Raw genomic sequence first — 56,734 nt, forward strand, 5'->3', positions numbered from 1 at the left:
GCGCGCGCCGCGGGCCACGGCGAAGTCGATGGCGGCGTCGACGTCGTGCCACTCGGTCATGCCGAGGCCGTACCGGCCGTCGGGGGCGGAGGGCGCCTCGCCGTCGTTCCGGTAGGACACCACGAGGCTCGTCAGGCCGAGTCTGCGGGCCAGGGGGAGCGCGCGGACCGTCTCGGCGCGCGACGCACCGCGTCCGTGCACCATGATGGCCCACGTGGAGGCGGGGGCGTCCGCACGGACCAGCCAGGCGGGGGCCGAGCCACCCTCCACCGGGATCTGCACCTCCTCCTCGGGCAGGCCCAGCGCAGCCGGTGCGGGGAACACCGCGCCGCTCCACCAGCCGCGGGTGGCCGTGGCGAGATCCCCCGCGTACACCTGCTCCACCTCACGCTCCACAGTCCCCTCACGCGGCACGTAGGAGCGGATCATCCCGATGCGGGCGTGCCCGGTGCCCTGCCGGAAGTACAGGCTGTAGGTGCCCTCCACGGTGGTGTCCTCGGTGGCGGGGAGGATCACGGACTGCCGGCCCGGGGAGCCCACGACAGCGAGGATGTCCAGGTTCTCCTCACGACTGCGGGCAGGGGTGACGATCTGCCGTGCGAAGTACACCGCCAGCCCCGACACCACACCGGCGGCCGAGGAGGCCAGTGCGGCCCCCGTCCCCACTCCGAGGAGCGTCCATCTCAACCAGGGCGCACTGCTCCGTCGCGCTGCGGCCTGTGACCTCGTCGATGCCATGCCTCCATTTCTACCCTGCCGCCCCTGCCCCGTCGATTCGCCGGGCGGTGCAGGCCACGAGGGGATGTCCTGCGGCGGGGGGGGCCCGCCGGACAGGGGCGCCATGACCCAAACAATCCTGGTGCTGACCGAGGAAGCCCTGACCCCGCCGGACCTGGCGAACCTGCGGACGCTGCAGGGCGAGGAGCCCGCGGAGTTCGTGGTGCTGATCCCCGAGGACCGCGACGAGTCCGTGCTCGGCCAGTTCTTCCACCATCTGAGCCTGCTCGAGGTGGGCGACGCGTTCCGCTCGCTCTCGGCGGACGGGCGCGACGACGAGGTGTCGGCGCAGTCCGCCCTCGAGGAATCGTTCGGCCTCCTGCGGGCCGAGGGTTTCTCCGCCCGCGGTCGCACCACCACCGGGAACCCCGTGGACGCCCTCGTGCAGGAGGCCGCGGACAGCGGGGCGGCGCAGGCGGTGGTGATCACCCGGCCCCGCGCCGTCGCGGACACCCTCCACACCGACTGGGCCAACAGGGCGCAGGACAAGCTCGGGATCGCCGTCCTGCATCTCTACTCCGGGTCGGGATTTATCGGCGACTCGTAGGCGTTGTGCCCTGCATGACTACCGAACACGACACCCATCGGCCAGAGATCGAGAAGTCGGACGAGCAGTGGCGGCAGGAGCTGACTCCGCAGGAGTACCAGGTGCTGCGCCAGGCGGGTACCGAGCGCCCCTACACGGGCGAGTACTACGACGCGAAGACCGCGGGCACGTACGAGTGCAGGGCGTGCGGCGCCGAACTGTTCACGAGCAACGAGAAGTTCGACTCGCACTGCGGCTGGCCCTCCTTCTGGGCGCCGCTCGCCGAGGGGAAGGTGCGCTACCTGCACGACCGCTCCCTGGGCATGGAGCGGATCGAGGTGCGGTGCTCGCGGTGCGATTCGCACCTGGGGCACCTGTTCAAGGGTGAGGGGTTCGACACCCCGACCGATCAGCGGTTCTGCATCAACTCCATCTCCATGAAGCTCGTCCCCAGCGAGTAGACGGGGAACGCGGACGGGACCGGCCACGCTCGTGGCCGGTCCCGTCGTCCTGTCCGCAGGTTCTCCGTGGACGGCGGTCGTGGACCCCGTCCCGTACCGGCTCGGGGATAATGGACCGGTGACCGACACCTTGATGACAGCCGCCTCCCTGCACGACCGGACCAAGCGGAGCTTCGCCTCCGACAACTACTCGGGGGTGCACCCCGAGGTCCTCACCGCCCTCGCCGCCGCCAACGAGGGGCACCAGGGGGCCTACGGTGACGACCAGTACACGGCGCGCCTGCAGGAGGTGATGGAGGGCCACTTCGGTGAGGGCATCTCGATCTTCCCGGTGTTCAACGGAACCGGGGCGAACGTGCTCTCCCTGCAGTCCCTGCTCCCCCGCTGGGGTGCGGTGATCTGCCCGCACACCGCGCACATCAACGTGGACGAGAACGCCGCGCCCGAGCGCGTCGGTGGCATCAAGCTGCTGAGTGTGCCCACACCCGACGGCAAACTCACCCCCGAGCTGATCGACCGGGAGGCGTGGGGCTGGGGCGACCAGCACCGTGCACAGCCCCTGGCGGTGTCCATCACGCAGACCACCGAACTCGGCACGCTGTACTCGATCGCGGAGATCAAGGCCATCGCGGACCACTGCCACGTCCGCGGCATGAGCGTGCACATGGACGGTGCGCGGATTGCGAACGCCGCCGCCGCTCTCGGCGAGCCCCTGCGGGCGTTCACCCGCGACGCCGGCGTGGACATCCTCTCCTTCGGCGGCACCAAGAACGGCCTGATGTTCGGTGAGTGCATCGTGGTGCTGAACCAGGAGGCGGCCACCGGGCTCGACTACCTCCGGAAGCTCAACATGCAGCTGGCGTCGAAGATGCGTTTCCTCTCCGCCCAGTTGATCGCCCTCCTCGAGGGCGACCTCTGGCTCAGCTCCGCGCAGCACGCCAACGCGATGGCGGCCCGGCTCACCGAGGGGGCCCGCGGGATCAAGGGTGTGACGCTGACCCAGGAGACCCGGGCCAACGCCGTCTTCGCGATCCTGCCCGAGGGCTCCGCCGAGAGGATCCGGGAGAGCTTCCGGTTCTACGACTGGGACCAGGCCACCGGGGAGGTCCGCTGGATGTGCTCCTTCGACACCACGGAGGAGGACGTGGACGCCTTCCTCGAGGCCATCCGGCGCGAGGTCGCCGCCTGATCCGCTGTCCGCGGGCGGTATCGGATCCGGCCGGGCGGCGCGTCGCCGCGGATATCGCCCGCCCAGGGCGTAGCCTGCGGAGGTGAGTTCAACCGGGGGGGTGTCGCAGCTGCCTGCGGAGTTCCTGGACGCTCTCACCGGTCTGCGCAGGGCCGCCCCGCGGAGCGAGATCCGGCTCGAGGAGGTCCCGGCCCCCACCCGGTTGGCGCCGCTGGCCGTGGCACTCGGCGCCGAGGTCTTCGACACCGTGCCGTTCCCGCCACCATTACCCCACGGCCCCGCCCGGAACCTGGTCCTCCAGCCCGAGCCCGAGGAACTCGCCACGGGGCGCTTCATCCTCCTCTACGACCCGGCGGGTTCGGACGCATGGAACGGGCGCTTCCGGATCGTCACCTACATCCGCGCCCGGCTCGAGGCGGAGCTGGGCAACGACTCCCTGCTCGGCCCCGTGGCCTGGACGCGACTGGTGCAGGCCCTCGACGCCCACGGGGCACGCCACCATTCGACGGGCGGCACGGGCACTAGGATGCTGTCCGAGAGCTACGGGACGCTCGAGGACCGCGCCGACACGATCGACCTCGAACTCCGGGCCTCCTGGAGCCCGGAGACCTCCGACGTCCGGCGGCACGTGGAGGCGTGGGCCGAGGTGGTGGGGGTCTTCGCCGGGCTCCCGCCGCTCCCGGACGGCGTGGTGCACCTGCCCCAGCGCCGGTCATGACCCGGCCACCCGCACCCACGTCCGCCCACCGATCGGCCCGGGACGCCGCCGTCGTCCTCGTCGCGGTTCCCCTGACCCGTCGCACCCCGGGGCTAGACTGAGGCCACCATGAGTTCCCAGACCTCCGAGCAGACGGATCGCGACGACGCATCCGCTCCCGCCACCGCGGAAGCGCTCCCACTGCTGACCGAGCCGCGTGACGGCGTCCCCCTGGTGATCGACACCCCGGCAGGTCTGGCGCGGGCTGCGGCCGCGCGGGCCCCGGCAGCGGCCCGGCCGGCGTGGACGCCGAGCGGGCCTCCGGTTTCCGCTACGGCCAGCGGGCCTTCCTGGTCCAGATCCGGCGCGAGGGTGCCGGCACCTGGCTGATCGATCCCGAACCCTTCGACGACCTGCGGATCATCGACGACGCCCTGGAGGGGGTGGAGTGGATCCTGCACGCCGCCAGCCAGGACCTGCCCTGCCTCTCCGAGCTCGGCATGTGGCCGGACAAGCTCTTCGACACAGAGCTCGCCGGACGGCGCGCGGGACTGCCGCGCGTGGGGCTCGCCGCCGTCATCGAGTCCCAGCTGGGGTTCACGCTCGCCAAGGAGCACTCCGCCGCGGACTGGTCGACGCGGCCGCTGCCGGAGCCGTGGCTGCGCTACGCGGCCCTGGACGTCGAGGTGCTGGCGGAACTGCGCGGGCAACTCGCCGCCCTCCTGGAGGCCGACGGCAAGCTCGAGCTGGCGGAGCAGGAGTTCGAGTACATCCGTAGCTCCCCCCCCGCGGAACCGCGGGTGGATCCCTGGCGCAGGCCCTCGGGGCTGCACCAGCTGCGTGACCGCCGGCAGCTCGCCGTGGTCCGCGAACTGTGGCGCGAGCGCGAGGACCTCGCGCAACGCCGCGATGTCGCACCGGGCCGCCTGATCCCCGACTCCGCCCTCGTGGCAGCGGCCAAGGCCATGCCGGGCACCGTCCCCCAGCCCCTGGCCACCAAGGGGGTCCACGGGCGGGCCGCCGCCAAGGAGGCCCCGCGCTGGCTGCGCTGCATCGCCGAGGCGAGGAAGCTCACCGAGCTCCCGCCCCTGCACGTCTCCTCGAACGCCCCTCCCCCGCCCCGCATCTGGGCCGAGAAGGATCCGGAGGCGGCCGCGCGCCTGCACACTGTGAGGCCTCGCGTGGCGCAGCGGGCGGAAGCGCTCGGGATGCCGGTGGAGAACCTGCTCACCCCGGACTTCCTGCGCCGCATCGCCTGGCGTCCACCCGCCGAGATCACGCTCGATTCGGTGACGGAGGCCCTCGTGGACCTCGGGGCCCGCCCGTGGCAGGTGGAGCACGTCGCGGCGATCATCACGGTGGCCTTCCTGGATCCCGATCCGCTGCCGCAGAAGGGAGCGCGGGCGGAGGAGGCACCGGCGGGGTGAACAGTGCGTAGCTCTGCGGGGCTTGCGCGCCTATGTTACCGATCAGTAACATGAGCGCGGACCAACTACTCGAAGAGGAGCACCAGGTGAGCCAAGGAACCGGGACCACGTCCGCGCGGAGCGCATCGCGGACCGTGCGCGACGTCGTCTTCGTGGACGGAGTGAGAACACCGTTCGGCAGGGCCGGCGCCAAGGGGATCCACGCGGGCACGCGTGCCGACGCCCTCGTGGTGAAGTGCATCCGCGACCTCCTGCGCCGGAACCCGTCCCTGCCGCCCGAGCGCATCGACGACGTCGCCATCGCCGCCACCACCCAGACCGGTGACCAGGGCCTCACCATCGGGCGGACCGCCGCCCTCCTGGCCGGACTCCCCCGTTCCGTCCCCGGCTTCGCGATCGACCGCATGTGCGCCGGCGCCCTCACGGCCGTGACCACCACGGCGCCCGGCATCGCCTTCGGCGCCTACGACGTCGTCATCGCCGGCGGGGTGGAGCCCATGGGCAACCACCCCACGGGCGCCGACACCGATCCCAACCCGCGTTTCCTGACCGAGCGGATCGTGGACCCGGCGGCCCTCAACATGGGCAACACCGCCGAGAACCTCCACGACCGCTTCCCCGGCATCACGAAGGAACGCACTGACGCGTACGCCGTGCGCAGCCAGCAGAAGCTCGCGCGGGCGTACGACGCCGGGCAGATCCAGCCGGATCTGGTTCCCGTGGCCGGGAGGAAGCCGGGCTCCGGCTGGACCCTGCACACCGCCGACGAGCCGCCCCGCCCGACCACCACCCCAGCCGCTCCCGCCGAGCCCCGCCCCCCCTTCCGCGCCCGCGGGCGCGCCACCGCCGGCAACGCCGCCGGACTGAACGACGGCGCCACGGCGGCCCTGCTCGCCTCCGCCGAGACCGCCGCCGAGCTCGGCCTCCTGGCGCGCATGCGCCTGGTGGCCTACGCGTTCGCGGGCGTCGAACCCGAGGTCATGGGGATCGGTCCCGTGCCGGCCACGGAGAAGGCGCTGCGTCAGGCCGGACTCGAGATCACGGACATCGGGCTCCTCGAGATCAACGAGGCCTTCGCCGTGCAGGTCCTCGCCTTCTTGGACCACTTCGGCATCGACGAGGAGGATCCCCGGGTGAACCGCTACGGCGGTGCCATCGCCGTCGGGCACCCGCTCGCCTCCTCCGGGGTGCGGCTGATGAACCAGCTCGCCCGCCAGTTCGAGGAGGACCCGACGGTGCGCTACGGCATGACCACCATGTGCATCGGCCTGGGGATGGGCGGCACCGTGATCTGGGAGAACCCGCACCACGAGCACTACGGACAGGGAGCAGCATGAGCTTCGAACGCTACGAGGAACTGGCGGAGCTGGTTCCCGCCGAGATCGTCACCCACTCCTACGTCCAGGACGCCGAGCTCCCGGGGGGCGCGGGGACACTTGCGCTCATCACCCTGGACAACGACCTGGACCACTCCCGGCCCACCACGCTCGGGCCGAACACCCTGATCGGGTTCGGCCGCACGCTCGAGGGACTGAAGGAGCGGGTCTCCCGCGGGGAGCTCGCCGCCGTCGCCGTCACGGGCAAGCCCCACTTCCTCGTGGCCGGGGCCGATCTCAGTACGGTCAAGAGCGTCGATTCCGAGCGCCTCGGCCGTCTCATGGCCGAGCTCGGCCATGAGGCGTACGACCTCCTGGCGGACCTTGGCGTGCCGAGCTTCGCGTTCATCAACGGGGTGGCCCTCGGCGGCGGACTGGAGATCGCCCTCGCCGCGACCTACCGCACGGTGTCCACGGGGGCGAAGGGCATCGGACTGCCCGAGGCGTTCATCGGCCTCGTCCCCGGCTGGGGCGGGGTGTACCGGCTGCCGCGCCTGATCGGCCCGGGCAACGCCGTGAAGGTGATGATCGAGAACCCGCTCAGCAACAACCGCAGCCTCGACGGCCGGGCCGCCCACGACCTCGGGATCGCCGACGCCCTCTTCGAGCCCGCGGACTTCCTCGAGCAGTCGATCCGCTGGGCGGCGGACGTGGTCCGGGGAACCGGTGCCCACGCCGTCGCCGAGCGCCGGGCCCGGCTGGCGCAGTACGACGACGACGCGTGGACGGCCGCGGTGGCGGCCGGCCGGGCGTTCGTCGAGGCGCGCACGAGCAACGCCGCCCCGGCACCCGCGCGCGTGCTGGACCTGCTGGAGGCTGGGCGCACCTGGTCGCAGGAGGAATCCGCGGCGGCGGAGTGTGCCGCGCTGGCCGAGCTGATGCAGACCCCCGAGTTCTCGGCCACGGTGTACGCGTTCCTGGACCTGGTGCAGAAGCGCGGCAAGCGGCCCGCCGGAGCGCCGGACAAGAAGCTGGCGCGTCCCGTGTCCAAGGTGGGCGTGGTGGGTGCCGGTCTCATGGCGAGCCAGCTGGCGCTGCTCTTCGCCCGTCAGCTCCAGGTGCCCGTGGTGCTCACGGACATCGACCAGTCGCGTGTGGACAAGGGCGTGGCGTACGTGCATGCCGAGATCGGGAAGCTGCTCGGCAAGGGACGCATCTCGCAGGACGCGGCCAACCGCACGAAGGCGCTGGTCACCGGGTCGGTGTCCAAGGACGTCTTCGCCGACGCGGACTTCGTGATCGAGGCGGTCTTCGAGGAGCTGTCCGTCAAGAAGCAGGTGTTCGCGGAGGTCGAGGCCGTGGTCTCGCCCGAGTGCATCCTCGCCACCAACACGTCGTCGCTGTCGGTGGCCGAGATGGCCGCGGACCTCGCCCACCCCGAGCGCGTGGTCGGCTTCCACTTCTTCAATCCGGTGGCGGCCATGCCGCTGCTCGAGGTGGTACGTGCCCCGCGGACCGACGACGCCGTCCTGGCCACCGCGTTCGTGCTCGCCAAGGGGCTGAAGAAGAACGCCGTGCTGGTGCAGGACGCCCCGGCGTTCGTGGTGAACCGGATCCTCGGCCGGATGTTCGGTGAGATCACCGCCGTCTTCGACGAGGGGACGGACGCCGGGACGGCCGACGGGGCGCTGCGTCCGCTGGGCCTGCCCATGACGCCGTTCAACCTCCTGGCCCTGGTGGGGCTGCCCGTGGGTCAGCACGTGCAGGAATCCCTGCACACCGCCTTCGGTGAGCGCTTCCACGTCTCGGCGAACCAGCAGAAATTGATCGACGCCGGCATCAAGGGTCTCTGGGAGACGTCGGCGGATGGCAGTCCCGCAGTGCCGGAGCATACCCTCGCGCTCATGAACCGGGGCAGCTCCCCCTCCTCGTCCGCGGACGTCCTGCGCCGCACGCAGGACGCGCTGGCCGACGAGATCGGGCGCATGCTGACCGAGGGCGTCGTCGCCGCGCCGGAGGACATCGACCTCTGCATGATCATGGGAGCCGGGTGGCCGATGCACCTGGGCGGGATCACCCCGTACCTGGACCGGGTGGGGGCCTCCGAGCGGGTGAACGGCACGCGGTTCCACCAGGGCTGACGGGGCCCGATCACCGCGTCATCCTAGCCGTACCGGAAGGTCCTCCCCGCAGGGTGGGAGGATCTTCCGGTACTCCGCCCCGCCGTCGTACGGTGAGGACGTGATCATCCCCCGTACCGACCAGGACGCCGCCGCCGTCGCGGACCACTACGACGAGCTCGACCCGCTCTACCGCCGGCTGTGGGGCGAGCACGTGCACCACGGGCTCTGGACCACCGGGCGGGAGACCCCCACCCAGGCCGTCGAGGCACTCGTGGACACGGTCGGTGAGCGGTTGTCGCTCGCACCCGGCGAAGCGGGGGTGGACATCGGCTGCGGGTACGGCTCCACGGCGAGGCAGCTGGCACGCTCGAGGGACGTGTCCGTCACCGGCTTCACCCTGTCGGCCGAGCAGGCCCAGTACGCCGCTGCCCGCCCGGTCCCGGGCGTGGACATCCGGCACCGGAACTGGTTCGACAACGGGCTGGCCGATGCCTCGGTGAATGCCGCATGGTCGATCGAGTCGAGCGAGCACATGGTGGACAAGCCCGCGTTCTTCGCCGAGGCCCACCGTGTCCTGGCCCCGGGGGGCCGCTTCGTGATCTGTGCGTGGCTGGCGGAGACCGATGCCGGCCCGTGGAAGATCCGCCACCTGCTCGAGCCGATCTGCCGCGAGGGTCGCCTGCCGTCGATGGGCACGCGCGAGGACTACGAGGCCATGGCGAGAGCGGCTGGGTTCGAGGTCACCGGCTACGAGGACGTCAGCCGACGGGTTGCGCGGACCTGGACGATCTGCGCGGGCCGGGTCCTGAAGTCGCTGCTCATCGACCGCGAGACCCAGCGACTGGCCCTCCGCGGGCGCAACCGCGTCTTCCTGCTGAGCCTCCCCCGCCTGATCATCGCCTACCGCACGGGCGCGATGCGGTACGGGATCTTCACGCTGTCGAAGAACGCGGACACGCTACCGGGCTGATACGGAACGGTTGACCAGCACCGGTCGAAGAACGCGGACCGACCGGGCTGACCCGGGAGGGCGGTGCAGGACCGGTCGGAGGCGCGGACCTCGGTCAGGCGGTGATGCCGTCTCTCACGACGCGGGGCGCGGGAAGAGGCCGTCGAGTGCCGCGAGGTCCTCGTCCGACGGCGTCCAGCTGACCGCCTCCGCGTTCTGGCGTACCTGCTCCGGCGTGGTGGCACCGGCGATGACGGAACCGACCGACGGCTGGGCGGCGAGCCAGGAGAAGGCGACCTGCACCTCGGTGAGACCGCGCTCGGAGGCGAAGGCCGAGAACGCTTCGAGCTGGTCCCAGTCCGCCGTCTCCAGGAGGTTCTTCCGGGAGTGCGTCAGGCGGCTGCCGGCGGGCACCTCGTCCCGGCGGTACTTGCCGGTCAGCAGTCCGTTGGCGAGCGGGAAGTACGGCAGGACCCCGAGTCCGTACGCCTCGACGGCGGGCACCACCTCGCGCTCGAGCCTGCGGTCCAGCAGGTTGTAGGGGTTCTGCGCGGAGATGAAGGGCGTGTACCCACCGCTGCGGGCCGTGAACTCGGCCTCGGCGAGCTGCCAGCCGGCGAAGTTGGAGTGCCCGAGGTAGCGCACCTTGCCGCTCGTCACGAGATCATCGAGCGCTGCCAGGGTCTCCTCGATCGGCGTCAGCGTGTCCGGGGCGTGGTACTGGTACAGGTCTATCCACTCGGTGCCCAGGCGGCGCAGGGACGCCTCCACCGCCCGGACGATGTAGCGCCGCGACCCGCGAGCGCCCCAGTCCGGGCCGTTCGCGCCGTCCATGTCGAGACCGAACTTCGTGGCCAGGACCACGTCGTCGCGCGTGCCCGCGAGCGCCTTGCCCAGCTGCGTCTCACTGGTCCCGGGAGTCCTCCCGTACATGTCGGCGACGTCGAACAGGGTGATCCCGGCGTCGAGCGCCGCATGGACGACGGCGTCGGTGCCCTCCTGGGACTCGGACACGGTACCCGCCCGGCCCAGGTTGTTGCAGCCGAGTCCGACGGTGGAGACGCTGAGCCCGGAGGAACCCAGTCTGCGGTAGGTCATCATGCGCCCAACCTACCAAAGCAGTTGCCCCGGGCACAGAACCCGGGGCAACTGGACGGTCGGTGGTGCGGTCAGGCGAACCAGATGCCGATCTCGCGTGTCGCCGACTCCACGGAGTCGGAACCGTGCACCAGGTTCTGCTGGACCTTCACTCCCCAGTCGCGGCCGAGGTCACCGCGGATGGTGCCGGGGGCCGCCGTCGTGGGCTCCGTGGTACCGGCGAGGGACCGGAAGCCCTCGATGACGCGCTGGCCCTCGAACACGGCGGCCACGACGGGCCCGCTGAGCATGAACTCGACGAGCGGCTCGAAGAACGGCTTGCCCACGTGCTCGGCGTAGTGCTCCTCGAGCAGTTCACGGGTGGCGTGCACCTGCTTGAGTTCGGCGATGGTGTAGCCCTTCGCCTCGATGCGGGACAGGATGGTGCCGGTCAGGCCGCGGGACACGCCGTCGGGCTTGACGAGGACGAGGGTGCGTTCAACGCTCATGGGTTCTCCTGGGAGGTAGGGGCGCCGCCGATGACGGCGGGTATCACCGTCGACTCTACTAAACGGCGGATCCCTCCTCCGGGTTGGCCTTCTCCCACTCGGCCTGCAGGCGGTCGCGCTCCACGTTCTCGCGATCCACCCGTGCCCCCTGCCGGAGGCCGTAGAACCAGGTGAGCGCGAAGGCGATACCCACCACGAACACCACCGGTTCGAGGAAGCCGCCCGCGATGATGACGAACTGCAGGATCCAGCCCAGCCCGATCCCCCACTTCTTCGTGACCACGGCGCAGGTGAGCACGAGCACCACCGCGAGCACGAGGCCCGAGGTGAGGATCACCGCCGGTGGGATCTCGTCCCGCCGAAGCCCGAAGACGGCCAGGGTGGCGAAGAACACCACGAAGGCCTCGAGCATCAGCACGGTGGAGGCGAACAGGACCTTCGTGGACCGGCGCTTCTTGGGCATACCGGGCCGCCACTCGCGCTGCGCCTTCGTCATGCGTCGTGCCATGATCGTGCCTACTTCCCCAGGAGGGTCCGGGTCTCCCCGACCACCGTGATGGACCCGGTCACGAGGACGCCCCCCGCGAGGTCATTGTTCTCCTCGGCCTTCATGACCGCCCACTCCAGGGCGTCGTCCAGCCCGGGGAGGATGGTGATGTTCTCCTCGGCGAACCCGGCGGAGAGTGCGGCCTGCAGCAGGTCCGCGGCCGGGACGGAGCGTGGCGAGGTGGACTGCGTGAGGCAGACGTCCTCGAGGATGCCACCCAGCTCCTCGTGGAGCTCGGCGAACATGCCGTGGGCGTCCTTGTCCTCCAGGACGCCGATCACCAGCACCAGCCGGGTGAAGTCGAAGGCCTCCGTGATGCCGCGGCCCGCCGCGCGGGCACCTGCGGGGTTGTGGGCTGCGTCCACGATGATGCTGGGTGCGGTCCGGACCACTTCGAGCCGGCCCGGGGAGGTGACCGCGCGCAGACCATTGCGCACCAGGTCCGTCTCCAGTTCGCGCTCCCCCCCGCCCAGGAAGGCCTCGACGGCGGCCACGGCCACCGCGGCGTTCTGCGCCTGGTGCTCACCGTGGAGCGGTACCAGCAGGTCCCCGTACCGTCCGGCGAGGCCGGTGAGGGACACCACCTGCCCACCGACGGCGACCGTGCGGGACTCCACACCGAATTCCACGCCCTCGAACCGGAACTCGGCCCCCACCTCGCGGGCCCGCTCGAGCAGCACCTGGGCGGCGTCGCGCGGCTGGCTCGCGCTGACCAGGAACGCACCGGGCTTGACGATGCCGGCCTTCTCGGCGGCGATGTCCTCGACCGTGTCGCCGAGGAGCTCGGTGTGGTCCAGGGAGATGGGGGTGATCACGGCGACCTGGCCGTCACCCACGTTCGTGGCGTCGGTGATGCCGCCGAGTCCCACCTCGATCACCCCGACGTCGATCGGCTCGTCCGCGAAGATCGCGAACGCGAGGATGGTGACGCACTCGAAGTAGGTCAGGCGCGGCTCGCCCACCACGAGGAGCTCGCCGTCCACGATGTCCACGTACGGCTTGATCTCGTCCCACACGCGGACGAACGTGGCGTCGTCCACGGGCTCGCCGTCAATGCTGATGCGCTCCGTGACGCGGGAGAGGTGCGGGCTGGTGTAGCGTCCGGTCCGCAGATCGTGCGCCAGCAGGATGCTCTCGATCATCCTGGCCGTGGAGGTCTTGCCGTTGGTACCGGTGATGTGGATGATCGGGAACGCCCGGTTGGGCTCCCCGAGGATCTCCATGGCCCGGTGCAGCGGCGCCATCCGCGGTTCCATCTGGCTCTCCGGTGCACGGCCGAGGAGTTCGGCGTACACGCTCTCCACCGAGAACGCGTCGAGCTGCGTCCCGTCGGGACCTTGCGTCTCATCCATGCTGTTCCTGCTTCCCGAGGGTGATGCTGAACTCGTTGTCCGTGCCGTCGGTGGCCTCGATGCGGAGGTCCACCGTGAGGGTCTCGGCCCTGATCAGTTCCGCGTTCGCCTCGAGCGCCGCCACCTTCCCGGGGGCCACTCGAACCGTGGTGCGGATGCGGTCGCTGATGTCCAGGTCCGCGTCGCGCCTGGCCTGCTGGACGGCGCGGATCGCATCGCGCGCCGTACCCTCCGCCGCGAGCTCCTCGGTGACCTCGGTGTCGAGGACCAGGAACCCGCCTCCCGGCAGGACCGTGACGGCCTTCGAGCCGGCGTCGTTCCCCTCCACCACGGTGTCCAGGGTGTACTCGTGCGGTTCGAGGGCCAGGCCACCGGCGGTGACGCCGCCGTCGTCGTCGACCTGCCAGGCACCGGACTTGGCGGCCTTGATCACCGTCTGCACGTTCTTGCCCAGGCGCGGCCCGGCAGCACGGGCGTTGACCACGAGTCGCCGGGTGATCCCGAACTCGGCGGGCTCGGCGTCGGCGGAGTCCACCAGGCGCACGTCCTTCAGGTTCAGCTCGTCGGCGATGATCGCCGCGTACTGACCGGCCAGGAGCTCCGCGCCCGGTGCCACGACGGTGAGTTCGCGCAGCGGCAACCGCACCCGGAGGTTCGCGGCCTTCCGCAGGCTGGACCCCGCCGAGCAGACCTGGCGGGTGCGGTCCATCTGTCCCACGAGGTCGGCGGCGGCGGGGAACGACGACGCCTCCGGCCAGTCGGTGAGGTGCACGGAGCGCCCACCCGTGAGCCCGCGCCAGATCTCCTCGGTGACCAGCGGCAGCAGGGGCGCGGCGACGCGGCACACCGCCTCGAGGCACGTGTACAGGACGTCGAAGGCCTGCTCGTCCTCGTCGAAGAACCGCTGACGGCTACGGCGCACGTACCAGTTGGTCAGGGTGTCCAGGTACCGGCGGAGGGACTCGCAGGCGTCACTGATGGTGAAGGCGTCCAGCGACGCTGTGAGATCACGCACCAGCAGCCCGGTCTCGGCGAGGATGTAGCGGTCGATCGGCTCGGCGAGCTGCGCGGCGTCCTCCGCCGTGACGGTCCTCGCCTCGTAGCCGGCGCCCCCGTTGGCGGCGTTGCTGTAGAGGCCGAAGAAGTGCCACACGTTCCACAGCGGCAGGATCACCTGGCGCACTCCCTCGCGGATGCCCTGCTCCGTGACCACCAGGTTCCCGCCGCGCAGGATTGGGGAGGCCATGAGGAACCAGCGCATGGCGTCGGAGCCGTCGCGATCGAAGACCTCGGAGACGTCGGGGTAGTTGCGCAGGCTCTTGGACATCTTCTGTCCGTCGGAGCCGAGCACGATCCCGTGGCTGATGACGTTGCGGAACGCCGGGCGGTCGAACAGCGCCGTGGAGAGGATGTGCAGCATGTAGAACCAGCCGCGGGTCTGGCCGATGTACTCGACGATGAAGTCCGCGGGGTTGTGGGTGTCGAACCACTGCTCGTTCTCGAACGGGTAGTGCACCTGCCCGTAGGGCATGGACCCGGAGTCGAACCAGACGTCCAGGACGTCCTCGACGCGGCGCATGGTGGAGCGGCCCTCCTCGGGCGTGCGGGGGTCGTCCGGGTTGGGCCGGGTGAGCTCGTCGATGTAGGGCCGGTGGAGGTCCACCTCACCCTGGTGGTTGAGCGGGAGGCGCCCGAAGTCGGCCTGCAGCTCGGCGAGCGAGCCGTAGACGTCGGTGCGCGGGTACTCGGGGTCGTCGGACTGCCACACGGGGATGGGGCTGCCCCAGAAGCGGTTGCGGCTGATGGACCAGTCGCGCGCGTTGGCGAGCCACTTGCCGAACTGCCCGTCCTTGACGTTGCCGGGGATCCAGGTGATGTCCTGGTTGAGCTCCACCATGCGGTCGCGGATCTTGGTGACCTCCACGTACCAGGAGGACACCGCGCGGTAGATCAGCGGGTTGCGGCACCGCCAGCAGTGGGGGTAGCTGTGCACGTAGCTGGCCTGGCGCACCAGGCGTCCTTCCGCCCTGAGGACGCGCGTGATGGGCTTGTTCGCCTCGAAGACCTGGAGTCCGGCGATCTCCGCGAGCGGTCCGCTGCCGAACACCGGGAGGAACCTCGCGCCCTCGTCCACCGAGAGGATCACCTGGATGCCGGCCTGCTCGCAGACCTTCTGGTCCTCCTCGCCGTAGGCGGGTGCCTGGTGCACCACGCCCGTGCCGTCGGTGGTGGTGACGTAGTCGGCCACGAGCACGCGGAACGCGTTGCGGTAGCCGCCCTCCTCCGGGTCCGCGAGGTAGTCCCAGAGCGGGGTGTAGGTCAGACCCTCCAGCTCCGCCCCGCGGTGGCGGGAGGTGACGGCGTCCCGGGCCGCGGCGGCGTCGGCGAACCCGAGGTCCTTGGCGTAGTTGCCGAGGAGGTCCTCGGCGATCAGGTAGCGTCCCGCCTCGCCGTCGCGCTCGGCGTCGACCACCACGTAGGCAATGTCCGGTCCGACGGCGAGCGCCGCGTTGGTGGGCAGGGTCCAGGGCGTGGTGGTCCAGGCGAGCGCCTGGACCCCGGCGAGCTCCTGCGAGAGCTCGGAGTCCCCGGGGAGGAGCGGGAACGTGACGGTGACGGTCTGGTCCTGACGGTCCTGGTAGACGTCATCGTCCATGCGGAGCTCGTGGTTGGAGAGCGGGGTCTCGTCGTTCCAGCAGTACGGCAGCACGCGGTAGCCGCTGTAGGTGAGGCCCTTCTGGTGGAGGGTCTTGAACGCCCACAGCACCGATTCCATGTACTCGGGGTTCAGCGTCTTGTAGTCGTTGTCGAAGTCCACCCAGCGGGCCTGGCGCGTCACGTAGTCGCGCCACTCCCCCGCGTACTTCATCACGGAGGCGCGGGCGGCGTCGTTGAAGTTGTCGATGCCCATGGCCACGATCTGCTGCTTGTCGGTCATGCCGAGCTGCTTCATGGCCTCGAGCTCGGCGGGCAGCCCGTGGGTGTCCCAGCCGAAGCGGCGCTCCACGCGGTGCCCGCGCTGGGTCTGGTAGCGGCCCACGAGATCCTTGGCGTACCCGGTGAGCAGGTGGCCATAGTGGGGCAGTCCGTTGGCGAAGGGCGGTCCGTCGTAGAACACGAACTCGTTGGAGCCGTCCGCGCCGGCGTCCCGGGCGTCGATGGACGCCTGGAAGGTGTCGTCCTGGCGCCAGTAGCGGAGCACGCGTTCCTCGAGCTCGGGGAAACGTGGGGACGCGCTGGTCCCCGAGGAGGGGGTACCGCCGTCGTCGGGCGACACTGCTTTGGGGTAGATCTGCGGCATGGTTCTCATCCTGTGTACGGCGGCGTCGGGTGGAGCAGGAATCCTGCCGTGAGGACGGGTTGCCGTTCCGCCCGCCGCCGGTTGCCGAACCGGCCGCGAGGTCCTGGACCCGCGGTACCACCTCACTTGCCGCCGTCGGCCCGTGCACCTCCCGTCGAAGGAGGTGCGGACCCGGCTGCCACTCGTTGCTCGGCGATGACGGGCCGCCCCGTCCGGTTCTACGGGCCCCGCGTTGTCCGCGCGGGGCCTTTCTTCCGGAAGCTCGCCGGTGATCGCCGGGTCGATGCTGGTGGGGCAAGTCTAGCCCGGGCACGAATTCGGTGTCGAAGGGGCGTGAGGGGGTCGGTGGATCTCCAGTTGTGCCCGGGAGCGGGGCTTGACAGGGTGGGTGTATCCCGACCGCAACAGGATGGACGACACCATGGCACCCTCCACCCTCCCCACGGCCACCGCGCTGGACACGGCCCGTCTCGTCCTGGGCGTGCTACTGCCCACGATCGCGAAGGGGCCGATCATCCGGCGGCCGAAGGTGGTGGGACTCTTCAGTCGCCTCGAGCTCGACTCGAGGTCCATGGACATCGTCCGCGACGTCCACTCCCGCTACCCCGCCGGGCCACTGATGCTGAAGCTGCCGATCCGCAAGCAGGCGATCGCGCTGGCGCCCGAGGATGCGAACACCGTCCTGGCGCAGTCACCCGAGCCCTTCTCCCCGGCCAGCAGCGAGAAGAAGGCCGCGCTGTCGCACTTCCAGCCGCACAACGTACTGATCTCCCGGGGCCCGGTACGCACGGTACGCCGCGCCCTGCAGGAGCAGGTCCTCGACACCGGTCACCCGGTGCACCACCTGGCCGACACGTTCGTCCCGGTGGTGGAGGAGGAGATGCAGCAGCTCCTCGCGGAGGCGGTCCGCAGCGGGTCGCTGCCCTGGGACGACTTCCTCGACGCCTGGTACCGGGTGGTGCGCCGCGTGGTGTTCGGGGACCACGCCCGGGATGACAAGGAGCTCACCGCGATGATCATCCGGCTGCGCCGGGACGGGAACTGGGCCTTCCTGAAGCCGGTGCGCAGGAAGACCCGCGAGCGGTTCCTGCAGCGGATCGGTGAGGAGCTGGCCACCGCGGAACCCGGGAGCCTCGCCGCCGTGATGGCCGGGGCACGGAAGGGTGAGGGCGCCGAGCCGATCCACCAGGTGCCGCAGTGGCTCTTCGCCTTCGACCCCGCGGGGATGGCGACCTTCCGGGCGCTGTGCGTGCTGGCCACGCACCCCGAGGCGCTGGCGGACGCCCGACGCGAGGTCGACGAGGACACCTCGGGCCGCAGGCTGCTCCCCTACCTGCGTGCGTCCGTCCTCGAGTCGCTGCGGCTCTGGCCCACCACGCCCATGATCCTGCGGCAATCGACCCGGCCGGTGCAGTGGGAGGACGGGTTGATGCCCGAGGACTGCGGGGTGCTGGTCTACGCACCGTACTTCCACCGGGACGAGCGTTCGCTGCGCAGCGCCCACAACTTCGCCCCCGACCGCTGGCTGACCGAGGAGGACGACGGCTGGCCGCTGGTGCCGTTCAGCGACGGTCCGGTGGTGTGCCCGGGGAAGCAACTGGTGCTGCTGCTGACGAGCGCCGCCCTGGCGGCCCTGGTGGACGGGCACGACTTCGCGGTGGAGAAGGGCCAGGCCCTGGATCCGGCGCGCCCGCTGCCGGGCACCATGGACAACTACTCGGTGCACCTCGGGGTCACGCCCCGCGCCTGAGGAGGGGTGCCGGTGCCCGGGAGCACGTCCCGGGCACCGGCCTCTCGTCAACCGATCGTGATGACGGTCTTCCCGGTGAGTCTGCCGGCGGCGGCTTCGTCGTGGACCGCGGGGAGGTCCTCCAGGGGACGACGTCCTGCGATGTTCAGGTGAAGGTGTCCTGCCTCCACCCGGGCGACGAGGTCGGCGAGATGAGCACCGCTCGGGGTCACCCACACGTTCCCGGCGCGTGTCGCCCGCTCGGCATCCACCGGGACGGCGCCGGCAGAGCTGACCGCGATGCCGCCGTCGGCGACGTACTGCGTCAGCCTCGCCAGGTCCTCGGGTGCAAGGCGGACGTGGTTCACCACCACGTCGAACGGTCCGCCGACGTCCGCGGGCCCGGCCCGGAGGTCGAGGGGGCCGACGACGTCCGAGGCGCCGGCCGCACGGAGCCGCTCCTCGTGCTGCGGTCCGTCGACGGCTGTCACGAGTGCACCTGCACGGGCGGCGAGCTGTACGACGATGCTGCCGACGGCACCACCGGCACCGTTGACCAGCACCGTCTGACCGGCGGCGATCCGGGCGAGTTCCACGACGGCCTGCCGTGCGGCGAGGCCGGTGAGCGGCAGTGCCGCTGCATCGGCCAACGGAAGGGTCCTCGGCGCGGCCGTCACCAGGTCCGCAGCGATGACGGCGTACTCCGCTGCGCCACCGTGCACGTCGAGGGGGAACATGCCGATGACCTCGTCCCCGACGGCAGGACCTTTCACCCCGTCACCGAGCTCGACGACGGTGCCGGCCACGTCGGGTCCCGGCGTGACCGGGAGGGGCGCGGGAATCGCTGCGGCGAGGACACCGAGCCGGATGTGGTCATCGACCGGGTTGAACGACGTCGCCACGACCCGCACGAGCACCTCCCCCGGACCGGGCGCAGGCCGGTCCACCTCCTCGTGACGTAGGACATCCGGACCGCCGAACTCATGGTATTGGATCGCTTTCACGTGGACTCCCTCCATGGCACCCGAAAGAACGCTGCGACTGAGCGATCTCGCGGCGGAGTGCAACAGCAGTCAGCCGAGACTGTCGAAGGTGATGGTCCGCTTCGAACGCAACGGCTGGGTGACCCGCTTCCCGGACCCGGTCAACGGCCGGTACACCCTCGGGACGCTCACCGAGGCCGGGATGCAGCAGGTCGTCGACAGTGCGCCGGGCCATGTGGAGCGTGTCCGGGAACTCGTCTTCGACCCGCTCGACCACGCCCGGCAGCAGGAGCTCGGCGCGGCGCTGGCGCTGATCGCCGACACCGTCCGGAAGCAGCTCTGACACACCGGACGACACCCGGGCCTGCCGGGTGTCCCCCTCCGCGCAGCAACCGGCATCGACCCACGGGTGACGCGGACCGGAGGGGCATCGGAAGAGTTCCTCACCCACCCACCTGAGGTGCTGACCAGCGCTTCGAGGGGCTAGGAGCCCCGCAGCAGCTTGTGGTTGGCGGCCTGCGCGAGGGGCCGGAGCACGAGCTGGTCGATGTTCACGTGGTGCGGGGCGTTGAGGGCGAAGGCCACGGTGGAGGCGACGTCGTCCGCCGTCAAGGGGTACTCGACGCCCTGGTAGACCTTGTCCGCCGCCCCCTGGTCCCCGCCGAGGCGGTTGAGCGAGAACTCCTCGGTGTGGACCAGACCCGGGGCCACCTCGATCACGCGGACGTTGTTGCCGGCCTCCTCCAGGCGCAGCGACCGCGCCATGGACTCCTGGGCCGCCTTGGCCCCGCAGTACCCGGCGCCGCCCTCGTAGGCCGCGAGCGCTGCTGTGGAGGTCAGGAAGAGCACGCTCCCCTGGCGTCCGGCCCGCAACGCCGGGAGCAGTGCCCGGGTCACGCGCAGGGACCCGAGCACGTTCACGGCGTACATGCGTTCCCAGTCCTCCGTCCTCGCCTCCGCGATCTGCTCGGTGCCGAAGGCGCCGCCCGCGTTGTTGACCAGGGCGTGGATCGGTCCGGCGGCGGTGACCTCGGCGGTGAAGGCATCCACGGAGGCCTGGTCGGTGACATCGAGGGACATCGGCGTGGCGCCTGTCTCCCCGGCGAGCGCCTCGAGGCGGTCGATCCGGCGGGCTGCGGCGATCACGTCCCATCCGGTGCTGCGCAGCGCCCGCACGGTCGCAGCGCCGATGCCGGAACTGGCTCCGGTGACGACGGCGCGCAGGGCGGCCGGGGCAGGATCGGCGGGTGCACCGAGGGGTGCGGGGACGGGAATTGACTGGGGGTTCGACGTCATGGGGCCACTGTAGCGAGCCGCTCCGGGCGGTTGCAGCACCGCGATCCGTCCGCGGGCGTCGGATAGGGTTCCGTCATGGTCCCTCCTGTCCCGGGTTCGCCGTATCCCTCTTTCGATCCTTCCGGGGATCCTGATGCGAACACCGACCCCGTGACGGTGCGCATGTTCGCCGGGTACGCGAACTCTCCCCTGTGGTCCGCCGGTGGTCCGGTCGCCCTGGCGGAGCTCGACCTCCCCGACGACCTCCGCACGGGTCTGGCCCGCTGGGAGGCGGACAGCTACGGCGGGGACGGGCTGCTCGGTGACGTCTCACCGGCGTACGGCGGTGTGCTGGCCGAGTGGCTCGCCGGCGAGCTGGGAGCTGGCATCGAGGTGCACCTGCGGACCGGTACCGCCGAGGATTCTCTCGTGTTCACCAGCACGGCACCACCGCGGAGTCCGGCGGCGGCCGCCATGCTGCTGCACGAGGCCGCCGAGGAGCGTGCGCTCCACGCGCAGCTGTCCACGGGCCCCTGGTACGCCTACGCCCCTCTCTCGGGTACCACGTTCTCCGGGCATGCCGACACCCCGCCGTCGCCCTGATCACAGGTGCCTGCAGGCATCCGGTCCCGACGACCCGTCGGCGTCGGGCACGCACCCCTGGCCGACGAGGACGCACGCGCCGAGCCGTCCGTCGCGCACGATTCCCGGCGCCATGGTGGATGTGGTGTTCGCGACACCTCCTCCCCCTGCTTTCACGGACGGGCACGCACAGGCTCGCGTTAGAGTTGTCCGACGAGCCTGCACCCCTCCGTGCATCTCCGCTCCCGCACTCAGCCGCTCCTGCGCGCAGCCGCCGCGTCCCCGCCCCGGTCGCCACCCCTCCTCCCGAAGGAACAGTCCCCCATGCCTTCCAGCCCACCCCCCACCGACCCGCAGGCGCTGACCCCGCTCGAACGGCAGTCGGTGCTGCGGACCCTCCGCTCGCCGCGCCTGCTGAAGACCGAGGTGCTCGCCGGTCTCGTCGTCGCCCTCGCCCTGATCCCGGAGGCTATCGCCTTCTCGATCATCGCCGGCGTGGATCCGCGCCTGGGCCTGTTCGCCTCGTTCACCATGGCCGTGTCCATCTCCTTCCTCGGCGGGCGCCCCGCCATGATCTCCGCCGCCACGGGTGCGGTGGCCCTGGTCATCGCACCGCTGATGGCCAGCCACGGCATCGACTACTTCATCCTCGCCGTGGTGCTCGGCGGGATCTTCCAGGTGATCCTCGGCGTGCTGGGGGTGGCTCGTCTCATGCGCTTCATCCCCCGCTCGGTGATGGTGGGTTTCGTGAACGCCCTCGCGATCCTCATCTTCATGTCCCAGGTGCCCGAACTGATCGACGTGCCGTTCCTCGTCTACCCCATGGTCGCCGCCGGGCTCCTGATCGTCTTCGGACTGCCGCGTCTGACCACAGTGGTGCCCGCGCCGCTGGTGGCGATCGTGGTCCTGACCGTCTTCGCGGTCCTCGCGAACGTGCTGGTGCCCACCGTCGGGGACAAGGGCGAACTGCCCGAGTCCCTGCCCACCCTGTTCTTCCCGGACGTGCCCCTGAATCTGGAGACGCTGCAGATCGTGGCGCCGTTCGCCCTCGCGCTGGCCGCCGTCGGGCTCCTCGAGTCCCTCATGACCGCGAAACTCGTGGACGACATCACGGACACCCGCTCGGACAAGACCCGGGAGTCCTGGGGGCAGGGAGCCGCGAACATCATCACCGGGCTCTTCGGCGGGATGGGTGGTTGCGCCATGATCGGCCAGACCATGATCAACGTGAAGGCCTCCGGGGCGCGCACCCGGATCTCCACCTTCCTCGCCGGCGTCTTCCTGCTCGTCCTGGTGGTGGTGCTCGGCGGCATCGTGGCGCTGATCCCTATGGCGGCCCTCGTGGCGGTGATGATCTTCGTGTCCATCGCCACCTTCGACTGGCACAGCATCCGGCCCGCCACCCTGAAGCGGATGCCCCGCAGCGAGACCGCCGTGATGCTCGCCACCGTGATCGTCACCGTCTGGACCCACAACCTCGCCATCGGCGTGGGGGGGGGCGTCCTCGTGGCCATGGTGGCGTTCGCCCGCCGGGCGGCGCACTTCACCACCGTCGAGCGCATCGAGGAGACCGTGGACGGCCAGGACCACGTCACCTACCGGGTGGACGGCGAACTCTTCTTCGCCTCCTCCAACGACCTGTACACGCAGTTCGACTACGCCGCGGACCCACCCCGCGTGACCATCGACCTGCACGGCTCCCACGTCTGGGACGCCTCGACCGTCGCCGCCCTGGACGCCGTCACCGAGAAGTACCGGAGCACCGGCGCTCGGGTGCAGATCGTGGGTCTGAACGAGGCCTCCACCGCCATGCGGAAGCGACTGGAAGGTACGCTCGGAGCCGGCCACTGAGCCCCTCCCGGGCGGAAGGGCGGCACAGAGAGCTGCTCGCGGCCCGCTCCGCGTGCGGTTCGGGCACACCACCGCCGATGCCGCCCCCGGGACGACGACGGCCGGGGCCAGATGATGCTCGCCGGCGGCTGAGGTACGGCAGGCCACCGGGGGAATCCCGGTACCCTGGCCCTTCACCCTCCCCCAGGCCCCGGCAGGACAGGACCCCTCCATGATCGACACCAGGAGCAGCACCCGATTCCTCGCCTCCTACGACGAGCACCTGCGCACCGACGCCGAGACGGCCGGGGCCGTCGATGTCGTCCGGCTCGGGTCCCTGCTTCTGGCGACGTTCCTGCACGGACGCGGTTTCGTCACCTACCGTGAGCTCGGGACGACGGAGCCGAAGGGCACGTCCGCGCTCGTCGCGGCCGTCCTCGATCACTACCGCGCCGATCCCGGCATCACCCGGGTCGAGTGGAAGACGCGCGGACACGACCACGCCCCCGGTCTGCACGAGGCCCTGACGGAGCACGGATTCCTGCCGGACGCCTCGGAATCCATCATGATCGGAGCAGCCGAGGCACTGAGGGCGGACCTCCCGCTGCCGGAGGGAGTGACGCTCCGGCGGGTCACCCAGGAACGTGACGTGCAGGCGATGAGTGCGATGCAGGACGAGGTGTTCGGGAACCCGGTCTCGCCGGGCACGGCGGAGGCCCTGCTGAGCAGGCTCTCGGCCCGGGACGGCACGGAGCTGTGGGTGGCGGAGGCCGACGGACGCATCATCAGCGCCGGGCGGCTGGAACCCGTCGACGGGACGTGCTTCGCCGGGATCTGGGGTGGCACGACCCTCGCGGAGTGGCGCGGCCGCGGCATCTACCGTGCCCTGACCGCCCGACGCGCGCGTTCGGCACTGGACCTGGGCAGGACCCTGATCCACAGCGACTCGACCGAGTACTCACGTCCGATCCTCGAACGCTCCGGACTGACCGAGGTGGGGACCACGAAGCCGTACCACTGGCAGCGGCAGGAGGGGCGCACGGGGGTCGGTGCGGGCTGAGCCGCCGTCGTCGCCGACCCGGGATGTCAGGGAGCGGCGGGGAGTGTCCTCACGAAGAAGTCGGCCACCACACGGGCGGCTTCGTCAGGATCGTGTTCGAAACCGTGACCCTGTCCCGGCAGCAGGTGCAGTTCAACCTGTGCGTACCCGTCCCGATAGCGCTCCGCGGTGGCAGGCGGCACGACGTCGTCGTCCTCTCCCTGCACGATGCACACGGGACCCCGGTACCGCGCCGAGGTCTCGTAGACGGGGAGGGTCTGCGCAGTCACCATGTACTCGCGTCCGATGGTGAAGCCGTCGAAGGGTGTGACGGACTCCGGCGGATCGGCGGGGTCGATCCTCACCCCGAGCACATCGCCTGCAACCGTGTTCTCGCGCAGCACGCCGGCGGGGGCCAGCAGCGCCAGCGCGGGGACGTCGGCGCCGGACTCGCCGGCGACCATCCCTGTGACCACCCCTCCCTGGGAGTGCCCGGCGAGACCGACCACGGAGACGACGTCGAGGCCCGCGAAGGCCAGCACGGCCCTGGCGTCCTCGATCTCGTTGGGCACCGTCATGTCCGCGGAGTTCCCCTCACTGCGGCCGTGACCGTTGAAGTCGAAGCGGAGGGCTCCGATGCCCGCCCGGTTCAGGGACTCCGCCACATGGACCACGACCGGGTCCTGACTCGATCCGGAGATGCCGTGCATCACGACCACCACCGGCGTCCTCGGCGCGGATCGGTGGGGAGGAAGATCGAGGAACACCGCGAGCCGCAGACCACGACTGGTCACCTTGAACTCCCGGTGGTCCCCGGCAACGACGTCGGCTCCTTCACGCTGCGCTGGCATCCGCCCAGTGTACGTCCGCGTGCTCGACAGGCACGGCGCCGCGGGTAGGGAAGAATGGACCCATGGCCGATACCCCCCAGGGCACAGACACGCCCTCCTCCCAGCCCGTTTCCGTTCCTGACAAGCCCGCGCTCGAGGGTCTCGAGGAGAGACTCTCCCGGCAGTGGCGCGAGGACGGCACGTACGCCTTCCGCCGTGACACCACGCGCGACGAGGTGTACTCGATCGACACCCCGCCGCCCACGGCCTCCGGCTCACTGCACGTGGGGCACATGTTCTCCTACACGCAGACCGACGTCATGGCCCGCTTCAAGCGCATGAACGGCGCCAACGTGTTCTACCCGATGGGCTGGGACGACAACGGCCTGCCCACCGAGCGCCGCGTGCAGAACTACTACGGGGTGCGCTGCGACCCGTCGGTGGCCTACGACGCCGGTTACCGCCCGCCGGCCGAACCCGCGAAGAACCAGCGCGACTTCGACGCCGTGTCCCGCAGGAACTTCATCGAGCTCTGCGAGGAGCTCGCCGTCGAGGACGAGCAGGTCTTCGAGAACCTCTTCAGCACCCTCGGGCTCTCCGTGGACTGGGACCTCACCTACCGCACCATCGACGACACCTCCCGGGCCGTCTCGCAGCGCGCCTTCCTGGAGAACCTGGATGCCGGGGACGCCTACCTCGCCGAGGCGCCCACCCTCTGGGACGTCACCTTCCGCACCGCCGTGGCCCAGGCCGAGCTGGAGGACCGCGAGCAGCCCGGCGCGTACCACCGCATCGGCTTCCACGCCTCCGACGGGCAGCGGATCCACATCGAGACCACACGGCCCGAACTCCTGCCCGCATGCGTGGCCCTCGTGGCCCACCCGGACGACGAGCGCTACAAGCCGCTCTTCGGCACCACCGTGACCTCACCCCTGTTCGACGTCGAGGTGGAGATCAAGGCGCATCCCCTCGCGAAGCCGGACAAGGGAAGCGGCATCGCGATGATCTGCACCTTCGGTGATCTCACGGACGTCACCTGGTGGCGCGAGCTGCAGCTGCCCACCCGCGCCGTCGTCGGCCGTGACGGACGTATCCGCTCCGAGGCGCCCGAGTGGATCGCCACCGCACGCGCCCGGGAGAACTACGCACAGGTGGCCGGCAAGACCATCTTCAGCGCCAAGGAGGCCGTGGTCGCGATGCTCCGCGGGAGCGGCGACCTCGACGGCGAGCCGAAGAAGATCACCCACCCGGTCAACTTCTACGAGAAGGGCGACAAGCCCCTCGAGGTGGTCACCAGCCGCCAGTGGTACATCCGCAACGGTGGACGCGACGCCGGCAAGCGGGAGGCCCTGATCAGCCGCGGCCGCGAGATCGACTTCCACCCGTCCTTCATGCGCTCACGCTACGAGAACTGGATCGAGGGGCTCAACGGCGACTGGCTGGTCTCCCGCCAGCGCTTCTTCGGTGTGCCCGTGCCGGTCTGGTACCGGCTCGACGCCGACGGCGAGCCGGAGTACGGGAGCCCGATCGTCCCCGCGCCCGAGTCGCTGCCCGTAGACCCCGCCGCCGAGCCCGCCCCCGGGTTCGAGGAGTCGGCACGCAACCAGCCGGGCGGCTTCGTCGGCGACGACGACGTCCTGGACACGTGGGCGACGTCCTCCCTCACCCCGCAGATCGTGGGCGGCTGGGCGCGGGACGAGGACCTCTTCGGCAAGGTGTTCCCCTTCGACCTGCGACCGCAGGGGCACGACATCATCCGCACCTGGCTGTTCTCGACCGCTGTGCGTGCCGACGCCCTGCAGGGCTCCGTGCCCTGGAAGCACGCGGCGCTCTCCGGCTGGATCCTCGACCCGGACCGCAAGAAGATGTCCAAGTCCAAGGGCAACGTGGTGGTGCCCACGGACGTGCTGGAGCAGTTCGGGGCGGACGCGGTGCGCTACTGGGCCGCGTCGGCGAAGCTCGGCGCGGACACCGCGTACGAGGTGAACCAGATGAAGATCGGGCGGCGCCTGGCCATCAAGCTGCTCAACGCCTCGAAGTTCGTGCTGAACCTCGGCGTGACGGAGGCGTCCGTCGGCGCAGGGACGATCGAGCGCGTCTCGAACGCCCTGGATCTCTCCCTCCTCGCGCAGCTGCGCACCGTCACCGAGCAGGCCACCGCGGCGTTCGAGAAGTACGACTACGCGCGGGCCCTGCAGCTCACGGAGTCCTTCTTCTGGACCTTCACGGACGACTACGTGGAACTCGTCAAGGACCGCGCCTACGGGGACGCCGAGGATCCGGCGACGCAGTCCGTGCAGACCGCGCTGGCGACCACGCTGGATGCGCTCCTACGCCTGTTCGCCCCGTTCCTGCCGTTCGCCACCGAGGAGGTCTGGAGCTGGTGGCGCAGCGGATCGGTGCACCACGCCGCTTGGCCGACTTCCGAAGAACTGCCCGCACTGCCCGCGGCGGCCGACCCGGAGGTGCTCACCGCGGTGGCGCTGGCACTCGGAGGTCTCCGGAAGGCGAAGTCCGAGGCGAAGGTGAAGCAGCGCACGGAGGTCCAGACCGCCGTCGTCACCGCCCCCGTAGCCCAGGTGGAGCAGTTGCGCGCTGGTCTCGCCGATCTGCTGGCCGCCGGCAACGCGAAGGACCTCCGCCTCGCCGAGGGCGAGGGGAACCTGAGCGTGTCCGACGTCGAGCTGGTACCGCAGCCCGCGGAGTGACCGGCGTCCGCCGGTGACGACGTCGTCGTCCCGGGACGCAAAGGAGGGGCCCACCGATCGGTGGGCCCCTCCTTCACGTCCGGGTGGAGCCGTCGGGCAACTCCCCCACCCGGGTAGGCGTGCTCGAGGGTCAGTCGAACTGCGGGCTCTCGGTGCGGGAGCGCTTGAGCTCGAAGAAGCCCGGGAACCCCGACATCAGGACGGCACCGTCGAAGATCCGTCCGGCCTCCTCGCCGCGCGGGATGCGGGTGAGCACGGGGCCGAAGAACGCCGTGCCGTTGAAGGCCACCACGGGGGTGCCCACCTCGTCACCCACGCGGTCGATGCCGTCCTGGTGGGAGGCGCGCAGCTGGGTGTCGTACTCGTCGGTACCGGCCTGGCGTGCGAGGTCCACGGGCAGACCCACCTCGTCGAGCGACTCGCGGATGACGACGTCGAAGTCCTTGTTCTGCCCGATGTGGATGCGCGTACCCATCGCGTCGTAGAGCTTCTTGACGTACTCCTCGCCGTGCAGCTCGCGTGCCGCGGTGATCACCCGCACCGGGCCCCACCCCTTCAGCATGGTCTCCTGGTACTCCTCGGGCAGATCCCGGCCCTCATTGAGCACCGAGAGACTCATGACGTGCCAGTCCACCGAGATGTTGCGGACCTGCTCCACCTCGCCGATCCAGCGCGAGGTGATCCAGGCGAAGGGGCAGAGGGGATCGAACCAGAAATCGGCCTTCTCGGGGGCAGTGGACTCGCTCATGAGGTACTCCTTGCTACTCGGGGTCAGGCCGCCGGGGCCTCTTCCGGTGCAACCCCGGTCCCAGGGCACCTATTCCGCTCCGGAGATGACGCGTGGCGGCTCCCGAGTTGGTCCGTCGCCGTGGTCCACGGTCTAATGGGAGCACACAACACCAGGCGATGACGGCTGGCGTCACCCGGGCCTCGCGGCCGGACGGGGCGACCCGGCACCGACCGCCGATCGAGCGAGGGGACGCACCGTGACGCAGGGGAACCGGACCGAGAAACATGACACCTGGCTCGAGCGTGAAGCGCTCGCCGAGGCCATGATCCCGCTGATCGGACGGCTCTACCGCCGGAACAACGTGGTGACGAGCATCCACGGACGCAGCCTGATCAACAAGTCCACCATGGCCATCCTGAAGGCGCACCGGTTCGCCCGGCGGATCACCACCGAGGAACTCCGGCTCGAGGACACCGCCCCGCTCCTGGAGCTCCTGGCCGGACTGGACCTCGGTGCCGCCGCGATCGACCTCGGGCGGCTGCGCCTGGCCTACGACACCTCCGTGGCCGCCGGTGACGGCCGGTCCCTCGAGGAGTTCGTCCGGACGGAACTCGCAGACGTCGTGGGCAGGGGCGGCCGTGACGAGCGCACCAGCACGGACGTGGTGCTCTACGGGTTCGGGCGCATCGGGCGCCTCGTGGCCCGGCTGCTCATCGAGAAGAACGGGGGCGGGTACGGCCTCCGGCTCCGGGCCGTGGTGGTGCGGCGCGGGTCCTCCAACGATCTCATCAAGCGGGCCAGCCTGCTGCGCCGGGACTCCGTGCACGGATCCTTCGAGGGCACCATCCAGGTGGACGAGGAGGCGGACACCATCACCGCGAACGGCGTGCGGATCCAGGTCATCTACTCGGACGACCCCGCCGCCATCGACTACACCGCGTACGGCATCTCCGACGCCCTCGTGGTGGACAACACGGGGCGCTGGCGTGACGAGGAGGGACTGTCCCAGCACCTGCGGAGCACGGGGGTGGCCAAGGTCCTCCTCACGGCGCCGGGCAAGGGCGGCCTGAAGAACATCGTGCACGGCATCAACCACGGCGCCATCGAGCCCGGGGACCGCATCATCACCGCGGCGTCCTGCACCACGAACGCCATCACGCCCGTGCTGAAGGTGATCCACGACCGGTTCGGCGTGGTGCACGGGCACGTGGAGACCGTGCACTCCTTCACGAACGACCAGAACCTGATCGACAACTTCCACCGGGGCGATCGGCGGGGGCGCTCGGCGGCACTGAACATGGTGCTCACGGAGACCGGTGCCGCGACCGCCGTGGCGAAGGCGCTCCCGGAGCTCGCCGGACGACTGACCGGGAGCTCCATCCGCGTTCCCACCCCGGACGTGTCCATCGCCATCCTCAATCTCACCCTCGAGCAGGCGACCACCCGCGAGGAGGTCAACACGCAGCTGCGGGAGGCCTCGCTCCACTCCGGGCTGCGGAAGCAGATCGACTACATCGACAGCCCCGAGGTGGTCTCCACGGACTTCGTCGGATCACGGCGTGCGGGCATCGTCGACGGGCTCGCCACCATCGCCGACGGGGTCCACCTGGTGCTCTACGTCTGGTACGACAACGAGTTCGGGTACAGCTGCCAGGTGGTCCGCGTCATGGAGGAGATGGCCGGCGTCCACCCGCCGTCGTACCCTTCCGCCAGCACCGGTGGCGCTCCCACCGATCAGGGACCGGGCTCCGACGCCTGACCGGTGGTGCGAAGCAGGAGGAGCCCGGCCGATCGGCCGGGCTCCTCCTGCTTCGGGTACCGAGCGCGCGCTAGGCGGACTTGTTGCGGCGCTTGGACACCACTTCATGGGAGATGAGCGTGGGTTCGGCACGCTTTCCGACGACGTCGTCCGTGATCACCACGGTGGCGACGTCCTCCCGGCTCGGGAGATCGAACATGACCGGCAGGAGGACCTCCTCCAGGATCGCGCGGAGCCCACGGGCCCCCGTGCCACGATCCAGTGCGAGGTCGGCGATCGCCTCGAGCGCCTTCGGCTCGAAGACCAGTTCGACGCCGTCCAGCAGGAACATCTTCTGGTACTGCTTGATCAGGGCGTTCTTGGGCTCGGTGAGGATCTGCATGAGCGCCGGACGGTCCAGGTGCGTGACCGTGGTGATCACGGGCAGGCGTCCGATGAACTCGGGGATCAGACCGAACTTCAGCAGGTCCTCGGGCATGACGTCGCCGTAGCTGGCCTCCTCGCTGGTAAGCGAGCTGAGCGGGGCACCGAACCCGATGCCCTTCCGGCCGGCACGGGAGCCGATGATCTCCTCCAGGCCCGCGAACGCTCCCGCCACGATGAACAGCACGTTGGTGGTGTCGATCTGGATGAACTCCTGGTGCGGGTGCTTCCTCCCGCCCTGCGGCGGGACGGAGGCCACCGTGCCCTCGAGGATCTTCAGGAGTGCCTGCTGCACGCCCTCCCCCGAGACGTCGCGGGTGATCGACGGGTTCTCGCTCTTCCGCGAGATCTTGTCGATCTCGTCGATGTAGATGATGCCCTGCTCGGCCTTCTTGACGTCGTAGTCCGCGGCCTGGATGAGCTTCAGGAGGATGTTCTCCACGTCCTCGCCCACGTACCCGGCCTCGGTGAGCGCGGTGGCGTCCGCCACGGCGAAGGGCACGTTCAGGCGGCGGGCGAGGGTCTGGGCGAGGTAGGTCTTGCCGCACCCGGTGGGACCGATCAGCAGGATGTTCGACTTCGCGATCTCGACGTCCTCGGAGTCGGCCGCGTCCGCGAGTGTTCCCGCGGCACGCGTGCCGCTGCCCGACTGGATACGCTTGTAGTGGTTGTACACGGCGACGGCGAGGGAACGTTTGGCGGGCTCCTGGCCCACCACGTACTCCTGGAGGAAATCGAAGATCTGGCGGGGCTTGGGGAGTTCGAACGTGCCGAGGTCCGCCACCTCGGAGAGCTCCTCCTCGATGATCTCGTTGCACAGGTCGATGCACTCGTCGCAGATGTACACGCCGGGACCGGCGATCAGCTTGCGGACCTGCTTCTGGCTCTTCCCACAGAAGGAGCACTTCAGCAGGTCGGTGCTCTCACCAATGCGAGCCATGGATCAGTCCCCTCGGGTAAACGCAATTGCTAGAACAACTGTAGGCCACGGCACCCCCGGATCCGGGGAGCCGGGACCGGGGAGGCCCGTGGTGCCGTCCGGCACCACGGGCCTCCCCGAGGGCGCCGTCCCGGGCGGCGGGACACTGTCCCCGGGAACGGCGCGGCACCTCTTACGGGGTGTTGATCTTCGGCGGGGTGATCTTGCGCGAGGCGAGGACCTCGTCCACCAGGCCGTAGTCGCGGGCATCGGCTGCGGTGAGGATCTTGTCGCGCTCGATGTCCAGGTTGACCTGCTCGGTGGTGCGCCCGGTGTGCAGCGCGAGGGTGTCCTCGAGCCAGGTACGCATCCGCATGACCTCCGCGGCCTGGATCTCGAGGTCCGAGGCCTGGCCACCCTGACCACCCGAGAGCGCAGGCTGGTGGATCAGTACGCGGGCGTTCGGCAGCGCGAGGCGCTTGCCCGGTGCTCCCGCCGCCAGCAGCACCGCTGCGGCACTGGCGGCCTGGCCGAGGCACACCGTCTGGACCTCGGGGCGGATGAACTGCATGGTGTCGTAGATCGCGGTCATGGCCGTGAAGGAACCACCGGGCGAGTTGATGTACAGGGTGATGTCCCGCTCGGGGTCCGTGGACTCGAGGACGAGCAGCTGCGCCATGACGTCGTCCGCCGAGGCGTCGTCCACCTGCGTGCCGAGGAAGATGATGCGGTCCTCGAAGAGCTTGGTGTAGGGGTCCTGGCGCTTGAAGCCGTAGGGCGTGCGCTCCTCGAACTGAGGGAGGATGTAGCGGCTCGTGGGAAGGTTCTGCGCCTTCGAACCCGCTGCTGCCTGGAAATCGTGGTTCATGGTGTCTCCTGTAGGACGACTGGTGAGTACTGGGGGCTGGAAGCGGGCTAGGACGTCTGCTCGGTCCCGCCACCGCCGGTCACGGAGCCGGAGTGCGCGGAGATGTGGTCGAAGAAGCCGTAGTCGAGCCCCTCCTGTGCCGTGAACCACTTGTCGCGGTCGTTGTCCTTGAGGATGGTCTCCACGGTCTGGCCGGTCTGCTCGGCGGTGAGCTCCGCCATCACGCGCTTCATGTGCAGGATCAGCTCGGCCTGGATGCGGATGTCCGTGGCCGTTCCGCCGATGCCACCGGAGGGCTGGTGCATCAGGATGCGGGCGTGGGGGGTGGCGTACCGCTTGCCCTTGGTGCCCGAGGACAGCAGGAACTGACCCATGGAGGCGGCCAGTCCGGTGGCCACCGTCACGACGTCGTTCGGGATGAACTGCATGGTGTCGTAGATCGCCATGCCGGCGGTCACCGACCCGCCGGGCGAGTTGATGTAGAGGAAGATGTCGCGCTCGGGGTCCTCGGCGGACAGCAGCAGCAGCTGCGAGCAGATCGCGTTCGCGTTGTCGTCGCGGACCTCGGAACCGAGCCAGATGATGCGCTCCTTGAGGAGCCGCGTGTAGATGTACTCGTCACGACTGCCCATCTCGGGGCCGGCCATGCTCGGGGTGCTTGGTTCGGTTGCCATGTGCGTTGACCTCTCGCTCTGGCGGGCCGGCACCAGTTCGGCCGTCCCGTCCGTTGATCTCTTCTTGGACACTAACGCGGACGCGCGCCCACATGGTCCTGCGCGGAGAACTGTTCGCTGACGGCGCACGGTGGCCGGGGGCCCACGCGACCGCCCCTCCAGGGCCGTTCGCCCGGACACGGGGCCGGGGAAACGACAGCGGTGCCGCAGCCCGGGGGGCTGCGGCACCGCTGGAGGAATCGGGAGGACTACTTGGCGTCGGTCCCCTGCGTGCCCGCACCCTCGGACCCGGTCGTGTCCGACTCGACCGCGTCGTCCGCGGCAACCTCCGCGGCATCCACCGCGTCGTCGTTGCCGGCGTCCGTGGCGTCGATGGTCTCGGGCTCCTCGTCGGCGGCGCTGACGAAATCGCTGAGGTCGACGGCGGCACCGTCGGTGTCGGTGACCGTCGCGTACTCGAGCACCTTCGCGAGGGCCTTGCGACGGCGTACCTCGCCGACGATCATGGGCACCTGACCGCTCTGGTCCAGCATCTGAGCGAACTGGTTGGGCTCCATGCCGTACTGGCCGGCCGTGGAGACGATGTAGTCGATCAGCTCGGCCTGGCTGACGCCCACCTCCTCCTTCTCGGCGACGGCGTCGAGGATCACCTCGTTCTGGAAGGCGCGCTCCGTGTTGGTGCGGATCTCCGCGCGGTGCTCCTCGGTGTCGTGGTTCTCACCGGCCGAGTGGGCGTTCTCGCCGTTGAAGTGCTGCTCGAGCTGCTCCTCGATGACGCTCTCGGGGACGGGGACGGCGACGAGCTCCACGAGCAGGTCCAGGACCTTGTCGCGGGCCTCCACGCCCTGGTCCATGAGCTTGGCCTCGGAGGCCTGCTTGGCGAGATCCGCACGCAGTTCCTCGGCGGTGTCGAACTCGGAGGCCAGCTGGGCGAACTCGTCGTCCACGGCAGGGAGCTCGCGCTCCTTGACGGCCTTCACGATCACCTTCACCTGGGCGTCGGCGCCGGAGTGCTCGCCACCGGCGAGCTTGGTCTCGAACGTGGCGTCCTCGTCGGAGGAGAGACCGGTGACGGCCTCGTCCATGCCCTCGAGCATGGTCCCGGAGCCGATCTGGTAGGAGAGGTCCTGGGCGGAGTCCACCTCCTCGCCGTCCACGGATGCGGTGAGGTCGATCGTGAGGAAGTCGCCGTCCTTCGCGGGGCGGTCGACGGCGCTGAGGGTACCGAAGCGGCCGCGGAGCTCGTCCATCGACGTCTCGACGTCCTCGTCGGACGCCTCGACGGGAGCCACGGTGACCTCGAGGCCCTTGTACTCGGGGAGCTCGATCTCGGGGCGGATGTCCAGCTCCACCGTGAAGGTGAGCTGCCCGTCCTTCTTGGCGGGATCCGGTACCTCGGTGATCTCCACCTCGGGACGGCTCAGCGGCCGGATCCCGGTCTCCTGGACGGCGCTCTGGTAGAAGCCGTTCAGGCCGTCGTTGATGGCCGTCTCGATGACGTAGCCGCGGCCCACGCGCTGGTCGATGAGCTGCTGGGGAACCTTGCCCTTGCGGAACCCGGGGACCTGCACCTGGGTGGCGATGGTCTTGTAGGCCTCGTCGATGCTGGGCTTCAGTTCCTCGAAGGGGACCTCGACGTTCAGCTTCACCCGGGTGGGGGTTAGGGTTTCAACAGCGCTCTTCACAGCGTAGGACTCCTGAGATGATGGGGATTGGTTCTGCAGCGGAGGCACTTGCCTTGTCACACGGCAGAGTCGGGGTGACAGGAGTTGAACCTGCGACTTCCTGCTCCCAAAGCAGGCGCTCTACCAAGCTGAGCTACACCCCGTAAGTGCGAGTGTCAGTCTACGCATCTTTGCGCTCACCCCGCACATTTGGCGATAGCGAGCGGGCTGTGGTGTGATTGTAGGCGTTCAGCGGGGCATCTGCAGTGCCCCCGCGGGGATGTAGCTTAATGGTAAAGCCTCAGTCTTCCAAACTGATTACGCGGGTTCGATTCCCGTCATCCCCTCTTCCCGGAGCTACGGCCCCACCTCACCCGGACACCCGTGTCCGGGTGTGCTGCTTCCTGCACCTCTTCCGCGGCTCAGTCCGCCTGGCACCTCGGGCACCAGAACACGTTCCGCGCGGCCATGACCGCCGTCAGGATCGGCGTCGCGCAGTGCCGGCACGGCTCCCCGGTGCGCTTGTACACGTAGTTGGGTGCAGATCGCTTCGGGCGCCCCTGCCGCGCCTCCGCCGTGGTGGTGATGATCCGGCCTTCCCGCACGCCGTCCTCCATCAGGCGTACGGTGTCCGCCCAGATCCCCGCGGCCTCGTCCTCGCGCAGCTGCTTGCCGGGCCGCCACGGGTTGATCCCCTGCAGGAACAGCACCTCGGCCCGGTAGATGTTGCCGATGCCCGCGATCACCGCCTGGTTCATCAGCTGGATCCCCACCGGCGTGATGCTGGACATCACCTTGCGCTGGAAGACCGAGCCGTCGGCATCGGGCTGCAGCGGGTCGGGGCCGAGCTTCGCCCGCGCGGTCCCCTCCTCGGCCGCGGTGATCACCTCGCAGGCGGTGGGGCCGCGCAGATCCGCCCACCCGTGTGCGGAGACCAGCCGGGCACGTACCGCACCCACCGGGGCGGGAGGTCCGGTGTAGTCACCGGAGGCGCCGTCGTCGTCGCCCGACACCGCCTCGGACTCCCCGCGCCGGGGCAGGGTCATGCTGGACGCCGTGTGGAACGTGGCGTCACCGCCGAAGGTCCACTTGCCGTAGAGGCCGAGGTGCACGCGCAGCACGCGGTCCTCGTCGAAGCGGAGGAACAGCTGCTTGCCGTGCGCGAGCGAGCTGAGCAGGATTGCGCCGTCGAGCAGGGCGGCACCCGCCGCGAAGCGGCCCTGCGGGCTGGACACCGCGAGCTTCTCGTCGGTGAACACCGAGGCGAACTGGTTGGCGAGCCGGTGGACGGAATGGCCCTCAGGCAACGGATCCCGTTTCCTCGTACCGCGCGATCTGCGCGATCCGGCGGCGGTGCCGCTCGGCGTCGCTGAACGGCTCGGCGAGGAAGGCGTCGATCAGGGCGGTGGCCTCCTCCACGGAGTGCTGACGGCCGCCCACCGCGATCACGTTGGCGTCGTTGTGCTGGCGGGCCAGGCGCGCCGTGTCCAGGTTCCAGGCCAGCGCCGCGCGTACGCCGTGCACCTTGTTCGCCGCGATCTGCTCCCCGTTGCCGGACCCGCCGAGCACGATCCCGAGCGCCTGGCGCCCCGCCGCGAGATCGGAGACCACGGCCTCGGCCGCGTCGATGCAGAACGAGGGGTAGTCGTCCTCCGCGTCGTAGGCGGTGGGTCCGTGGTCGACGACGTCGTGACCGTTCGCGGTGAGGTGGGTCAGCAGGTGGGCACTGAGTTCCATGCCTGCGTGATCGGTGGCGAGGTGGACGCGCATGGGCATGAACTTCCTTCGGGGAGCACCGGTGATGATCCGGGGGCTGGTGGAGGGGGTGGCCGCCGGGCTCGGCGGAACTCCTCAAGCGTAGTCCCGGGCGCCGACTCCCGGTCGACACCTCGAACGGTCCGCACCAGGTGGCAGTATGGGACACGCCCTCACCGGACCCGTCCGGTACCCCGACACCCCTGGAGGCGCTCCTTGCCCGGTCTGAACCTGACGCGCACCGAAGCCCGCGAGCGCGCCGAGCTGCTCACGGTCCGTTCCTACGACATCACCCTGGACCTCTCGCGCGGCGAGCGCGTGTTCGGCTCCACCACGGTGGTCTCCTTCGACGCGGAGCAGGGCGCCTCGACGTTCGTCGACGCCGTGACGGACACCGTGCACCGGGTGGAGCTCAACGGCGTCGAGCTCGATCCCGCGGAGGTGTCCGACGGCGTCCGCATCCAGCTGCCCGTCCTCGCGGCCACCAACACCCTGGTGGTGGAGGCGGACATGCCGTACATGAACACCGGCGAGGGGCTCCACCGGTTCGTGGATCCGGTGGACGGTGAGGTGTACCTCTACACGCAGTTCGAGGTGCCCGATTCGCGCCGCGTCTTCGCCGTCTTCGAGCAGCCGGACCTGAAGTCCCGGTTCCGGTTCTCCGTGACCGCGCCGTCGCACTGGGACGTCATCTCGGTGATGCCCACGCCGGCGCCCGTGCAGGCGGAGTCGGACGCCGCGACCGGTGCGTACTCCACCTGGTACTTCGAGCCGACGCCGGTGATGTCCTCCTACGTGACGGCGGTCATCGCGGGTCCCTACCGGAGCGTGCGCAGCGAGCTCACCGGTTCCGACGGCCGGACCGTGCCGCTCGGGGTCTTCACGCGGAAGTCCCTCATCCAGTACCTCGACGCCGAGAACGTCTTCGACCTGACCCGGAAGGGTTTCGCCTTCTACGAGGAGCAGTTCGGCACCCCGTACCCGTTCGAGAAGTACGATCAGCTCTTCGTCCCCGAGTTCAACGCCGGGGCCATGGAGAACGCCGGAGCCGTGACCTTCGTGGAGACCTACGTGTTCCGCTCCCGCGTGCCGGACGCCACGGTGGAGCGCCGGGCCATCACGATCCTCCACGAACTCGCGCACATGTGGTTCGGCGACCTCGTGACCATGCGGTGGTGGAACGACCTCTGGTTGAACGAGTCCTTCGCGGAGTTCATGTCCACGCTCGCCGCGGCGGAGGCCACCGAGTTCGAGCAGGCCTGGACCACCTTCGCCATTCTGGAGAAGGGGTGGGCGTACCGGCAGGACCAGCTGCCCTCCACGCACCCGATCGTGGCCGAGATCGAGGACCTCGAGGACGTGCAGGTCAACTTCGACGGCATCACCTACGCCAAGGGCGCCTCGGTGCTCAAGCAGCTCGTGGCCTGGGTGGGCCAGGAGGCGTTCATGGCCGGTGTGCGTCAGTACTTCGCCAAGCACGCCTGGAAGAACACCGAGCTCCCGGACCTCCTCGACGAGCTCGAGGCCGCCAGCGGGCGGGACCTGAAGCAGTGGTCGGCGCTGTGGTTGGAGACGGCCGGGGTGAACACCCTCCGCCCCGAGTTCACCACCGACGACGCCGGCGTGCTCACCTCCTTCGCGATCCTGCAGAGCGCGATCGACGCCTTCCCCACCATCCGCCCGCACCGCCTGGCGGTGGGCTTCTACGACCTCGACGAGACCGGCACCCTGGTCCGCACGCACCGCCTGGAGCTCGACGTGGACGGCGAGCGCACGGACATGCCGGACCTCGTTGGCAGGAAGCAGCCGGCGCTCGTGCTCCTGAACGACGACGACCTGGCGTACGCGAAGATCCGCCTCGACCCGGCGTCGCTGCGGACCTCGGTGCAGCACGTGAAGGATTTCGCCGACTCGCTCCCCCGCACCCTGGTGCTCGCGTCCGCCTGGGACGCGGCGCGTGACGGCGAGACCCCCGCCCGGGACTACGTGGAGCTGGTGCTGCGCAACGTCGGCGCGGAATCGGACTCCTCCGTGGTCCTCGTGCTCCTGCGGCAACTGGCCACGGCCCTGAGCTCCTACGTGCACCCCGATCGGCGTGAGGCGCTCGGCAGCACCGCCGCGGACACCCTCCTGGAGCTGGTGCTCGCCGCCGACGCCGGATCGGATGCGCAGCTCCAGTTCGTGCGGGCGTTCTCGGCGCACGCCGCCACCGGGAACCAGCTGGACGCCGTGGAGGGCATGCTCTCCGGGGAGCGCGTGCCCGAGGGCCTCGCCGTGGACCAGGACCTGCGCTGGGAGCTGCTGACGTCCCTGGTGGCCGGCGGGCGGGCCGGGACCACGGAGATCGACGCCGAGCTGGGCGCGGACACGACGGCGACGGGTCACCTGGCCGCGGCGTCCGCACGTGCGGCGATCCCCACGAGCGAGGCGAAGGAGGCGGCGTGGACGGCCCTGGTGGAGTCCGCCGATCTCCCGAACTCCACGCAGCGCGCCATGATCGGGGGCTTCACCCGGGTGCACGACCGCACGCTCCTGGCGCCGTTCGTGGAACGGTACTTCGGAGCCGTCCGGGACGTCTGGGCCACCCGGACCTCCGAGATCGCCCAGCAGATCGTGGTAGGTCTCTATCCCTCGCTGCTGACCGGGCAGGAGACGCTGGAGCGGACGGACGCCTTCCTCGCCGAGCTCGGGGAGGACTCCCCGTCCCTGCGGCGGCTGGTCCTCGAGAGCCGCGACGGGGTGGAGCGTGCGCTGAGGGCGCAGGTGGCGGACCGCTAGGCGGACGTGGAGGGGCGGCCGTCGTTGTCGCCCCTCTGCACACCGGAAGAGAACGAGGACGAGGTGAGCTCGATGAACCTGCAGGACCACACCTACGAGGCGCAGATCCGCTGGACCGGCAATCTCGGGACCGGGACGTCCGGGTACCGCTCCTACAGCCGTGACCACGAGGTGCACGCCGAGGGCCCGGGACTCCTGGCCGGGACCGCCGACCCCACCTTCCACGGCTCGAGGGACCGCTGGAACCCGGAGCAGCTGCTGCTCGGCGCCGTCATGCAGTGCCACATGCTCTCCTACCTCCACGTGGCGGTGAAGGCGGGGATCACGGTCACCGACTACTCGGACGCCGCGACCGGGACGCTGCGCCTGAACCGCGACGGGAGCGGTGAGTTCACGGGCATCGTGCTGCGTCCCTGCGTGGGGCTGGAGGACGAGTCGGAGCGGGAGCGCGCCGACGCCCTGCACGCCGAGGCGAATCGCCTCTGCTTCATCGCACGCTCACTGGACTTCCCCGTCCACCACGAGCCCATCTCCCCGGAGGTCGTCCCATGAACATCCTCCCCGACCTCGGGTACGGCGGTCAGGTCATCGGCGCGGTGATCATCATCGTGTGCGCCGTGGTCCTCTGGCTCGTCCTGAGGTTCCTCATCGCCCGCTCGGTCAAACGTGTGCAGCAGGGGCATGCCGTGTTCCGCAAACCCCACCTCGCCTGGGCCCAACCCGCCCTGCGCCCGTTCGACACCGCCCGGCGCTCGCAGCGGGCCGCCACCATCGGTGGCCTGCTCTCGAGCGTCTGCGCGGGTACCATCTCCGTGGTGGCCGGGCTGATGGCGATCGAGGCCCTCGGCTTCAACATCGGGCCGATCTTGGCGAGCGTGGGGATCGTGGGGATCGCCATCGGCTTCGGTGCGCGGGAGGTGATCCGGGACGCCTTCCTTGGTTTCTTCATCACCATCGAGGACCAGTACGGCATCGGTGACACCATCGAGGTGGGTGACACCGTGGGCGTGGTGCAGTCGCTCGGCCTGCGCATCACCCGCATGGTGGATGCGGACGGCGCGATCTGGTACGTCCGCAACGGTGACATCACGAAGGTGGGCAACCGCTCGCAGGGCACGTACGTCCCCCCGACCACCAGCACGGCAACGGCCCCGGCCGCGGAAGGACAGGTATGAGCACCCAGGATCCCACCGGCGAGAACCGGCCCCACCCCGGTCCGGAGGTGGGCAGCGGTGCGGTGACCGACGTCGGTCCCGGCTCCGGCGCTCCCCTCCCGCTGCAACCCGGAGGAGCTCGGGCGCCCCTGCCCGTGGAGCGCCTCGTCACGGCCGGCCAGGGCTTCACCCAGCCGCAGTACACCGACAACTTCTACGAGGCGGTGGGCGGTCACGAGACCTTCGTGAAACTGGTGGACGCCTTCTACAGCGGGGTGGCGGACGACGACGTCCTGCGTCCCATGTACCCCGAACAGGATCTTGGGCCCGCCAAGGAACGCCTCCTGCTGTTCCTGGAACAGTACTGGGGCGGCCCGAAGACCTACGGGGAGCAGCGCGGGCACCCCCGGCTCCGGATGCGGCACATGCCCTTCCGTGTGGGACCCGAGGCGCGGGACCACTGGCTCCGGCACATGCGGGCGGCGGTGGACAGCCTGGAGCTGGCACCCCTGCACGAGGCCACGCTGTGGGACTACCTCGACCGGTCCGCCCACTCGATGGTCAACGCCGCGGACTGAGACCCCTCACGCGCCCGGGGGCATCACTGCGCAACGGCTGCGGAGGCATGGGCCATAACCCCCGTGTCGTACAGGATCCGGTGCCCGTCGCGCAGCACACGCTCCGTGCCGGCGTCGAGCGGGACCTCCGCCCAGCTCGAGGGCGCGATGCCGAGTTCCACGATCAATCCCGACCGCAGACGGAAGCGGCGCTCACGCACCGGGCCCCAGGTCGCGGAGCGGATCAGGCGCGACCCCGGGCGGAGGCGGGTGAACCACGCCGCATCCTCGAGGGCATCGGGAGTGTCGCCGAGGACCACCACGTCGACGTCGCTGGACATGCGCTCGGCCCCGCGGGCGTAGGACCCCACCAGCACGGCGGCACCCACGGCCGGATCGGCCCGGGCCCACTCCGTCAGCTCCTCGAGCAGGTGCGCCACCGCACGCCTGCGCGACTTCAGCCTCACCGGCACCGGGGCGATCCCGTCGTGGACCGGCCGGGCCCCGGTGCCCGACGCCGGTGCCCGGTGAGCGGACGGATCACGTGCCCGCCCCTGGGGTCTTCCCGGAGAGCTGCCTGCGCTGGTACTCCCGGGAACTGAAGGTCGCCTTCCGCACGGCCTCCTCGTCGTCCAGGCTCGAGCCGAGGGCTCCCGCGATCGTCCCCATCGACGCGGACAACCAGGCGAGGTTCACGTACTCGTCGAAATGGGTGTCGTAGCCCAGCTGGAAGGACAGGTAGTCGCCGTCGATGACGATCAGCGCTGCCCCGAGGAGGAGGGCGAAGAGGCCGACGTACATCGCGGAGCCCGCGATGGGGATCGTGACGGGCGTCGCCGCGTTGTAGGTGACCCGCCGTTCGGTCCTCAGCCCTCCGACGGGACGCTCCCACAGGTTGTTGTAGCTGATCAGCCAGATGGTCATGATCGTGATGGACAGGAGGCTGACGGCGGCCAGCCTGAGCGGGCTGAGGTAGTCCGCCATGCTCCAGATGCTCGTGTAGAACCCCCCGAAGGCGCCGGTGGCCGCCGCTGCGGCCATCGCACGGGACACCCCGGGGACGATCCTCCACGGACGATTGCCCCGGCCCATCCCCGCCAGGAGCTGGAGCCGCCCACGCAGACCGGCGAGTGTCTCGTACGAGTTCTCGTTCGAGTCGGCGGCGCTGACGGACCGCTCCGGGGAGAGCGGGGCCACCGCCTTCGAGATCTTGCCCCGGCCGAGGGAGCGGACGTCCTCGACGCCGTGCAGCGCTCCGACGGCCTGCAGCAGTACCCGCTGCACCCGTTTCATCCGCATCACACCGAGTGCGGGCAGGGCGATCATCGCCGTCCCGTAGCCGGTGTTGACGCTCGACACCATCGGTTTGTGCTCGGCGTACTTGGGCAGGTCCGTCAGATAGACGAGGTAGTCCCACCCCAGCTCCGTCCGCAGCTCCTGCGAGTGGAGGTTCAGTTCGACCACGCCGTCAGCGTCCATGGGCAGTGACCGCTGCTCCACCTCGACGCGCCAGTCGACGTCGGTATCCAGCATCGTCCGGAGCAGGTGCATGAGGACGGGCCGCAGCTTCTGCGCCACCACCATGGGGAGGTCGGGATCAGCCAGGAAGCCGACGGCGATCCTTCGCCTGGTACGGGGGGATTCCATCCTCCCAGGATAGGAGAGTCCCGAGCCGGCCCGAGCCGACCGGTCCCGGTCCGGCAGGGGCGGCCTCCGCGTCGAATGTCGGGCCTCAGAGCACCGCGGCAGCACGGACCAGCACATGGCCGCGCGGGGCGGAGATCCGCGACCAGCGGTTGTTGCGGTGCAGGGTGGCGTCCGTGCCCGGTGCGAGGAAACCCAGGCTCATCGCGCCGAAGGCCGCACCTGCGGGGACGTCCCCCGGGACCCCCGCCAGGGATCTGCCCCAGACGGCGGCGCGGGCGCTGCTGACCAGCGGTGCTCCCGCCCGGGCGGGAAGACTCCGGGCCACCTCCGCGACACCCTCCCGTGCAGCCCGGTCCAGGAGGTCCGACTCGACCGTCCCCGCCGGGGTCCACCCCGAGCGCGGCGGCAGCACCCCGGTCCAGTTCTCGGTGACGGTCACCGTCGGGAGGACGAACTCCACGTCCGAGTCCCCCATCCGGGCGAGCCGATCCAGCACGGAACCGAGCGAGACCGTCACGTCCACCTCCGCGTCCTCGCGGAGCGCCATGGTCCGCAGACCGAGGACGGTGGGCACCGCCTCCCCCAGCACCGTGGGACCGAGCGTGCAGACGTACGCCGCGAGGACACGCCCGACGACGACGAGGCGCATCCCGCCGTCGTCGTTGGCCCGCGCCCTGGCCGTGTACGTGCGGAAGTCCGCGACGGACCGGGGATCCACGAAGCGGATCGACGAGGTACTCACCCCCGGGTCACCGACCACGGGCGCGGCGAAAAGGGATGGCGGGTCCCGCCCACGATCCGAGCAGCTCACGCTGGACCTCGGAGAGACGCACCGGGCGGCCCGTCCCGCGGTGCACCAGCACCATGGTGGTCGAGGCCACGGCGCAGGTGGTGCCGCCGTCGTGCCCCACCTGGTTCCGGACCACGTAGCCCAGCTCGAAGCTGGATCCGCCGACGGCGGTGACCCACAGGTCCACGGCGGCCGGTGTCAGGCTGAAGTTCAGGGGTGCGCGGTACTCGATCTCCTGGCGTCCCACGAGGGCGTAGTGCTCGGGATCCACCAGATCCAGGAAGGAGCCCTGCGGCTGCGCCTCGCTCATCAGGAGCACGCGGGCGTCCTCGAGGAACTGCAGGTACCGGACGTTGTTGACATGGCCGTAGGAATCCTCGTCACCGAAACGGAGGTGGAGGGGGAAGGTGTGCACCGAAGACATGGGTCTCATCCTCCCGCACCGTGCGTGCACGAAGCCATTCGGCGGTGCGGGCACCGCTCGGCGGGTACGGGCCACGTCGTCGCACGGCCACCGTGTTGAGCGCGGACCCGTCCGCGTCTAGTGTCGGGGGTGGCCGAACCGTGGATCCGGGCGACGGGGTACGCGCCGTCCCGCCGATCCCGGGGCTTCCCGACCACCACGAGGTCGCATCCGGCCCGATCCGCTCGACGAGGAGATCCAGCACCATGGCAGAGAACACGCCGGCACCAGCAGCCGCGGCAGGACGACCGGGGGTCGACCCGACGGCGGCGCTCCTGGACCTGCTCGACCTCGGCAGCGCCGAGGGCGCCCAGACGGACGAGGAGATCTTCGTCGGCACCTCGGCCAGCCAGCCGAGCCGGCGGATCTTCGGCGGACAGGTGCTCGCGCAGTCGCTCGTGGCCGCGATGCGCACGGTGGAGCCGAGCCGGGAGGTCCACTCCATGCACGGGTACTTCCTGCGGGCCGGGGACGCCGACCAGCCCATCACCTTCGGTGTGCAGCGCCTCCGCGACGGCCGCTCGTTCTCGGCACGGCGCACCCACGCGTACCAGAACGGGGTGCCCATCCTCTCCATGATCGCGTCCTTCCAGGAGCCCGCCGACGGCGTGGCCCACCAGGAGACCATGCCCGAGGGCATCCCCGACCCGGAGAGCCTGCCGACCACCGCGGCCCTCCTCGGGCGGCTCGACCATCCGGTGGCGCGGGCGTGGGCCTACGAGCGGCCCTTCGACATCCGGCACATCGACCCTCCCCTGTACCTGAGGAACGACGGCCCGCAGGAGCCGCGGAACGCGGTGTGGATGCGGAGCCTCGGACCGCTCCCGGACGACGCCGCGCTCCATCGCGCAGCGCTCGCGTACGCCAGCGACTACACCCTGCTCGAACCCATCCTCCGACCGCACGGGCTCAGCTGGATCCGCCCGGGCATGAGCGTGGCCAGCCTCGACCACGCCATGTGGTGGCACCGGCCCGTGCGTGTGGACGAGTGGCTGCTGTACGTGCAGTCCTCCCCCAGCGCGTCCGGTGCGCGCGGTCTCTCCACCGGACGGATCTTCGACCGCTCGGGGGCCCTCGTGGCCAGCGTGGCCCAGGAGGGCATGGTCCGGGTACCTGAGACGGACTGATCCGCCCCCTCCCGTTCGGGGAACACCTCGCAGGCCTCCGCGTCGGTGCAACGGGGCGTCGGTGCAGCGGGAAGCGGTGCCGGGAAAGAGGACGAGGGACGCTGCCGCGGGCAGCGTCCCTCGTCCTCATCCGGAGGTGTCCGGCGGTGGGGTCAGTCGCGTGTCAGACGGCGGTGCGTCACCCGGGGCGGCTTGGGCGCGTCGGGGCCGAGCCGCTCCACCTTGTTCTGCTCGTACGCGTCGAAATTCCCCTCGAACCAGTACCAGGTGTCCGGGTTCTCCTCGGTGCCCTCGTAGGAGAGGATGTGCGTGGCCACCCGGTCGAGGAACCAGCGGTCGTGCGACACCACGACGGCGCAGCCCGGGAACTCGAGCAGCGCGTTCTCGAGGCTCGAGAGCGTCTCCACGTCGAGGTCGTTGGTGGGCTCGTCGAGGAGCAGCAGGTTTCCGCCCTGCTTGAGGGTCATGGCGAGGTTCAGGCGGTTGCGCTCACCGCCGGAGAGCACCCCGGCCTTCTTCTGCTGGTCCGGGCCCTTGAAGCCGAACGCCGAGACGTACGCCCGTGACGGCATCTCCACCTGGCCCACCTGGATGAAGTCGAGCCCGTCGGAGACGACCTCCCAGAGGCTCTTGTTGGGGTCGATCCCGCCACGGGACTGGTCCACGTAGGAGATCCGCACCGAGTCACCGATGCGCAGCTCTCCGCCGTCGAGCTCCTCGAGGCCCACGATGGTCTTGAACAGCGTGGTCTTTCCCACACCGTTGGGGCCGATCACGCCCACGATGCCGTTGCGCGGCAGGGAGAAGGACAGTCCGTCGATGAGGACACGCTCGTCGTAGCCCTTGCGCAGACCCTTGGCCTCGATGACCTGGCTGCCGAGACGGGGACCCGGCGGGATCTGGATCTCCTCGAAGTCGAGCTTCCGGGTGCGCTCGGCCTCCGCCGCCATCTCCTCGTACCGGTTCAGGCGAGCCTTGGACTTCGTCTGGCGGCCCTTGGCGTTGGAGCGGACCCACTCCAGTTCCTCGCTGAGCCGCTTGGAGAGCTTCTGGTCCTTCTTGCCCTGCACCTCGAGGCGCGCACGCTTCTTCTCGAGGTAGGTGGAGTAGTTGCCCTCGTACGGGTACAGGTGACCGCGGTCCACCTCGGCGATCCACTCGGCCACGTGGTCGAGGAAGTACCGGTCGTGGGTGACGGCCAGGACGGCACCGGCGTAGGACTTCAGGTGCTGCTCGAGCCAGAGCACGCTCTCGGCGTCCAGGTGGTTGGTGGGTTCGTCGAGCAGCAGGAGATCGGGCTTCTGCAGCAGGAGCTTGCAGAGCGCCACACGACGCCGCTCACCACCGGAGAGCACCGTGACGTCCGCGTCCGGCGGCGGGCAGCGCAGGGCGTCCATGGCCTGCTCGAGCTGGGAGTCGAGGTCCCAGGCGTCCGCGGCGTCGATGGCCTCCTGCAGCTTGCCCATCTCGTCGAGCAGCGTGTCGTAGTCGGCGTCCGGGCTCGCCATCTCCTCGGAGATCTCGTTGAAGCGCTGGATCTTCCCGTAGATCTCGCCCACACCCTCCTGGACGTTGCCGAGGACGGTCTTGTCCTCGTTCAGGGGCGGTTCCTGCAGCAGGATGCCCACGGTGTAGCCGGGGCTCAGCCGCGCCTCGCCGTTCGAGGGCGTGTCCATACCGGCCATGATCTTCAGGATGGTGGACTTACCGGCACCGTTGGGTCCCACCACGCCGATCTTCGCGCCGGGGAAGAACGACATACTGACGTCGTCGAGGATAACTTTGTCGCCAACGGCCTTGCGGGCCTTGGTCATCGTGTAGATAAATTCCGCCATGACCCCAAGGCTAGTGCTTGCTCATCGTGTTCTCACATTCGCCGGGACGAACATCGCGGACGGACGCCGCGGACGGACGCCGGCAATCCCGGGGCCGTCCTGGCCCCTCGGGGGATCGCGGCGTCGCAGCTATCGCTGGTCGCCGACGAAACAGTGGCCCGAGCCGAGGACCGGCAGCACCGCCACCGACACGTCGCTCTCCCGGATCTCCCCGACCACGCAGGTCTCGCCGGTGCGCCCTGCCCCCTGGATCGCGTCCACGTCGAGCCCGGTGGGGGTGCTGTCGATGGACACCTCGATCTCGTCCGGGACCACACCCGCATCCGTGAAACCCTCCTCGATGGCCGCCCGCACCTGGTCCCGGGTCACGGAGCTCTGCGCCGACGCGAGGGCCCGCAGCGAGGACTCGACGGCGCCGGCCGCCCGGTCCCCGTCCTGCGCAGTCTCCTCCGCAGCGGTCTGCCCGGAGCCGCCCGCGTCCGGTCCGCCGGTCGGCTCCTGTGCCGCGCCGCCCGCGCCGGCGCCGTCGTCGCCTGCCGCGCCGTCCGGGTCCACCGAGGGTGAAGGAGCGTCCACACCGGTTTCCCCGGAGGTGACCGACGGCACCGGCGAACCCGTGCAGGCCGTGACGACCAGCACGGAGGCCATGACCGCCAGCGCCCGGGCGGGCACCAGGGCGATTCGGCGGCGCGGAGCCGGTGGCGGGGCGGCGGTATTCCCCCGTTCATCCTGTCACGGGCCCGCCGCTCCCCCGCGCCGGAGGTCCGGCACCGTGTCGCACGGGCACAGGATCCCGACGACCGGATCCCGACGAGGGGATCTCGACGGGGGACTCCGGGACCGGCCATCGGCACCGGACGCCGCGGAGTCCCGCCTCCGTACCGGCGGCCCCCTGGTGCAGCGTGTCCGTACCGTCAGAACGGGACGCCTGCATCCTCGAGCTCGGCGAATCCCTCCCGATCGCGGCGTGTCGGGACGCTGCCGTCCGGGGTCGGCTCGTCGCCGGACCCGGCGGGGGCGCCGGCCTCCGGAGCGAAGCCGTACCGCTCACCGGTCCCCGCGGCGGCGCCCGCCGGTACGCCCTCCTCCACTGCGCCGTCCGTCCCCCCCCCGGTACCGCCCTGGTGGTCGGCGCGGTCGGGGGCGGTCCTGCGGAAGTTCGCGGTGCCCCACATGAGGTCGTGTCCGGCGCTGTCCGCGTCGATCTCCACGGCCGTCCCGGTGCGGCCGTCCGCGGTGCTCCACGGGCGGATCCTCAACCGGCCGGTGACGATCACCCGGTCCCCCTTCTTGATGCTCGCGCCGGCGTTCGTGGCGAGCTGCCGGAACATGGAGACGGAGTACCAGTTCGTGTGCCCGTCCACCCACGCGTCGGTGGCCCTGTCGAACCGCCGCTCCGTCGCGCACATCCGGAACCCGGCGATCGGCAGTCCGCTCTGCGCCAGCGTGAGGCGCACCTCGGTGGCGACGTAGCCGCGCACGGTGATGATGTCGGTCATGATGTGTCCCTTCGTCGGTGGGGCCGACGACGATCGCCTGCCTTCCCCCAGTCTCGATCGGCGGGAAGCGGGATCGCGGGGCACAGCGGCGTATGTGTACAACTGTCCGGCGGATGTCCGGGAGGGTGTCCGGAGGGCAGGAAAAAGGCCGGGCGCTCCGGCGCCCGGCCCCTCGATGGTGCCCCCGGCAGGATTCGAACCTGCGACCAGAGGATTAGAAGGCCCCTGCTCTATCCCCTGAGCTACGGAGGCAGTGGCTCGAGTTTACTATGCGGGGCCCTCCGCGGTCCCGCCGTCGTCGAGCGGCTCGATCTCGTCCGGGAAGCTGACGCGCAGTTCGAGGCGGTGCTGGCCGTCGGGATCCTGCGAGTAGATGGCCCTGCCGGAGATGCCACGGAGCCCCTCGGTACCCGATCCCGGGATGATGTGCCCCGAGCTCGCGGCATCGGCACCCTCCGCGACACCCCAGTGCTGCACCGTCATGCTCCCGGTGCGGTCACCGACGGAACCCACGAAGTGCTCGGAGGACACGTAGCCGGCACCGACGTCGTTCCCGGCCATCAGCAGCTCCGCGGTACTGGTGCCGCGGATCTCCCCCTCGAACACCTTCGCCGCCCGTACCCGTGAGAGCTCACCGGTGCTGCCGGGTGCCGAGTAGGGTTCGGCGTCCCATGCGGTGATCTCGAACTCGCCGTCGTACGTGGTCGTTCCTGTTCCACTCATCTGACCAGTATCACCGCTCGCGGCGCACCACGCATGCCCGGTGTCCGGCGTCGGCCCCCGTGGGGAGCCTGCACGGCGTGTGCACGAGGGACCCGGTCAGTGCAGCTGCCCGGGCTCCAGCGGCCGGTAGCGCCGGCGGAACAGGACCTTGGTGCGGGGGTCCAGGAACACGAGGTAGAGCGCGAAGGCGAGGGCGGTCACGGCCGCCAGCTGGCGGGCCACACTCAGGCTGAGATCGAAGTAGGGGAAGATGTCCAGCTGGTCGGTGATCGCGTACACCATGAAGAACGCCACGGTGAGGTGCAGGAACTTCACCTGCCAGTCGTCGCGGATACCGGTCACGGCGAAGAGCGGGATGAGCCAGACCACGTACCAGGACTGGATCATGGGTGCCAGCAGCACGATGGCGGCGAAGGCGAGCGCGAGCCGCCGGACGAGGTGCCGGTGCTCTCCCCGGAAGATCTGCAGGGCGATCACCACCAGTGAGGCCACCCGCGCCACGGTGTGGAAGATGTCGGCGATCCCCCAGCCGTCGAGGCCCAGGGCGTTGCCCACCCCCGCCAGGATCATGCCGACGAAGCCGACCGGGGCGTACCAGATCCAGACGCTGCCCGGTGTGCTGAGGGCTCCCACCCAGCCGAAACCGAACCCGTTGATCAGACCCATGATCCACAGGATGCCGAGACAGAGCCCGCCGGTCATGGCCCAGTACAGGAACTTCCTCGGCCACGAGGCACCCTTGCCCGCCCACAGCAGACCCACGAACGGCAGGAAGATCAGGGTGATCGGCTTGATCCCCACGGAGAGGGTGATCAGCAGGATCCCGAGGACCGGCCGCTTGACCGACGCGAGGTACAAGCCCATCAGCGCCAGGCCGATCATGAGGGAGTCGTTGTGGATGGCGGCCACGAAGTTGATGAGGAAGAGGGGGTTGGCCACGCTGAGCCACAGGGCACGGTTCGGGTTGATGGAGTGCAGTTCGGCGAGCTTCGGCACCACGTACAGGCACAGGGCCACCCCTATCAGGGCCACCACCTTGAAGAGGATGATCGAGGTGTCCGGGTTGCCACCGGTAAGCCGGACGATCCCCTCCTCGATCCACAGGAACACCGGGCCGTACGGCGTGGGGCTCTGCGCCCAGAGGTCGTCCGCGCCGATCTGCAGGTAGTTGGAGATCTGCGAGTAGCCGTCCACGTAGGGGTTGAGCTTCGCGATCATCACCTGGCCCTGGGCGATGTAGGCGAACACGTCCCTGCTGAAGAGCGGCAGGGCCAGTGCCATCGGGATGGTCCAGGCCACCACCGCCTTGACCAGGTAGGGCCGGGTCTCGTCCGACCACCCGTTCAGGCGCTGCCCCAGCCGGAGCCAGGCACGGATCAGCAGCATGCCGCCCAGCGCCAGGAGGAGCACGGAGAGCACGGCACCGGGAGGTTCGAAGCGGAGCCAGATGATCACCGGATTGCGCCGCAACCCGGTCGAGGCGAGCGAGAGCCATCCGACGCCGAGCGAGCCGAACCACATCATGAGGGAACCGATGAAACCCTGCACGATCGCGACGTCGGGCCTGTTCGGGCCCACCGAGGTCTCCGTCTCGGTGAGCGGGACCTGGGCGGGCATCGGGGAGATCCAATCGTCGATAAGCAGGAGGAGGCGAGGAAGCGCGCCGGTCCGCCGCCCGCTCCCTGCACGGAGTACCGCCGAGGACCGCAGAAGGCCTCGGACCGGTGCCGGCGGAGCCACGCGGACGGCCGCGGCGCCCGGCGAACTGTTCGAATGTTAGCACCGGGGCGGACCCGGATGCCGGATCGTCGACGAGCAGGATGCGCGTCGTCCCGGCCTCCCGCCTGGTCCGCGACGGCCGTCCCGGACCGCCCGTCCCAGGCCGCGTGGGTACCGGACGGTACATTGGTCGGATGCCGATATCGAATGAGCACATCGTGTGGATCGACTGCGAGATGACCGGGCTCGACCTCGTCCAGGACGCCCTGATCGAGGTGGCGGTCCTGGTCACGGACGCCGAACTCAACGTCCTGGGAGAGGGCGTGGACGTGGTGATCAAGCCGACCGCGGAGGCGCTCGGCTCCATGGGCGAGTTCGTGCGGAACATGCACACCACTTCGGGGCTGCTCGAGGAGCTCGACGGCGGGATCACCATGCAGGAGGCCGAGGAGCAGGTACTCGCCTACATCAAGCAGTGGGTCCCCGAGCCCCGGAAGGCCCAGCTCGCGGGGAACTCCGTGGGCACCGACCGCAACTTCCTGCTGCGGGACATGCCCCTCGTGGTCGACCCCCTGCACTCCCGCGTCATCGATGTCTCCCCCATCAAGGAACTCGCCCGCCGCTGGTTCACCCGGGCCTACTTCCAGTCACCGGCCAAGACGGGCGGTCACCGGGCCCTCGGGGACATCGAGGACTCGATCAGGGAGCTGCGCTACTACCGGGCAGCGGTGTTCGTCCCGTCCCCTGGACCCGATTCGGCGACGGCCAAGGAGCTGGCGCGGACCGTCGCGCCCTGAGCATGGCCCTCCTCACCCGGCACGCCCGCGCGAACCCGCCCTGACGCAGGCGGCTCGGGGAGCTGTTCGGAGCAGCCGGAAAAGTGTGTAAACTTGTGTCCGCTGCCTTCGACGAAGGGTGCGGAGGAGGCGACTCCGTCCCACCGGATGCGAAGACACGTGGTGGGTATAGCTCAGTTGGCAGAGCGCCTGGTTGTGGTCCAGGAGGTCGCGGGTTCAACCCCCGTTACTCACCCCTCGAGGGTCAGGTTCTCGTCCTGACCACGTATGCCGTCCCGGAGTTGTTCCGGGACGGCATACGTATTTCCGGCACCGGCCGTCCGGCGCACTCCCCGACAGCGGGCGTGCGCGGGAGGCCCGACAGCGACGAAGGATTCTGGCATGGAACGCACGCTGTTCGACGAGGACCACGAGCTCTTCCGCGACATCGCCCGCGAGTTCGACGAACGTACCGTGTCCCCGCACTACGCGGAGTGGGACCGCCTGCACATGATGGACCGGTCCGTGTGGACGTCCGCCGGTGAACAGGGTCTGCTCGGATTGGCCGTGCCCGAGGAGTTCGGCGGTACCGGGATGCCCGACTACCGGTTCCGCATGGTGCTCGACGAGGAGTTCGCCCGCAGCAACCACCTCGCCGTCGCTCTCGCCTTCCACCTGCAGGACGACCTCGTGCTGCCGCACCTGCTGGCCCACGGTTCGGACGACCTCAAGGAACGCTGGTTGCCCGGCATGGTGTCCGGGGAGATCGTCACCTCCTGCGCCTGGACCGAACCCGGTGCGGGCAGCGATCTGCGCGGGATCCGTACCCGCGCGGTACGCGACGGCGACGACTGGCTGATCACCGGGCAGAAGGTGTTCATCGGCAACGGGATCAGCGGTGATGCGTCGCTGGTCCTCGCACGGACCGACGGCAGTTCCGGGCGCGGGTCGAGCGACGCCTTCTCCCTGTTCATGGTGGGCAAGGGCGAGGGCTACTCCCCCGGACGTCAGCTGGACAAGATGGGTCTGCGCGCCTCGGACACGGCGGAGCTCTTCTTCGACGACGTCCGCGTCCCGGGAGCCGACCTGGTGGGCGAGGTGGGCCAGGGCCTGCGCTACAGCCTCGAGCAGCTCCCCCAGGCGCGTCTGGGCATCGCCGTGGCGGCGACGGCCCTGGCCCGTGCCTCCTACGAGCAGACCGTGCGCTACGTGAGCGAGCGCAGTGCCTTCGGGGAGCGCGTCCTGGATTTCCAGAACACGCGGCACGTCCTCGCGGACATCCTCACCGAGATCCGGGTGACGGAGGGCTTCGTGGACCGGGCGGTCCTCGCCTTCAACGCGGGATCGCTGACCCCGGTGGACGCCGCGCAGGTGAAGCTGTGGGCGAGCGAGCGGGCCACCTCGATCACGGACCGCTGCCTGCAGCTGCACGGCGGGTACGGCTACATCCTCGAGTACCCGGTCTCGCAGGCGTTCCTCGCCGCCCGGTTGCTGACCATCTTCGGCGGGACCAGCGAGATCATGCGCGAATCGATCGGCCGCTCGATCGCCGACCAGCCCACCCGGAGGAAGTAGCACCGTGACAGTCCACCCCATCACCATCACCGGCGAACCCGTCCTGCACCGGCGTGCCCTGCCCGTGGAGGCCTTCGACGAGGAGCTGCGCACGCTGATCGCCGACATGTTCGAGACCATGGACAGGGCCAACGGCGTGGGTCTCGCCGCCCCGCAGATCGGCGTGGGACTGCGGATCTTCGTGTACGGCATGGAGAACGACGACGGCGTGCCGCCCCGCGGTGTCCTCGTGAATCCCACCCTCGTGACCTCGAAGGTCCCCGGGTCGGCACCCGATCCCGACGAGGAGTCCGAGGGCTGCCTCTCCGTACCCGGGGAGTCCTTCCCGCTCAAGCGGGCCGAGTGGGCCAGGGTGTCCGGCTTCGACGGCGACGGCGCCGCGGTGGAGCTCGAGGCCACCGGGTGGTTCGCCCGGTGCATGCAGCACGAGTACGACCACCTGGACGGGAAGCTGTACGTGGACCGCCTCGACAACCGGCAGGGCCGGAAGGCGGCCAAGGCCCTGAAGCACCACGGGTGGGGCGTCCCGGGGCTGACCTGGATGCCGGGCGTGGATCCGGACCCGTTCGGGCACTGAACGGGTCCTCGACGGAAGCGACCGCCCCGGCGGGCTCAGCCGCTTCCTCGCGTGTCGACGTCTCCCGTCGGCAGGGGGGCCTCCACGAGGTCCTCCAGCCGTCGGACGTGCCGCAGCGGGCCGAGCAGTGCTACCAGCGGGGCCGAGCAGGCGATCACGACGCCGATCAGCACGGCGGTGCGGATGCCCACCGCTTCCGCCAGGACGCCGGCGAGGAGACTGGCCAGGGCGAGCATCCCCCAGCTCACCATGCGCGACGCCGCTCCGAGCCGCCCCATCATCCCGGGCGGGCACACGCGCTGCCTGAAGCTCGATCCCACCACGATGTTCCAGGACACGCTGGCACCCATCACGAAGAGCCCCACCACACCCCAGATCATCCCCCATCCCGGGGTCATCAGCAGGAGCGAGGCGTAACCGAGCACGCCGGGCACCATGGACCAGCGCCAGAGGGGCCCCGAGCCCACACGCTCGCCCAGCCCGTGCGCGGTGATGCCCCCCACCGCACCGCCCACCGACGCCGCGGCCAGCAGCAGGCCGAGCCAGATCTCGGACTCCCCCAGCGTCCTGAGAACCAGGAGCACCAGGAGGGACGCCGCGATGTTCCCCCCGAGGTTCCAGAGTGCGGCGTTGAACAGGATGGCCCGCAGCGGGGCCGTACTGAAGGTGTACCGGAGGCCGTCGCGCATCTCGCGGAGGATGCGGTGATCACTGGTGGGGCGCACGATCTCCTTCACGTCCAGCCGCTGGAGCGACAGGAGCGCGACCGCGGAGGCGCCCACCTGCACGAGGAGCGTGTTGGACGCCCCGGCAGCCACCGCCAGCCATCCCGCGACCGAACGGCCCGCGGCGTCGGCCGCCGCACCGGAACCCGTGATCAGACCGTTGCCCTCCATGAGTTCGTCGGGGGTGACGGCCTGCTGCACCAGGGCGGCGTCGGCCAGCTGGAAGAAGATGGAGGCCAGACCTGCGACGAAGGCGGCGAAGAAGAGCAGGGGTGTGCTGAGGAGATCGAGCCAGTAGGCGATCGGCAGGAGCGCCAGGACGAGGATGCGCACCGAGAGTGACAGGAGCATCACCGGTTTCCGGGGCAACCGATCCACCCACACCCCCACCAGGAGACCGAAGAGCAGCCAGGGCAGGAAGGTCATGCCGGCGAGGGCTGCCACCTCGAAGTCGGTCGCGTCCAGCTCGATCACGGCGATGACGGGCAGTGCCACGGCCGCGACGGCGTTGCCGAACACTCCCGAGGTACCGGAGATCAGGAGGGCGCGAAAATTTCGGTTGCGCACCACGAGGTGCCGTTTGCTGAGTCCCCCGACAGTCATCCGCTCACCCTAGTCGAGTGGGGAACGGCGTTCCGCCGCCCGAGCTCGTGCAGGATCGTCCGATCGACGGAGCATTGACGCAGGAGGGTTCCGAGCAGATAATCGTTCGCTCTGACAAGTTCCCGGTTCCTCCCTCGGCGTACTCCTGCCCTCGATGATTGCAGGGCACCGGTGCGAGGCGGACAATCGGGACCAGGGCGCATCCCACGCTCGATCCCCCAGCGACGGCGTGGTCGATGCGCTCCTGAGGCGGCTCGTACGCCGGGCGGCCCCCTACCTCGTGAGACCGGGTACGGGGGCCGTTTCATGCCTCGCGTGCCCGGGCACTGCACGGAGCACCGCAGCGCAGGCGAACGGGCCGGCCCTGAGCCCCAGCGGCAGGCCGGCCCGTTCCTACCGGCGCGCTTGCGTACGAGACCCACGCCGATTCCCATACAGTAGGCGCGCGACCCGGCATCGACAACGCCCGACGCGCCGGACCGCCGTCGAGTTCACCGAGGTGTGACCTCCGGGGCCCGAAGACGTTCCGAGCAGTTCCGCTCCGTGCCAGGCGGTCGAGGGATGGGTCGACCGGTACGCCGGGTTCTGTCATCGCGGGACGTCGCCGTCCCGCGAGTGGCGACCATCCATCTACGAGCGCCGTTGCCGACGCCCTCCAGCGGCCTACCCGTGCACTCGGGCGGGCAGCCCTGATCACGCGCACTGTCTGGCCTTGCTCCGGGTGGGGTTTACCGAGCCACGCCGGTCACCCGGCGTGCTGGTGGTCTCTTACACCACCTTTTCACCCTTACCGGCCCGGGCACCGGAGCACCTGAAGCCGGCGGTCTCTTTTCTGTGGCACTGGCCTGCGGGTCACCCCGAGTGGGCGTTACCCACCACCCTGCCCTGCGGAGCCCGGACGTTCCTCGGTGGAGCGGATACTGACGCACCGTCCAACGCGGCCGCCTGGTCGACCCATCCACCGTCCAGTCTAGGGGGCGGACGAGGGCGGCGGGTCACCACCCCGACACCGTGAGGACGGGGCCCGGAAAGTGGATAGGGTTGATCGGTGCTGATCCTGCTCCCTCCGTCCGAAGGCAAGTCCGCGGCCTCCACCGGCAGCCCGGTCCGCTGGGAGGACCTGATCTTCCCCGAACTCACGCAGGCCCGGCGTGAGGTGCTGCGGGGCCTGGAGCGGGTGAGCTCGGCGGCGGGCGCCCATGCGGTGCTCGGCGTCGGGCCCTCCCTGGCGGCCGAGGTGCGGAGGAACCTGGTGCTAGGCGTCGAACCGGCCGCCCCGGCCCCCGACGTCTACTCGGGTGTGCTCTACGACGCGCTCGGCTACCGCTCCCTCACCACCGAACAGCAACGCCGCGCCCGGGACACCTGCGTGGTGATCTCGGGGATGTGGGGTGCGGTGGGCCTGGGCGACGCGATCCCGGCGTACCGGCTGTCGATGTCCGTGGACCTGCCGGGCGTCGGCAGGCTGGCCGGCTACTGGAAGCGGCACCTCGCCGAACCGCTGACCCGGCGAGCCGGGGACGGACTGGTGGTGGACTGCCGCTCCAGCACCTACGCGGCCGCGTGGGTCCCGCCGTCGGGGCGGAGCGCCGCGGTCAACGTCTTCCGGTACCGCGACGGAAGGCGCACCGTGGTCTCGCACTTCGCCAAGCACACGCGCGGCGAGCTCGCCCGGCATCTGCTCACGCGCAGCGGACCGGCACCCACGACACCCGCGGATCTCCTCGGAGCCGTCCGTGAGCGGTGGACCGCGGAACTGGTACCGCCACGCGGACGGAGGCCCGCGCAGCTGGACATCGTCCTCGACTGAGGACCCTCGACCGGGCACGTCGTCCGGCCGATCCGGGGCCGGCCCCCGGAGGAGTCCTAGCCCGCGACGAGCTCCACCTCGAAGCCCTCGGAGTTCTCGAGGTACGCGGCGTAGTGCTCGGCGCCCCCGGCGAACGGGTGACGGTCCGCGAACAGCAGCCGCCACCCGTGGCTCGCCGCCCGCCGGGCCAGCAGGTCGACGTCGGCGCGGGAGCCGCCGTGGAACGCCAGGTGGTTCACCCCGGGACGACGGCGCTCGTGCGCTCCGGCGGCCAGGTCCGGGCCGCTCTCGAGGACCACGTAGAACTCCTCCGAGCCGTAGCTGACCCCGGTGGCCCAGGAATCCTTGCGGGCGAGC

50 protein-coding genes, 4 tRNA genes, 1 other RNA gene and 1 pseudogene (2 of these 56 cut by a window edge) are annotated in these 56,734 nt (G+C 70.1%); 26 read left to right on the forward strand and 30 right to left on the reverse strand.

The features are described 5' to 3' along the window. Positions 1-738, reverse strand: the 5' portion of a protein-coding gene (locus AC792_RS08245; RefSeq protein ID WP_049830064.1) for an alpha/beta hydrolase family protein. 531 nt of this gene lie to the left of the window's left edge; only the first 738 of its 1,269 coding nucleotides appear in the window; the start codon lies at positions 736-738; its stop codon lies off the left edge, out of view. Between the two features lie 103 nt (positions 739-841). On the opposite strand from AC792_RS08245, the gene AC792_RS08250 reads away from it, so the two are divergent. From AC792_RS08250 to AC792_RS08285, 8 genes and pseudogenes are all read left to right on the forward strand, one after another. After that, positions 842-1,324: a hypothetical protein gene (locus AC792_RS08250; protein ID WP_049830065.1), complete on the forward strand. Its 483-nt coding sequence runs from the start codon at positions 842-844 to the stop codon at positions 1,322-1,324. A gap of 14 nt (positions 1,325-1,338) precedes the next feature. Further along, positions 1,339-1,764, forward strand: coding sequence for a peptide-methionine (R)-S-oxide reductase MsrB (gene msrB / locus AC792_RS08255; protein ID WP_049830066.1), 426 nt, complete (start codon positions 1,339-1,341; stop codon positions 1,762-1,764). Between the two features lie 133 nt (positions 1,765-1,897). After that, positions 1,898-2,953, forward strand: a complete 1,056-nt coding sequence (locus AC792_RS08260; protein WP_200903388.1) for a threonine aldolase family protein — start codon at positions 1,898-1,900, stop codon at positions 2,951-2,953. Between the two features lie 82 nt (positions 2,954-3,035). Beyond that, a complete protein-coding gene (locus tag AC792_RS08265) occupies positions 3,036-3,671 on the forward strand; it encodes a DUF3000 domain-containing protein (RefSeq protein WP_049830068.1) in 636 nt (211 codons plus the stop codon). A 108-nt stretch (positions 3,672-3,779) separates the two neighbouring features. Next, positions 3,780-5,077 (forward strand): annotated as a pseudogene (locus tag AC792_RS08270) (HRDC domain-containing protein). An 86-nt stretch (positions 5,078-5,163) separates the two neighbouring features. Beyond that, positions 5,164-6,414 (forward strand): thiolase family protein, encoded by a 1,251-nt coding sequence (locus tag AC792_RS08275; protein ID WP_235436524.1) that lies wholly within the window; start codon positions 5,164-5,166, stop codon positions 6,412-6,414. Further along, positions 6,411-8,534: a 3-hydroxyacyl-CoA dehydrogenase NAD-binding domain-containing protein gene (locus tag AC792_RS08280; RefSeq protein WP_049830070.1), complete on the forward strand. Its 2,124-nt coding sequence runs from the start codon at positions 6,411-6,413 to the stop codon at positions 8,532-8,534. Before AC792_RS08275 ends, AC792_RS08280 begins: the two co-directional genes overlap by 4 nt. A 100-nt stretch (positions 8,535-8,634) precedes the next feature. Next, positions 8,635-9,486 carry a class I SAM-dependent methyltransferase gene (locus AC792_RS08285; RefSeq protein WP_049830071.1) on the forward strand — a complete coding sequence of 284 codons (852 nt, stop codon included), beginning with the start codon at positions 8,635-8,637 and terminating at the stop codon, positions 9,484-9,486. A 114-nt stretch (positions 9,487-9,600) separates the two neighbouring features. Here AC792_RS08285 and AC792_RS08290 read toward each other — a convergent pair whose 3' ends face one another. From AC792_RS08290 to ileS, 5 genes are all read right to left on the reverse strand, one after another. Beyond that, positions 9,601-10,566 carry an aldo/keto reductase gene (locus AC792_RS08290; RefSeq protein ID WP_049830072.1) on the reverse strand — a complete coding sequence of 322 codons (966 nt, stop codon included), beginning with the start codon at positions 10,564-10,566 and terminating at the stop codon, positions 9,601-9,603. 68 nt (positions 10,567-10,634) lie between these two features. Further along, positions 10,635-11,051, reverse strand: coding sequence for a nucleoside-diphosphate kinase (gene ndk / locus AC792_RS08295; protein ID WP_049830073.1), 417 nt, complete (start codon positions 11,049-11,051; stop codon positions 10,635-10,637). A gap of 58 nt (positions 11,052-11,109) precedes the next feature. Continuing rightward, positions 11,110-11,559: a DUF4233 domain-containing protein gene (locus AC792_RS08300; protein ID WP_049830074.1), complete on the reverse strand. Its 450-nt coding sequence runs from the start codon at positions 11,557-11,559 to the stop codon at positions 11,110-11,112. A gap of 8 nt (positions 11,560-11,567) precedes the next feature. Beyond that, positions 11,568-12,950 (reverse strand): bifunctional folylpolyglutamate synthase/dihydrofolate synthase, encoded by a 1,383-nt coding sequence (locus AC792_RS08305; RefSeq protein ID WP_049830075.1) that lies wholly within the window; start codon positions 12,948-12,950, stop codon positions 11,568-11,570. Then, on the reverse strand, positions 12,943-16,251 hold the full coding sequence (ileS, locus tag AC792_RS08310; protein WP_235436533.1) for an isoleucine--tRNA ligase: 3,309 nt from the start codon (positions 16,249-16,251) through the stop codon (positions 12,943-12,945). The genes AC792_RS08305 and ileS overlap by 8 nt, the downstream gene beginning before the upstream one ends. Positions 16,252-16,672: 421 nt before the next feature. Here ileS and AC792_RS08315 point away from each other — a divergent pair, with 421 nt between their 5' ends. Continuing rightward, on the forward strand, positions 16,673-18,001 hold the full coding sequence (locus AC792_RS08315) for a cytochrome P450 (protein WP_049830113.1): 1,329 nt from the start codon (positions 16,673-16,675) through the stop codon (positions 17,999-18,001). A 47-nt stretch (positions 18,002-18,048) separates the two neighbouring features. Here the strand turns inward: AC792_RS08315 and AC792_RS08320 are convergent, their stop codons facing one another. Further along, positions 18,049-18,984 carry an NADP-dependent oxidoreductase gene (locus AC792_RS08320; RefSeq protein ID WP_049830077.1) on the reverse strand — a complete coding sequence of 312 codons (936 nt, stop codon included), beginning with the start codon at positions 18,982-18,984 and terminating at the stop codon, positions 18,049-18,051. Between the two features lie 13 nt (positions 18,985-18,997). Between AC792_RS08320 and AC792_RS08325 the strand changes: the two genes are divergently transcribed. After that, a complete protein-coding gene (locus AC792_RS08325; RefSeq protein ID WP_152916099.1) occupies positions 18,998-19,306 on the forward strand; it encodes a MarR family winged helix-turn-helix transcriptional regulator in 309 nt (102 codons plus the stop codon). 140 nt (positions 19,307-19,446) lie between these two features. Here the strand turns inward: AC792_RS08325 and AC792_RS08330 are convergent, their stop codons facing one another. Then, positions 19,447-20,259, reverse strand: coding sequence for an SDR family oxidoreductase (locus AC792_RS08330; protein WP_082177586.1), 813 nt, complete (start codon positions 20,257-20,259; stop codon positions 19,447-19,449). 150 nt (positions 20,260-20,409) lie between these two features. Between AC792_RS08330 and AC792_RS08335 the strand changes: the two genes are divergently transcribed. From AC792_RS08335 to AC792_RS08345, 3 genes are all read left to right on the forward strand, one after another. Further along, positions 20,410-20,841 (forward strand): hypothetical protein, encoded by a 432-nt coding sequence (locus AC792_RS08335; protein WP_049830079.1) that lies wholly within the window; start codon positions 20,410-20,412, stop codon positions 20,839-20,841. Between the two features lie 303 nt (positions 20,842-21,144). Then, positions 21,145-22,671 (forward strand): SulP family inorganic anion transporter, encoded by a 1,527-nt coding sequence (locus tag AC792_RS08340; protein ID WP_049830080.1) that lies wholly within the window; start codon positions 21,145-21,147, stop codon positions 22,669-22,671. A gap of 211 nt (positions 22,672-22,882) precedes the next feature. After that, positions 22,883-23,710, forward strand: a complete 828-nt coding sequence (locus tag AC792_RS08345) for a GNAT family N-acetyltransferase (RefSeq protein WP_049830081.1) — start codon at positions 22,883-22,885, stop codon at positions 23,708-23,710. A gap of 26 nt (positions 23,711-23,736) precedes the next feature. Here the strand turns inward: AC792_RS08345 and AC792_RS08350 are convergent, their stop codons facing one another. Then, positions 23,737-24,540 (reverse strand): alpha/beta hydrolase, encoded by an 804-nt coding sequence (locus AC792_RS08350; protein WP_082177587.1) that lies wholly within the window; start codon positions 24,538-24,540, stop codon positions 23,737-23,739. A 62-nt stretch (positions 24,541-24,602) separates the two neighbouring features. Between AC792_RS08350 and valS the strand changes: the two genes are divergently transcribed. Beyond that, positions 24,603-27,227: a valine--tRNA ligase gene (gene valS / locus AC792_RS08355; protein WP_049830083.1), complete on the forward strand. Its 2,625-nt coding sequence runs from the start codon at positions 24,603-24,605 to the stop codon at positions 27,225-27,227. Between the two features lie 130 nt (positions 27,228-27,357). Here valS and AC792_RS08360 read toward each other — a convergent pair whose 3' ends face one another. Beyond that, positions 27,358-27,975 carry a mycothiol-dependent nitroreductase Rv2466c family protein gene (locus AC792_RS08360; protein ID WP_049830084.1) on the reverse strand — a complete coding sequence of 206 codons (618 nt, stop codon included), beginning with the start codon at positions 27,973-27,975 and terminating at the stop codon, positions 27,358-27,360. A gap of 238 nt (positions 27,976-28,213) precedes the next feature. On the opposite strand from AC792_RS08360, the gene AC792_RS08365 reads away from it, so the two are divergent. After that, positions 28,214-29,716 carry a glyceraldehyde-3-phosphate dehydrogenase gene (locus AC792_RS08365; protein WP_082177588.1) on the forward strand — a complete coding sequence of 501 codons (1,503 nt, stop codon included), beginning with the start codon at positions 28,214-28,216 and terminating at the stop codon, positions 29,714-29,716. A gap of 70 nt (positions 29,717-29,786) precedes the next feature. Here AC792_RS08365 and clpX read toward each other — a convergent pair whose 3' ends face one another. From clpX to AC792_RS08390, 5 genes are all read right to left on the reverse strand, one after another. After that, entirely contained in the window at positions 29,787-31,079 is a 1,293-nt protein-coding gene (clpX, locus tag AC792_RS08370) for an ATP-dependent Clp protease ATP-binding subunit ClpX (RefSeq protein WP_049830085.1), read from the reverse strand. Between the two features lie 172 nt (positions 31,080-31,251). Then, positions 31,252-31,926 (reverse strand): ATP-dependent Clp protease proteolytic subunit, encoded by a 675-nt coding sequence (locus AC792_RS08375; RefSeq protein ID WP_049830086.1) that lies wholly within the window; start codon positions 31,924-31,926, stop codon positions 31,252-31,254. A 47-nt stretch (positions 31,927-31,973) separates the two neighbouring features. Then, entirely contained in the window at positions 31,974-32,600 is a 627-nt protein-coding gene (locus tag AC792_RS08380; RefSeq protein WP_326947933.1) for an ATP-dependent Clp protease proteolytic subunit, read from the reverse strand. 248 nt (positions 32,601-32,848) lie between these two features. Then, on the reverse strand, positions 32,849-34,285 hold the full coding sequence (tig, locus tag AC792_RS08385) for a trigger factor (protein WP_049830088.1): 1,437 nt from the start codon (positions 34,283-34,285) through the stop codon (positions 32,849-32,851). A 69-nt stretch (positions 34,286-34,354) separates the two neighbouring features. Continuing rightward, positions 34,355-34,428, reverse strand: a tRNA-Pro gene (locus AC792_RS08390). A gap of 112 nt (positions 34,429-34,540) precedes the next feature. On the opposite strand from AC792_RS08390, the gene AC792_RS08395 reads away from it, so the two are divergent. Beyond that, positions 34,541-34,611, forward strand: a tRNA-Gly gene (locus AC792_RS08395). Positions 34,612-34,686: 75 nt separating this feature from the next. Here AC792_RS08395 and AC792_RS08400 read toward each other — a convergent pair. Together AC792_RS08400 and AC792_RS08405 are read right to left on the reverse strand one after the other, a co-directional pair. After that, a complete protein-coding gene (locus tag AC792_RS08400; protein WP_049830089.1) occupies positions 34,687-35,571 on the reverse strand; it encodes an Fpg/Nei family DNA glycosylase in 885 nt (294 codons plus the stop codon). Then, on the reverse strand, positions 35,564-36,034 hold the full coding sequence (locus tag AC792_RS08405) for a ribose-5-phosphate isomerase (protein WP_049830116.1): 471 nt from the start codon (positions 36,032-36,034) through the stop codon (positions 35,564-35,566). The genes AC792_RS08400 and AC792_RS08405 overlap by 8 nt, the downstream gene beginning before the upstream one ends. A 201-nt stretch (positions 36,035-36,235) precedes the next feature. Between AC792_RS08405 and pepN the strand changes: the two genes are divergently transcribed. The 4 genes from pepN (at position 36,236) to AC792_RS08425 (ending at position 40,529) form a co-directional block, all read left to right on the forward strand. Next, positions 36,236-38,797, forward strand: coding sequence for an aminopeptidase N (pepN, locus tag AC792_RS08410; RefSeq protein WP_049830090.1), 2,562 nt, complete (start codon positions 36,236-36,238; stop codon positions 38,795-38,797). Between the two features lie 72 nt (positions 38,798-38,869). Further along, a complete protein-coding gene (locus tag AC792_RS08415) occupies positions 38,870-39,349 on the forward strand; it encodes an OsmC family protein (RefSeq protein WP_049830117.1) in 480 nt (159 codons plus the stop codon). Next, positions 39,346-39,972 carry a mechanosensitive ion channel family protein gene (locus AC792_RS08420; protein ID WP_049830091.1) on the forward strand — a complete coding sequence of 209 codons (627 nt, stop codon included), beginning with the start codon at positions 39,346-39,348 and terminating at the stop codon, positions 39,970-39,972. The genes AC792_RS08415 and AC792_RS08420 overlap by 4 nt, the downstream gene beginning before the upstream one ends. A 128-nt stretch (positions 39,973-40,100) precedes the next feature. Beyond that, on the forward strand, positions 40,101-40,529 hold the full coding sequence (locus tag AC792_RS08425) for a globin (RefSeq protein ID WP_326947945.1): 429 nt from the start codon (positions 40,101-40,103) through the stop codon (positions 40,527-40,529). Positions 40,530-40,552: 23 nt separating this feature from the next. On the opposite strand, the gene AC792_RS08430 is transcribed toward AC792_RS08425, so the two are convergent. The 4 genes from AC792_RS08430 to AC792_RS08445 form a co-directional block, all read right to left on the reverse strand. Further along, positions 40,553-40,981, reverse strand: a complete 429-nt coding sequence (locus tag AC792_RS08430) for a nucleotidyltransferase domain-containing protein (RefSeq protein ID WP_200903386.1) — start codon at positions 40,979-40,981, stop codon at positions 40,553-40,555. Between the two features lie 67 nt (positions 40,982-41,048). Further along, positions 41,049-42,155 carry a hypothetical protein gene (locus AC792_RS08435; protein ID WP_049830092.1) on the reverse strand — a complete coding sequence of 369 codons (1,107 nt, stop codon included), beginning with the start codon at positions 42,153-42,155 and terminating at the stop codon, positions 41,049-41,051. Between the two features lie 85 nt (positions 42,156-42,240). Continuing rightward, entirely contained in the window at positions 42,241-42,897 is a 657-nt protein-coding gene (locus tag AC792_RS08440; protein WP_049830120.1) for a hypothetical protein, read from the reverse strand. Between the two features lie 7 nt (positions 42,898-42,904). After that, positions 42,905-43,369, reverse strand: a complete 465-nt coding sequence (locus tag AC792_RS08445) for an acyl-CoA thioesterase (protein ID WP_049830093.1) — start codon at positions 43,367-43,369, stop codon at positions 42,905-42,907. Positions 43,370-43,614: 245 nt separating this feature from the next. Between AC792_RS08445 and AC792_RS08450 the strand changes: the two genes are divergently transcribed. Next, complete coding sequence (locus AC792_RS08450; protein WP_049830094.1) at positions 43,615-44,535, forward strand: acyl-CoA thioesterase; 921 nt, start codon at positions 43,615-43,617, stop codon at positions 44,533-44,535. Positions 44,536-44,687: 152 nt separating this feature from the next. Here AC792_RS08450 and ettA read toward each other — a convergent pair whose 3' ends face one another. The 6 genes from ettA to mptB form a co-directional block, all read right to left on the reverse strand. Further along, a complete protein-coding gene (gene ettA, locus AC792_RS08455; protein ID WP_049830095.1) occupies positions 44,688-46,370 on the reverse strand; it encodes an energy-dependent translational throttle protein EttA in 1,683 nt (560 codons plus the stop codon). 129 nt (positions 46,371-46,499) lie between these two features. Continuing rightward, positions 46,500-47,042 (reverse strand): DUF6993 domain-containing protein, encoded by a 543-nt coding sequence (locus tag AC792_RS17750; RefSeq protein WP_235436539.1) that lies wholly within the window; start codon positions 47,040-47,042, stop codon positions 46,500-46,502. Positions 47,043-47,284: 242 nt separating this feature from the next. Further along, positions 47,285-47,869 (reverse strand): single-stranded DNA-binding protein, encoded by a 585-nt coding sequence (gene ssb, locus AC792_RS08465; protein ID WP_049830096.1) that lies wholly within the window; start codon positions 47,867-47,869, stop codon positions 47,285-47,287. A 176-nt stretch (positions 47,870-48,045) separates the two neighbouring features. Beyond that, positions 48,046-48,121: transfer RNA gene (locus AC792_RS08470), tRNA-Arg, on the reverse strand. Positions 48,122-48,136: 15 nt separating this feature from the next. Next, on the reverse strand, positions 48,137-48,592 hold the full coding sequence (locus AC792_RS08475; RefSeq protein ID WP_049830097.1) for a DUF3224 domain-containing protein: 456 nt from the start codon (positions 48,590-48,592) through the stop codon (positions 48,137-48,139). A 96-nt stretch (positions 48,593-48,688) separates the two neighbouring features. Beyond that, positions 48,689-50,209 carry a polyprenol phosphomannose-dependent alpha 1,6 mannosyltransferase MptB gene (gene mptB, locus AC792_RS08480; protein ID WP_049830098.1) on the reverse strand — a complete coding sequence of 507 codons (1,521 nt, stop codon included), beginning with the start codon at positions 50,207-50,209 and terminating at the stop codon, positions 48,689-48,691. Between the two features lie 296 nt (positions 50,210-50,505). On the opposite strand from mptB, the gene orn reads away from it, so the two are divergent. From orn to def, 4 genes are all read left to right on the forward strand, one after another. After that, positions 50,506-51,108, forward strand: a complete 603-nt coding sequence (gene orn, locus AC792_RS08485) for an oligoribonuclease (protein ID WP_049830099.1) — start codon at positions 50,506-50,508, stop codon at positions 51,106-51,108. 162 nt (positions 51,109-51,270) lie between these two features. After that, positions 51,271-51,343: transfer RNA gene (locus tag AC792_RS08490), tRNA-His, on the forward strand. 146 nt (positions 51,344-51,489) lie between these two features. After that, positions 51,490-52,662, forward strand: a complete 1,173-nt coding sequence (locus AC792_RS08495) for an acyl-CoA dehydrogenase family protein (RefSeq protein WP_049830100.1) — start codon at positions 51,490-51,492, stop codon at positions 52,660-52,662. Between the two features lie 4 nt (positions 52,663-52,666). Continuing rightward, positions 52,667-53,239, forward strand: a complete 573-nt coding sequence (gene def / locus AC792_RS08500) for a peptide deformylase (RefSeq protein ID WP_049830101.1) — start codon at positions 52,667-52,669, stop codon at positions 53,237-53,239. Positions 53,240-53,274: 35 nt separating this feature from the next. Here the strand turns inward: def and AC792_RS08505 are convergent, their stop codons facing one another. After that, the gene (locus AC792_RS08505) at positions 53,275-54,567 is read right to left on the reverse strand and encodes an MFS transporter (RefSeq protein ID WP_049830102.1); all 1,293 of its coding nucleotides are present in this window, start codon (positions 54,565-54,567) and stop codon (positions 53,275-53,277) included. A 558-nt stretch (positions 54,568-55,125) separates the two neighbouring features. Continuing rightward, an RNA gene (gene rnpB, locus AC792_RS08550) (RNase P RNA component class A) lies at positions 55,126-55,524 on the reverse strand. 91 nt (positions 55,525-55,615) lie between these two features. Here rnpB and AC792_RS08510 point away from each other — a divergent pair. Further along, positions 55,616-56,377, forward strand: coding sequence for a YaaA family protein (locus AC792_RS08510; RefSeq protein WP_049830103.1), 762 nt, complete (start codon positions 55,616-55,618; stop codon positions 56,375-56,377). Positions 56,378-56,433: 56 nt separating this feature from the next. On the opposite strand, the gene AC792_RS08515 is transcribed toward AC792_RS08510, so the two are convergent. Then, on the reverse strand, positions 56,434-56,734 hold the 3' portion of the coding sequence (locus tag AC792_RS08515; RefSeq protein WP_326947943.1) for a reverse transcriptase-like protein. It continues 689 nt past the right edge of the window; the window shows 301 of its 990 coding nt (coding positions 690-990); its start codon lies beyond the right edge, outside the window; its stop codon occupies positions 56,434-56,436.

The organism is Arthrobacter sp. RIT-PI-e (assembly GCF_001187915.1).
Lineage (GTDB): Bacteria > Actinomycetota > Actinomycetes > Actinomycetales > Micrococcaceae > Arthrobacter_D.

Bases quoted from the DNA above. Each gene is read 5' to 3' on its own strand.
- AC792_RS08340 (WP_049830080.1), top strand. From the start codon at position 21,145: ATGCCTTCCAGCCCACCCCCCACCGACCCGCAGGCGCTGACCCCGCTC.
- AC792_RS08495 (WP_049830100.1), top strand. From the start codon at position 51,490: ATGGAACGCACGCTGTTCGACGAGGACCACGAGCTCTTCCGCGACATC.
- AC792_RS08315 (WP_049830113.1), top strand. From the start codon at position 16,673: ATGGCACCCTCCACCCTCCCCACGGCCACCGCGCTGGACACGGCCCGT.
- AC792_RS08325 (WP_152916099.1), top strand. From the start codon at position 18,998: ATGGCACCCGAAAGAACGCTGCGACTGAGCGATCTCGCGGCGGAGTGC.
- AC792_RS08290 (WP_049830072.1), bottom strand. From the start codon at position 10,566: ATGATGACCTACCGCAGACTGGGTTCCTCCGGGCTCAGCGTCTCCACC.
- AC792_RS08300 (WP_049830074.1), bottom strand. From the start codon at position 11,559: ATGGCACGACGCATGACGAAGGCGCAGCGCGAGTGGCGGCCCGGTATG.
- AC792_RS08280 (WP_049830070.1), top strand. From the start codon at position 6,411: ATGAGCTTCGAACGCTACGAGGAACTGGCGGAGCTGGTTCCCGCCGAG.
- ettA (WP_049830095.1), bottom strand. From the start codon at position 46,370: ATGGCGGAATTTATCTACACGATGACCAAGGCCCGCAAGGCCGTTGGC.
- AC792_RS08415 (WP_049830117.1), top strand. From the start codon at position 38,870: ATGAACCTGCAGGACCACACCTACGAGGCGCAGATCCGCTGGACCGGC.
- ssb (WP_049830096.1), bottom strand. From the start codon at position 47,869: ATGACCGACATCATCACCGTGCGCGGCTACGTCGCCACCGAGGTGCGC.
- AC792_RS08260 (WP_200903388.1), top strand. From the start codon at position 1,898: ATGACAGCCGCCTCCCTGCACGACCGGACCAAGCGGAGCTTCGCCTCC.
- AC792_RS08445 (WP_049830093.1), bottom strand. From the start codon at position 43,369: ATGTCTTCGGTGCACACCTTCCCCCTCCACCTCCGTTTCGGTGACGAG.
- AC792_RS08360 (WP_049830084.1), bottom strand. From the start codon at position 27,975: ATGAGCGAGTCCACTGCCCCCGAGAAGGCCGATTTCTGGTTCGATCCC.
- AC792_RS08345 (WP_049830081.1), top strand. From the start codon at position 22,883: ATGATCGACACCAGGAGCAGCACCCGATTCCTCGCCTCCTACGACGAG.
- AC792_RS08250 (WP_049830065.1), top strand. From the start codon at position 842: ATGACCCAAACAATCCTGGTGCTGACCGAGGAAGCCCTGACCCCGCCG.
- AC792_RS08330 (WP_082177586.1), bottom strand. From the start codon at position 20,259: ATGACGTCGAACCCCCAGTCAATTCCCGTCCCCGCACCCCTCGGTGCA.
- AC792_RS08475 (WP_049830097.1), bottom strand. From the start codon at position 48,592: ATGAGTGGAACAGGAACGACCACGTACGACGGCGAGTTCGAGATCACC.
- ileS (WP_235436533.1), bottom strand. From the start codon at position 16,251: ATGCCGCAGATCTACCCCAAAGCAGTGTCGCCCGACGACGGCGGTACC.
- clpX (WP_049830085.1), bottom strand. From the start codon at position 31,079: ATGGCTCGCATTGGTGAGAGCACCGACCTGCTGAAGTGCTCCTTCTGT.
- valS (WP_049830083.1), top strand. From the start codon at position 24,603: ATGGCCGATACCCCCCAGGGCACAGACACGCCCTCCTCCCAGCCCGTT.
- AC792_RS08380 (WP_326947933.1), bottom strand. From the start codon at position 32,600: ATGGCAACCGAACCAAGCACCCCGAGCATGGCCGGCCCCGAGATGGGC.
- AC792_RS08450 (WP_049830094.1), top strand. From the start codon at position 43,615: ATGGCAGAGAACACGCCGGCACCAGCAGCCGCGGCAGGACGACCGGGG.
- AC792_RS08350 (WP_082177587.1), bottom strand. From the start codon at position 24,540: ATGCCAGCGCAGCGTGAAGGAGCCGACGTCGTTGCCGGGGACCACCGG.
- AC792_RS08375 (WP_049830086.1), bottom strand. From the start codon at position 31,926: ATGAACCACGATTTCCAGGCAGCAGCGGGTTCGAAGGCGCAGAACCTT.
- mptB (WP_049830098.1), bottom strand. From the start codon at position 50,209: ATGCCCGCCCAGGTCCCGCTCACCGAGACGGAGACCTCGGTGGGCCCG.
- msrB (WP_049830066.1), top strand. From the start codon at position 1,339: ATGACTACCGAACACGACACCCATCGGCCAGAGATCGAGAAGTCGGAC.
- AC792_RS08405 (WP_049830116.1), bottom strand. From the start codon at position 36,034: ATGCGCGTCCACCTCGCCACCGATCACGCAGGCATGGAACTCAGTGCC.
- ndk (WP_049830073.1), bottom strand. From the start codon at position 11,051: ATGAGCGTTGAACGCACCCTCGTCCTCGTCAAGCCCGACGGCGTGTCC.
- AC792_RS08420 (WP_049830091.1), top strand. From the start codon at position 39,346: ATGAACATCCTCCCCGACCTCGGGTACGGCGGTCAGGTCATCGGCGCG.
- orn (WP_049830099.1), top strand. From the start codon at position 50,506: ATGCCGATATCGAATGAGCACATCGTGTGGATCGACTGCGAGATGACC.
- AC792_RS08305 (WP_049830075.1), bottom strand. From the start codon at position 12,950: ATGGATGAGACGCAAGGTCCCGACGGGACGCAGCTCGACGCGTTCTCG.
- AC792_RS08505 (WP_049830102.1), bottom strand. From the start codon at position 54,567: ATGACTGTCGGGGGACTCAGCAAACGGCACCTCGTGGTGCGCAACCGA.
- AC792_RS08435 (WP_049830092.1), bottom strand. From the start codon at position 42,155: ATGGAATCCCCCCGTACCAGGCGAAGGATCGCCGTCGGCTTCCTGGCT.